The organism is Methylobacterium haplocladii, assembly GCF_007992175.1.
Taxonomy (GTDB): domain Bacteria; phylum Pseudomonadota; class Alphaproteobacteria; order Rhizobiales; family Beijerinckiaceae; genus Methylobacterium; species Methylobacterium haplocladii.
Genome location: NZ_BJZT01000042.1, coordinates 1 through 54,174 on the forward strand (window position 1 = coordinate 1; position 54,174 = coordinate 54,174).

A 54,174-nucleotide genomic window follows, 5' to 3' on the forward strand; every position below is an offset into this window, starting at 1 on the left:
CGGCAACGTTGCCGACGAGGGCGCGCTCGTATCGTCAGCGGGGAGTTGCGGGACGACACATGGACGATAATTCGTCGAGTTGAGTCCCGTACTCGTCCAAACCACAGAAGCGACGTTGCAGGCGCTTTGATCGCTTGACGCAGAGCAGTTCCCCGATGTGGGAGTAAATTTGATGCTGGCAAAATTTATAACGATGTTCTGCCACCATGATATTCCCTTACTTTTGGCGTCTGTCATGACGTAAGGAAAGGTTACCAGCGCGGAATCATAAGCGAAGTGCAAATCAACCGCGTTGACAGTCGCGGTCGAAGAATTGCTTGGAGGAACTGCCTGAGAAATCATCTCGCTGATTGAGCGTACGATCAGATCGACTCGACGCGAAGCATTCGTATAAGATACAAGCTGTATGCCGCCAAGCATGATCGTGATGAGGACCGGCATGATGATCGCAAATTCAATGGCAGCCATCGCCTTCTGGTCACGAGAAAAACGACCGATGATCTTGACTGGGTAGCTCATCAATATTTTTCGTTTCTAAACACCGCGGTCGATACGGCCAAATAGGCTGACGAGCCCTTGTACTTCGTGCCGCCAAATATATCCGCCATGAATGATGGTAATAGTGTAATAGGATATATGACTTGCAGGTATTGATAATCGCCCTGAATACCCAGATTGAATTGCCCCGATCCCGGGGTCAATGGCGGGATGATCAGACCGCTTAAATCTGCTTTGACATATATAAAATATCCGCCAGGAGAGCTCGATTTCGGAACGATATAGAGATTGACAATCAGGTCCGAGCATGCGACCGACGCCGGAAGCTTACTGCAGATTTTATTCGTCAGGGTGCTTTGTGTCATCGAGGAAGCTTGTGCAGATCCCGTCATGATCATTCGGGCTGCTTGGCTTGTCGCAAAATCGAGCTCCTGACTCAAATAAAGACCAGCGCCAACGACCATTATAAATATGATCGTCATAATCAACATCGGAGCAACCAGTGCGAATTCGACAGCTGTGCTTCCTCGAGCACATTTGATCTCGCTCACGATCCGATACATCGGCCTCGATTGCGGATTTTGGATTGGCTGTCGCACTGCCATTCCTTCTTGAGGTCTTACGAGGCACACACACCGATAGCGGTCGGACCCGCCGAACACGGGACACAGGCAACTCGTCAATGCATCAAGAATCTTAATCTAAGATAAAAAAGCCCCAGACGTCTGGAGGTTTGGAACTATTGAACGCGCAGGTCGTACCTAAGGTTTTGATTAATGGTGACTTCGGGGAGATTTTTCAGTTGAAATGGTATTTTCGTCGATATTAATCATCCTAAGGTTGCCGTAGAAGCTAGATATAAATGATTCAATCAAAGATAAATCCATTTGAAGATCTATGAAAATACGTGACTAAAATAATTAGAGCATGAGATCTTGCGCCTTCGTTCGGCGATCTGTGATGCGATCGAAGAAAATTTTGCTCCTCAGGGGCGTAGCATCGGCGATCGTTTCCATTGGTATGAGAAGGCTCTCATTGATCGAAATGCTCAGCCACCCTCGCGATCATCTGTGCCGCGTCTGCAGTCGCGCCCAGAGGCAGGAGAGGCCCGCCCGGCCGGTCTCGGCCTTCAGGCGGGGGACCGTTTACAGGCGACCCTGCGATTTGCCTCCGAATAGGAGACGACGTCCTCGCCGAAAACCGCCCATTGAGGCGTTGCGAGGGACAACATTCAGCGGTGGCAGATGTTTTAGAATGGCGACCCCGGTTGGGCTCGAACCAACGACCTGCCGCTTAGAAGGCGGCTGCTCTATCCAGCTGAGCTACGGAGTCTGGGGGTGCCGGATCTCAAAAGCCACGGGTCCCAGCCCTGGTCAACCCCGTGCCAAACCGCATCCTGCGTGCCTTCGGCGAAACCGAAATGCGGTCGGCCGCAGCCCGGCCGACCGCGATGACGTTCACAAAAGCCGATGAGACGATCGACCGAGCCGCGAAGGGCATCGGCTCGGATCGTACCAGCGCCGGCTGGATCAGACGGCCGGATCACCGCGTCTGTCGTTGTCGAGCTGCTGCAGCAGTTCGGCCAGGCGCGGGTCGAGGGCTTCGTCGATGACCGGTTCGTAGAGGGCTCGCAATTGCCGGCCGAGTCGCTCGCGCGTCAGCGCGTTGAGCTGCGGCGCGGTGTCGGCGGTCGGCGTGGCGGGCTGATCGGTCACTGACATATGGCCTTACATGCAGTGCGCTTCGCGCACGGCAACCGCAAGCGACCGGTACCGGCGTGCGCTCCGCGAACGGGGAGCCAGTCCGGTGCTCGCGCGTGCGACACGGCTGGAGCTTGGAGACGCGTACCGCACTACGCCGCTTTCCGCCGTTCCGGATAAAGCCCGAGCAGGCCTTCCGGGCTCGCCGACGCGATGCCGCGCTCCGTGATGATGCCGGTGACGAGTCGTGCCGGGGTTACGTCGAAGGCGGGGTTGGCGACCGGGCTGCCGGGAGAGACCACCTGGATCGTCTCGAACCCGCCCTCGGCTGTGCGACCGGTGAGATGAGTGACCTCGCGGGCATCGCGGTCCTCGATCGGGATCTCGGCGACTCCGTCGTTCAGCGTCCAGTCGATCGTCGAGAAGGGCAGGGCGGCGTAGAACGGCACGGAATTGTCGTGCGCGGCCAGCGCTTTCAGGTAGGTGCCGATCTTGTTGCAGACGTCGCCGCTCGCCGTGGTGCGGTCCGAGCCGACGATGCAGACGTCGACCTGCCCGTGCTGCATCAGGTGGCCTCCGGCATTGTCGGCGATGACGGTGTGCGGCACGCCGTGGGCGTGGAGCTCGAAGGCGGTGAGCGCTGCGCCCTGGTTGCGCGGCCGGGTCTCGTCCACCCAGACATGGACCGGCACGCCGGCATCGTGCGCGGCATAGATCGGCGCCAGCGCCGTGCCCCAGTCGACCGTGGCGAGCCAGCCGGCATTGCAATGGGTCAGCACGTCGATCCGGCCGCCTTTGGCGGCTGCGATGTCGGAGAGGATGCGTCCGCCGTGCTCGCCGATGGAGCGGCAGCTCGCCACGTCCTCGTCGGCGATGCGCCCGGCCTCCGCGAAGGCCAGCGCCACACGCTCGCGGGCTTGGGCGCCGCGCAGAACGGAGGCCGCGCGATCGAGGGCCCAGCGCAGGTTGATCGCCGTAGGGCGTGTGGCGGCGAGGGTCGCCACCGCGCGCTCGATGCCCTCGGACGAGGCATCCTCGCGCATGGCCAGGGCCAGCCCGTAGGCCGCCGTCACGCCGATCAGGGGCGCGCCGCGCACGACCATGGTGCGAATCGCGCGTGCTGCATCCTCCATCGTGGCGAGGTGCTGCAGCTCGAAGGCGAAGGGCAGCCGGGTCTGGTCGATCACCTGCACGGCGCTGCCGTCGGCATCGAGGAAGATGGTGCGGTAGTGCCGGCCGTCGATCTTCATGATTCGTTGAACCCTGGACTGTCGAACCGAGACGAAACGTGGCGGCCGCTCTGACGTTTCACGTTATCGTGCGGGTCTTCCGACTGCTTGATTGTGGACGGGCGCGCCGACCCCTGCCGCATCACTCCAAATTGCGGCATTCTGCTGATGGCCGCGGACGGCCGGAGGAGAGTTTCGCGATGTCGGACCATCTCGAGGACGTGAAGAAATACGCCAAGGCGCCGGTCAACGAGAAAGCCGTCGCGGGCCTGACGAAGACCTACCGGCTCGTGCTGTCCAAGCCCGACACGCGATACGTCGCCTGTTCCGACAAAGCCGAGCGCGAGACCGTCCGCAAGAACTTTCTGGAGAAGAAGCTGGGACTGTCGGGCGACGACCTCGACGCATCGATCGAGGCGACCTGCCAGAGAATGAAGGCCGATCGAACCAAGTCGCGGCTGACCTTCTATTACTTGCTCGCCGAGCATTACGGGAAACTCGACACGTTCGCCTGACAGGCGGGCGACGAACTCGTCGTCGCTGCAATTGCAGCGAAGCAGCCCAGGGCCAGCGCGACGACGTCCTCGCTTGCCGCCGCCCGATCCCTCGAATGCGAAAAGTACCCACGAGTGCACAAACGAGGCGCGGTTGGTGAAGGCAGCGCGGCTGGGACGACACCTCCAACCCGAGTCTTCGTCACGTGCTCGCTCGTGGGCAGTCTCAGATGACACTTCGCGCGGGCTTGCGCAGTGTTTCGTACTGGCGTTTCAGCGATGACCGCCGATCCCTCAAAAGTTCACCGGCCGCACCCGCTTCACCTGCGGGATGTCCTGGATCTTCGCCAGCACCTCCGGCGGCACCGGCGCATCCACGGCGACGAAGGCGATGGCATTGCCGCCTTCCGATTCGCGGCCGAGGTTGAACGTGCCGATGTTGACGCCCGCCTCGCCCAGCACGCTGCCGAAGCTGCCGATGAAGCCGGGCCGGTCGTGATTGCGCACGTAGAGCATGTGCGGTGTCAGCGCGGCCTCGATCTCGATGCCGCGAATCTCGATGACGCGGGGCTTGCCGTCGTGAAACACCGTACCGGCGGCGTCGCGCGGCATGTCCTCGGCGTCCACCGTGATGCGGATCACCGATTCGAACTCGCTGACGCCGCCCTCGCGCTTGATCTCGTCTATGACGATGCCGCGATCCTTCGCGATCGCCGGCGCCGAGACCATGTTGATGTCGGCGAGGAACGGCCGCAGCACACCGGTCACCGCAGCCGAGGTCAGCGCGCGGGTGTTCATGGCGGCCACGGCGCCCTCGTAGGTGATGCGGATGCCCTTGATCGGCGCCTCGGTGAGTTGCCCGAGGAACGAGCCGAGCTTTTCTGCGAGGCTCACGAAGGGCTTGAGCCGCGGCGCTTCCTCCGCTGAGATCGACGGGAAGTTGACCGCGTTCGAGATCGCGCCCGACAGCAGATAGTCCGACATCTGCTCGGCGACCTGCAGCGCGACGTTCTCCTGCGCCTCGGAGGTCGAGGCGCCGAGATGCGGCGTGCAGATCACGTTCGGGTGGCCGAACAGGACGTTCTCGGTCGCCGGCTCCGTCACGAACACGTCGAAGGCCGCTCCCGCGACATGCCCGGAGTCCAGTGCCGCCCGAAGCGCCTGCTCGTCGACCAGACCGCCGCGGGCGCAATTGACGATGCGTACGCCGCGCTTGGTTTTGGCGAGGTTCTCTTCCGAGAGGATGTTGCGGGTCTTGTCCGTCATCGGCACGTGCAGCGTGATGATGTCGGCGCGCGCCAGCAACTGGTCGAGCTCGACCTTCTCGACGCCGAGGGCCACGGCGCGTTCAGGCGACAGGAAGGGATCGTAGGCGATCACCTTCAGCTTCAGGCCGATCGCCCGGTCTGCGACGTTGGCGCCGATGTTGCCGCAGCCGACCACGCCGAGGGTCTTGCCGGTCAGCTCGACGCCCATGAAGCGGTTCTTCTCCCACTTGCCGGCCTGGGTGGAAGCGTCGGCCTGCGGGATCTGGCGAGCCAGCGCGAACATCATCGCGATGGCGTGTTCGGCCGTGGTGATCGAGTTGCCGAAGGGCGTGTTCATCACGATGACGCCTTTTGCGGTCGCAGCCGGCACGTCGACGTTGTCGACGCCGATGCCGGCGCGGCCGATCACCTTGAGCTTCGCGGCCTCGGCCAGGAGCTTCGCCGTCGCCTTGGTGTTCGAGCGGATGGCGAGGCCGTCGTAGTTCGCGATGATGGCGGCCAGCGCCTCCTTGTCCTTGCCGAGATTCGGCTGGAAATCGACGTCGATGCCCCGGTCCCGGAAGATCTGGACGGCGGCTTCGGAGAGGGCGTCGGAGATGAGAACTTTGGGAGCGGGCATGATGGCCTCCGGCTCTGGAAAAAAAGGGATAGGGCGGTATGCATCCGCGCATGACCCCTCTCCCCAACAGATCTCGGGCTTGCCCGAGATCTGCAGACCAGCTGCCCAAGTCGGGCGAGCCCGATTTGGGTTGGGGAGAAGGTGGCCCGCGAAGCGGATCGGGAGAGGGAGGGACGTTTCCTGAGAGGGCGTGCCCTCTCGCGCCTCGCATCCGCGAGGCACCCCCTCCCGCAGAGGGGAGAGGGTTGAACGCGTCGAGCTAAGCTGCCGCGGCAGCCAGCGCGTTCTTCTCTTCGGCGAAGGCCCAGTCGAGCCACGGCGTCAGCGCTTCGAGGTCGGACGCCTCGACGGTCGCGCCGCACCAGATGCGCAGGCCGGGGGGCGCGTCGCGGTAGGCGCCGAGGTCGTAGGCGACACCCTCCTTGTCGAGCCGGTCGACCATGCCCTTGGCGACCTTCGCCACCACCGCGTCGCCCAGCGCGAGCACGTCGGGGTCGCTGATCACGAGGCAGATTCCCGTGTTCGTGTAGGTCGCCGGATCGACGGCGAGATGGCCGATCCAGGGGGTGCGCGCGACCCAGTCGTGGATCACCCGCGCGTTGGCGTCGGCCCGCGCATGGAGCGCGTCGAGCCCGCCGATCGACTGGCCCCAGCGCAGCGTGTCGAGATAGTCCTCGACCGCCAGCATGGAGGGCGTGTTGATGGTGTCGCCCTGGAAAATGCCCTCGATCAGCTTGCCGCCCTTGGTCATCCGAAAGATCTTCGGCAGCGGCCAAGCCGGTTTGTGGCTCTCAATGCGTGCCACCGCGCGGGGCGAGAGGATCAGCATGCCGTGCGCCGCCTCGCCGCCCATCACCTTCTGCCAGGAATAGGTGATCACATCGAGCTTGTGCCACGGCAGCGGCATCGCGAACGCCGCCGAGGTGGCGTCGCAGATGGTGACGCCCTCGCGGTCGTCGGCGATCCAGTCGTCGTGCGGGATGCGCACGCCGGCCGTGGTGCCGTTCCAGGTGAAGACGACGTCGTTGTGCTTCGTATCGATCGCGTCGAGCGCCGGCAGCACGCCGTGCTCGGTGGTGCGCACGATCGGGTCGATCTTGAGCTGTTTCAGCGCATCGGTGACCCATTCGGCCCCGAAGGAATCCCAGGCCATCACCTCGACGCGGCGCTCGCCGAGCATCGACCACATCGCCATCTCCACGGCGCCCGTGTCGGAGGCGGGGACGATGCCGATGCGGTAATCGTCGGGCACGCGCAAAACCGTGCGCGTCAGCGCGATGGCCTCGCGGAGCTTGGCCTTGCCGGGTGCGGAACGATGCGAGCGGCCGAGGGCAGCGCCGGAGAGCGCGTCGAGGGTCCAGCCAGGGCGCTTGGCCGTGGGTCCGGACGAGAAATTAGGCACGCGCGGGCGCGTGTCGGGTCGGTCAGTCATCATGAACCATCCTTACAGATGGGCGCCTCCCGTTGGGGGGAGGTGTCCCGCCGATGGGGATGGCGGAGGTCTGCGGCGAAAGCAAGGTGTACTTTCAGACATTCGCCCGGCGTGGCTTCGGCATCACGCGGCCTTCTCCGTCCGCTTCGCGATCAACCTCAGCCCATGGGGAAGGGGGGGCGGCGCATGTCCTCGCCCCTCGGGCGAGGGGACCATGCGGAGCATGGCGGAGTGATCAGCGCCGACGCCTATTCGTCGTTCGCCAGCAGGTCCGGCCGCCGCTCGCGCGTGATCCGCAACGCTTCCGCCTCGCGCCATTTCGCGACCGCGCCATGATTCCCGCCGTTCAGCACGTCCGGGATGGCGCGCCCCTCCCACTCACGAGGCCGCGTATAATGCGGATACTCGAGACGCCCCGCCTCGAAGCTCTCATCGTCGCCGGACGCGAGCTTGCCCATGACACCCGGCAGCAGGCGGACGCAGGCATCGATCAGCACCAGGGCTGCAATCTCGCCGCCCGAAAGCACGTAGTCGCCGATCGAGACTTCCTCCAAGCTACGGCCCGCGATCACCCGCTCGTCCACGCCCTCGAAGCGGCCGCAGACAATCACCGCGCCCGGTCCTGCGCTGAGCGCGCGCACCTTGGACTGCGTCAGGGGTTTTCCACGCGGCGACATCAGCAGGCGCGGGCGCGGATCGCCGGCCGGAGCGGCTGCGTCGATTGCGGGGCCAAGCACGTCGCAGCGGAGCACCATGCCGGCACCGCCGCCGGCGGGGCTGTCGTCGACGCTGCGGTGGCGGCCGATGCCGTGCTCGCGGATCTGGCGGGTGTCCAGCGCCCAGGTGCCGCGACAGAGCGCGTCGCCCGAGAGTGAGACCCCGAGGGGGCCCGGAAACATCTCGGGGTAGAGGGTGAGGATCGTGGCGTGCCAGGGCGCGGTGGTCGTCATCGCCTCCCATGACGCGTCGCGCGGGCGGGCGTCAAATCGGCGCGTGCCCGAAATCGGGGCGGCCTTTGCGCTATGCTCGCATCATGATCCGCCGCCCGTTCATCATGCTCGCCCTGACATTCGCACTCGCTGCCGGCGCCGTTGCGCAGGACATCCAGCCGATGGCCCCACCCGGCGCGTCGGCAGACCGATTCCCGAAGCCCGATCGGCCGGTGGCCGAGATCGTCTCGGCGCAATGGGCGCTGGAGAAGGAGCGCAACAAGGCCGACGAAGTCGGGCAGGTAGGGGCGCTGATGGACATCCGCGAAGGGCAGACCGTCGCCGATGTCGGCGCCGGCAACGGCTATTACGTGTTTCGGCTGGCCAAGCGCGTCGGCCCGACCGGGCGGGTGCTCGCCGAGGACATCACGCCGGATTACCTCGCCGACTTGGACAAGATGGTGCGGGCGAGCGGCCAGTCCAACATCACCGTCGTTCGCGGCGAGGCGCACGACCCACGCCTGCCGCCAGCCTCGCTCGATGCCGCTGTGCTGGTCCACATGTACCACGAGGTCGCCCAGCCCTACGGCCTGCTCCACAACCTCGCCGCCGCGATGAAGCCGGGCGGCCGGGTCGGCATCGTCGACGCGGACGACATCCCCTCGAAGCACGGCACGCCGCCGAAACTCCTGCGCTGCGAACTCGCGGCTGCCGGCTACAAAGAGGTCAGCCTGAAGACGCTGAAGGGCGGCGTCGGCTACCTCGCGATCTTCGAGGCGCCGTCCCCGGAAACGCGGCCCGACCCGGCGACGATCACGCCCTGCAAGGAAGAGGCGACGCGGGGGCGGAAGAAGCAATAGCCGTCAGTCCGGCTCGTCCGCAGGCTTCGGCCCCGGCGGCGCAAAAAGGTCCTCCGGCGGATCGATCACGATGCGGCGGTTTTGGACGTCGAGGGTCGGAACGAAAGCCTTGGTGAAGGGCAGAAGCGCCGTGGCCCCGCCGAGCGCCGGGCGAATTTCCAGGAGATCGCCGCCGCCGTAATTCGGCACGCCGATGACGATGCCGATCACGGTCCCGGTGGCGTCGACTGCATCGAGGCCGACGAGGTCGGCGGCGAAGAACTCGTCCTCGTCCTCGGGTTTCCCGAGCTTGTCCCGCGAGCAGTAGAGCGCGACCCGCGTCAGCGCCTCGGCTCCGGTGCGATCGGTCACGCCCGCGACTCGGACGACGAGGAGGTCGGGAGAGGAGCCGGGGGCGGGCTTGGCGTCGGTGAGGACGAAGGTCCGCCCGTCGGCCGCGAGCAGTGGGCCGTAGCCGGCGATGGCGAGCGGATCGCTCGTGTAGGATTTCAGCCGAATCTCGCCGCGCAGGCCTTGTGCGCGGCCGAACTCGCCCAGGGCGATGAGGTTTGCGGGGATCGCCCGTGCTTCGCTCGCGGCGCGCGATGGGGTGCCTGGGCGGCGGGCCATGGGGCTCGGTCTCGGTGGTGAGGGCTGGATCCCTCTCTCCTCTGCGGGAGAGGGTGGCCCGCGAAGCGGGTCGGGAGAGGGGAGCAACGGTCTCGGGAAGGGCGAAGATCGCTTCGAGGGCGCTTTATTGAGCCCCCGTCGCGCTAACCCTCTGCTCCGCAGGAACCCTCTCCCGCAGTGGGGAGAGGGGTCGGTGGCAACAGCTTACGCCGCGGCGTCTTCGGCCGGGGCGGCGAGCTTCTCGGCGCGCTTGGTGGCGCGCTCCTTGGCCTTCTCGCCGGGCTCCGCCTTCTGCGGGTTGTTGCGCACGGGGCGCTTGGCGAGGCCGGCGGCGTCCAGGAAGCGCAGGACGCGGTCGGTCGGCTGAGCGCCCTTGGCGAGCCAGGACGAAATCTTCTCGTTGTCGAGCACGATGCGGGCCGGATCGTCCTTGGCCTTCATCGGGTCGTAGGCGCCGACCTTCTCGATGAAGCGGCCGTCGCGGGGGGCGCGGGCGTCGGCGACGACGATGCGGTAATAGGGGCGCTTCTTGGCGCCGCCGCGGGTGAGACGAATCTTGAGGGACATCAGTCTTTCCTTTCGGTGTCGTTGTTCAGATCGGCATTCTGCGCGATCGTGTGGTGGTGCCGGATCACTTCCTTGACCACGAAGGCCAGGAATTTCTCGGCGAAGTCGGGGTCGAGCTTGGCGTCGACCGCGAGTTTTCTTAAGCGGGTGACCTGACGCGCCTCCCGGTCGGGATCGGACGCCGGCATGCCCTTGCGCGCCTTGAGTTCGCCGACCCGCTGCGTGCAGCGGAAGCGCTCGGCGAGCAGGTGGATCAGCGCCGCATCGAAATTGTCGATGCTGTCGCGCAGGCGCACGAGTTCGGGGTCGACCCCTTGTGCGGACAGGATGCTCACTTCTTCTTGCCCGGCATGAAGCCGCCGAGGCCCGGAAGCTTCGGCCCACCGAGGCCCGGCAGACCCGGCATCTTGGGCATTCCGCCGCCCATGCCCGAAGGCATCGGCGGGAGTTTTCCGCCAAACTGCTTCTGCATCTGCTCGATCTGCTCCGGCGTCGGCTCGGGCATGCCGGGAGGCATCTTCATGCCGCCGGGCAGACCACCCATGCCGCCTCCGCCGAGGCCGAACATCGAGCCGAGTGCCTGGCCGATGCCGCGTTTTCCCGAGCCCATCGCCTTCATCATGTCGGCCATGGTCCGGTGCATCTTCAGGAGCTTGTTCAGCTCCTCGACCTTCGTCCCCGAGCCCGCCGCGATGCGCTTCTTGCGGGAGTTCTTGAGGATGTCGGGGTTCTTGCGCTCCTGTGCGGTCATCGAGGAGATGATCGCGCGCTGGCGCTTGAACATGTTCTCGTCGAGGTTGGCACCCTCGACCTGCTTCTTCATGGCGCCCATGCCGGGCAGCATGCCCATCAGGCCGCCGATGCCGCCCATCTTCTCCATCTGTCCGAGCTGCATCGACAGGTCGTCGAGGTCGAACTTGCCCTTGCGCATCTTCTCCGCGGTGCGGAGCGCCTGCTCGTGGTCGATGGTCTCGGCCGCCTTCTCGACGAGGGAGACGATGTCGCCCATGCCGAGGATGCGGTTGGCGACGCGGGCCGGGTGAAACTCTTCGAGGGCGTCGACCTTCTCGCCGGTGCCGACGAGCTTGATCGGCTTGCCGGTGACGGCGCGCATGGAGAGCGCCGCGCCGCCGCGGCTGTCGCCGTCCATGCGGGTCAGCACGATGCCGGTGACGCCGATGCGCTGGTCGAAGGCCCGCGCCGTGTTCACCGCGTCCTGGCCGGTGAGCGCGTCGGCGACGAGGAGCACCTCGTGCGGGTTCGTCACCGCCTTGACCTCGGCAGCCTCGGCCATCAGCGCGTCGTCGACCGTGGTGCGGCCGGCGGTGTCGAGCATCACCACGTCGAAGCCGCCGAGGCGGGCGGCCTCCATGGCGCGCCGCGCGATCTGCACCGCTGACTGGCCGGCGACGATGGGCAGGCTCTCGACCTCGACCTGCTTGGCCAGAACCGCAAGCTGCTCCATCGCCGCCGGGCGGCGGGTGTCGAGCGAGGCGAGCAGCACCCGGCGCTTGTCGCGACCGGAGAGCCGGCGGGCGATCTTGGCCGTCGTGGTGGTCTTGCCCGAGCCCTGCAGGCCGACCATCAGGATGGCGACGGGGGCGGGCGCGTTCAGGTCGATGATGCCGGCCTCGGTGCCGAGCATGGCCACGAGTTCGTCATTGACGATCTTCACGACCATCTGGCCGGGCGTCACCGATTTCACGACGACGGCGCCGACGGCCTTTTCGCGCACCGCCTCGGTGAAGCTGCGCACCACCTCGAGGGAAACGTCGGCTTCCAGCAGCGCGCGGCGCACCTCGCGCATGGCGGCGGTGACGTCGGCCTCCGTCAGTGCACCGCGGCGGGTGAGCCCGGAGAGAATGCCGGAGAGGCGGTCGGAGAGACCTTCGAACATGCTGATCTCAGGCCCTACTGATAGACGCCGGCATTGGCCGCGCGGCGCGCCTGCAGCGCGTCCTCGAAGCCGGCCACGGCGCGGGCGAACTTGTCCCTGCAGTCGGGATTGCAGAAGCCGACCACGGCGCCGTTGTAGAGTGTCAGGGAGTCGGCCGCGATCGGCTTGCCCGACCAGGGGCAATGCTCGTTGACCGCATCCTCGATGCGCAGGATCGTGTCGGTCGCAGGCGCCATGTGCCGCCGCTGCCTCGCCTGTTGAGACGCTTTGCCGCCAACGCGAAGCACGCCCGAGGGCGCAGACGCGCTGTCGGGCGTTGACCTCCGGCCTCTGGGGCCGGGCGGCTTCGAATGGTGACGACGTGTCGTCGGATTGGGCAGCCGCGTTAGGCCTGCGGTGTCGTCAAGTCAAGTTTTCGGTTCGGAGCGATCGGGGCTCCGGGTCCGGTGGCGATCCACCAGGGTTCGCAACGACCGCGCCGTCCTTACGGTTTCGCCTGCCGTGCCCCGGGGTGACGATTTGGTCCATCAACCGTAAAATCTATAACTGCAGGTACAGGTTGTAATCTTGGGCCCGATCCTCCGATGGGACGGGACGACCGCGCTTAACCTTTACCGTTCCTTAAGCATGTTTGGCTGACATGGCCTGGAAATCGAGGATCCAGTCGATGTCGGAACCTGCTCGTAACACCATTCTGCACGACACCGGCCTCCGGCCGTCGAGCACCTCGGGACCCCTGCGCGACTGGCTCGCCGCGATGCGGGCGACCGCTCCCGAAAGCCGCCAGCCGGAGGCCGAGGCCCCGCAGGCGACCGCCGCTCCCGCCGCCGATGCCAAGACCGTCGGCTGGGCGCCGCGGCTCGTCGTCCCGGACGAGACGCCCCAGGCGCAGGACGACGAAGTCGCCGAGCTCATCGCCGAGAACATGATGCTGAAGGCCAAGCTTCGTCTCGAGGCTGATCGCCGCGACGAGCTTCAGCTGCTGCTCGCCCAGGAAGTCCGCGAGCTGCGCAGTCATATCGGCGAAGAGATCGCCAAAATGGAAGATCTGCGAGGCGAGCGCGACCTCTGGAAGGCGCGCTGCGAGGCGTTGATGCAGCCGCTCTTCAGTGGTCAGGCCCGCTGATTTCAAACCATCCCGAAACGACGAAGGGCCGCCCCGATGAGGGCGGCCCTTCCATTGCCGAACCGCGGTCCGACGAAACCTGATGCGCGTCCCGCGAGGGCTAGATGCTCTCGCCGGAGGTAACGGTCCAGGTCCTGGTCGCCGATGACAGCGGCTGATGACAATGAGACACTGGATCACCTCCTTTCGTTCGTTGCTGGGACCACGAAGGTAGGGACTCCGGCACGGCTTCGTAAAGCCCTCCGGCTGCGTTCTCTCGCCGCGCCGCACAAAACGCCTCGGAAGCGTCTGCTGGCAACGCATCCGGCGGCGGCGTATGACGGCCCGAGCGCACCCGACGGGGTGCCGCCGAGATGACGACGAGGCTCCATGCTCGCCGCGACGACGCGCGCCGCAGACGAATCCGTGACCGACGCCGCCCTCGACCCGAAGGCGATGCGCGAGCCCCTGCCGAACGCCTGGTACTGTGTCGGACAGGCACCGACGCTGAAGGCCGGCGGCATGCGGCCGGTGGAGCTCAACAGCGAGCAGATCGTCGTCGGCCGCGACGGGGCCGGCGCGCTCTTCGCCATGCGCGACCGCTGCCCCCATCGTGGCATGGCCCTCTCAAAGGGCCGCTTCGACGGCGACACCGTGATGTGCCCCTTCCACGGCTGGCGCTTCGGCACGGACGGGCGCTGCCGCGACGTGCCGACGCTCTCCGAGAAGGATGCGTCGGATTTCTCGCGGATCGCCGTCCAGCGCTTCCCGATCGTCGAGAGTGCCGGCTTCCTCTGGGTCAATCCGCATCTCGGGCCGGCTGGCGCGACCGACCTGCCCGCCGTGCCCGAACTCGGCTTCGAGGCCGCCGGGAGCCTCGTGGTGGAGCTGGAGGTCGAGGCGAGCTTCGACCTGACGACGCTGAGTCTCGTCGATCCGGGCCACGTCGCCTTCGTTCACGATTCCTGGTGGTTCCGGCCCTCGAAGGAGCTGCGGGAAAAGGTGAAGACCTTCCAGCCGGTGCCGCACGGCTTCGTCATGTCGAGCCATGCCACCACGACGAGCTCGCCGATCTACAAGCTGCTCGGCGGTGCGCCGGAGGTCGAGATCGAGTTCCGCCTGCCCGGCATTCGCTTGGAGCGGATCGTGGCGGGCGAGAAGCGGATGGCGAATTACACCTTCGCTACCCCGCTCACGAACAACCGCACCATGCTCACCAATGCGCTCTACTGGAGCATGCCGCTACTCAACCTGTTGAAGCCCCTGGCGCGGCCGCTGATGCGGCAGTTCCTGACCCAGGACCAGCAAGTGCTCCAGCACGCCCAGGCCGGCCTCGACCGCAAGCCGACCATGGTGCTGCTCGGCCAGGGCGATCTGCCGTCGCAATGGTATTTTCGCCTGAAGCGCGAGGCGTTGGAGGCGGCCCGCGCCGGTCGCAGCTTCGAAAATCCGCTTAGCCGTCAGGAGCTGCGCTGGCGTTCGTGAGCGGCGTCGAGGCCGCGTGAACCCATTGCTGCGCCGAAACTTTCGAGGGCCTGCCGCCGTATTCCGCAGAGCATGTGCGCAAGACGGTGGAGAGGAGTCTCGCTTGGCGTCGCCGCATTACGTCATCCGTCGTAGCCGGTCGGGCCGGTTCAATTTCACCTTGCTGGCCGAGCATGGGCGCATCAACGGCGTGGTCGTGGTGCCGACGGAGAACCGATCGAAGGAAGAAGTCGCGCAGCACGCCCGCGAAAAGATCCGTGCGCTGGCCGAAGACCTCAACGCCGTCGCCAGCCGCGCCGCGCTGCCCTGATGCGGCGTCTGGGCCGGGGCGCTTGAACGGTTGCGCTTGGCCGCCATGTTGGACGCATGACACGGCGACGCCTGATCACGGCCGCGAGCGCGGCCACGGTGATGACCCTCGGCGGCGTCGGCTACGCCGCGCACCGGCGCAGCGCGAACCCCTATTATCGCGGTCCGGTGAGCGACCATTTCGACGGCGTGCGATTCCACGCGCCCGAGCAGCCTCCGGACAAGGATTTTTCGGATCTCGCCCGCTGGCGCATGACCGCCAAGACCGAGGCTTGGCCGGCGAGCGCGCCGAGCCCGTTCCCGGCCGACATTCCGCCCGAGCGCGTCGACGGCTTGCGCGTCGTCCTGATTGGCCATGCGAGCTACCTGTTCCAGGTCGCCGGCCGCAACATCCTGGTCGACCCCGTCTTTGCCAAACGCGCCAGCCCCGTGCGCTTCGCCGGCCCGAAACGCGTAAATCCACCGGGCATCGGCTACGAAAAGCTGCCGCCGATCGACGCGGTGCTGATCACCCACAACCACTACGACCATCTCGACGGGCCGACGATGGCGAGGCTCTGGCAGGACCACCAGCCGCTGATCGTCGCCCCCCTCGGCAACGACGCGATCCTGCGCGGCTACGACGAGACCATGCATGTCGAGATCCGCGACTGGGGCGAGTCGGTCGACCTCGGCGGCGGCACGACGGTGCATCTCACCCCTGCCAACCACTGGTCGGCCCGCGGGCTCAACGACCGGCGCATGGCCCTGTGGTGCGCCTTCGTGCTGACGACGCCGCGCGGGGTCCATTACCATGTCGGCGATACCGGCCTCGGCCAGGGCACGATCTTTCGCGACATCCGCGCCCGCTTCGGCCCGCCCCGCCTCGCGACGCTGCCGATCGGTGCCTACGAGCCCCGCTGGTTCATGCAGCCGCAACACATGAACCCGGCCGACGCCGTCGAGGCGTTCAAGCTGCTCGGCGCCGAGCAGGCGCTCGGCCACCACTGGGGCACGTTCAAGCTCACCGACGAGGGTATCGAACGGCCGCCCGAGGCGCTCGCGGCGGCCCTCGGTGCGGCCGGGCTCCGGCAGGAGGTGTTCCTGCCGTTGCGGCCCGGGCAGGTTTGGGCGGGGTGAGGACCGTACAAGGCCGATACGAAATTAGACGGAGCCTCGCGTCAAACACGTCACTGTTGTCAGCCGGTCATTGCGAGCGAAGCGAAGCAATCCAGGGCCAATACAATGCGGTTTATGAGTTTGCCCTGGATTGCTTCGCTTCGCTCGCAATGACGGAGAATGCATTTATCATGGCGGATCGGTTCAAACTTAGAGGATGAACCGGCTCAGATCTGCATTCGCTGCCAGATCCTCGACCCGGTCCCGCACATAGGCCGCGTCGATCCGCAGCGTCTCGCCGGATCGGTCGGTGGCGCTGAACGAGATCTCATCGATCACCCGCTCCAGCACGGTCTGCAACCGGCGCGCGCCGATATTCTCGACTGAGGAATTCACCTCGACCGCGACGCGGGCGAGGGCATCGACGGCATCCTCGGAAAAGTCGAGGGTGACGCCCTCGGTCTGCATCAGGGCAACCGTCTGCTTGAGCAGGCTCGCCTCCGTGGTGGTGAGGATCTGCTTGAAATCCTCCACGGTCAGCGGCTGCAGCTCGACGCGGATCGGCAGCCGGCCCTGCAGCTCGGGCAGCAGGTCGGAGGGCTTCGAGACGTGGAAGGCGCCGCTGGCGATGAACAGCACGTGGTCGGTCTTCACCGCGCCGTGCTTCGTGGCGACCGTGGTGCCCTCGATCAGCGGCAGCAGATCGCGCTGCACGCCCTCGCGGGACACGTCACCGCCGCCGCGGCTCTCGCGGGCGCAGATCTTGTCGATCTCGTCGAGAAACACGATCCCGTTGTTCTCGACCTCACGGATCGCCTCGCGGGTCAGCGCGTCGTCGTCGACGAGCTTGTCGGATTCCTCAGCCAAAAGGGGCGCGTAGGCGTCCTTCACGGTCATGCGTTTCGGCTTGGCCCTCGCGCCCCCCATCGCCTTGCCCAGCATCTCGCCGATGTTGATCGCGCCCATCGAAGCGCCCGGCATGCCGGGGATCTCGAACATCGGCATGCCGGGCGGCCCGCCCTGGGCGAGTTCCAGTTCGACTTCCTTGTCGTCGAGCTCGCTGTTGCGCAGCTTCCTGCGGAACGACGCGCGGGTGGCCTCGCTCGCCGTCGGCCCGACCAGGGCGTCGAGGATGCGGTTCTCGGCAGCGGCTTCCGCCTTCGCCTTGACCTCCTTGCGCTTCTCCTCGCGCCGCAGCCCGATGCCGACCTCGACTAGGTCGCGGATGATCTGCTCGACGTCGCGGCCGACATAGCCGACCTCGGTGAACTTGGTCGCCTCGACCTTCAGGAACGGCGCGCCCGCGAGCTTGGCCAGCCGCCGGGCGATCTCGGTCTTGCCGCAGCCGGTGGGGCCGATCATCAAAATGTTCTTCGGCGCGACCTCCTCCTTCAGCGGCCCGGTGAGCTGCTGCCGGCGCCAGCGGTTGCGCAGCGCGATGGCGACGGCGCGCTTGGCGTCGTTCTGGCCGACGATGAAGCGGTCGAGTTCGGAGACGATCTCGCGGGGGGAGAAGGTGGTCATCGGGTTCCTGAAAGGCGTTCGGATCGCGCTGGCGCAAGAACCGATCCAAGGCATTGGGCTGAGGCCCGATCTATGGGCCGCGAGGCCGCGTTTCCAGACGCCGCGATCCCGCGTCAGAGCCCGACGGGATGCGGCAGCCGCCGGCTGACATCCCCCGGCAGCAACCGGAGCACTGCCCGTCGCAGGGGCCGCCATCCGGCGCTCAGCATCAGGACGAAGGCGCCGAGGACGAGGAGGCTCAGCGGCAGCGCGGAATTGCCGAGGCCGATCTGCCGGATCAGGTCGCCAATGGTGTAGCCGGCATACGCGAGCCCCGAGACGAGGATGGCCCGCCGGTCGGTCACCAGGGCGACGATGCTGAGCAGCAGCACGACGCCGAGCACGCTGGCCTGCGCGCCGGAGGCGGACAAAGACGCGGTGGCGTTTGAGTCCAGTGCCATGTCCGATCGCGCGGCGACGAGCGCGCTCAGGACCGGATGGACGATAAGCGGAGCCGCCAGTAGATGCAGCCAGAAGGCGATGTCGGAGCGCCGCGTCAGCCGAGCCGGATCGCTCAGGTCGAACCGCATCGCCAGGGCGAACACTGCGAGGCCGGCGCCGGCTACGATGACCGGCAGATGGGCCGCGACGGGCTCGGGAGCGATCGATGCCGCAAGTGCGACCAGCGCCGCGGCGAGCGCGGCGGTGCCGGCCGCGATCGTGATGGGGACGCCGAAGCGCCGGTAATGCAGCGCGACGAGCCCGACCGTGACTGCCGCCGCACCGAACACCGTGACCGGCTCGCGATCCAGAGATGCCGGCAAGGATGGCGTGCCGGCGATAGCCAGCGCAGCCGCGTAGGCACAGGATACGGTGAAGATCAGAAGCAGGACGATGCTCGGCAGCGCCATCCGCCGGCGGCGCGTGAACAGTTCGGCCAGTGCCCAGGCAAATACGGCGACGAGTGCGGAACTCCAGCCACCACCCAGCATCGAGCCGCCGAGCACGTGCACCGCGCCGAGGAAGAGCAGCACGCCAAAGGTGACGAACACGTCCGCGAAGCCGGTGACGAAGCGCAGCCGTTCGTCGTCCGCGGGCTCTTCCGGACCGGCCGCCAGCGCGGCGAGGCGTTCGGCCTGATCCTGCGTGATGATGGCGGTATCGACCCCGCGCGCTAGTATATCGCGAAACACCTCCGCCGAGGCGGTCGGAAAACCGGGCGTCATCGTTCGTCGAGGCTTTCCAGCACCAGATTGCCGTTCGTGTAGACGCAGATCTCGGCCGCGATCGCCATCGCCTTGCGGACGATCGCCTCGGCGTCGAGATCCTGGTCTTCGAGCGCGCGGGCTGCTGCCAGCGCGTAATTGCCGCCCGAGCCGATCGCCATGACGCCGTATTCGGGCTCCAGCACGTCGCCGGCCCCGGACAGCAGCAGGCTCACCTCCTTGTCGGCCACCACCATCATCGCTTCGAGGCGGCGCAGGTAGCGGTCGGTGCGCCAGTCCTTGGTGAGCTCGACGCAGGCGCGGGTGAGCTGACCGGGATATTGTTCGAGCTTGGCTTCGAGCCGCTCGAACAGCGTGAAGGCATCCGCCGTCGCGCCGGCAAAGCCGCCGATCACGGCGCCCTTGGCGAGGCGGCGCACCTTGCGGGCATTGCCCTTGACGATGGTCTGCCCGAGGCTGACCTGACCGTCACCGCCGATGACGACGCGTCCGTTCTTGCGCACCATGAGAATGGTCGTCGCGTGCATGGACGGCGTGGCGCTTGCGTCGGCGTGAGGCAAAGGAGGGGGTCCGTCTCGGCTGTGGTGACTTGCGTCAGGTAGGCGCTGGCGGCGGCGCATCCAAGACATCGTGTTTGTGGCCGGCGCACCGGCTCTCGTATAGCTCGCCCTCCGCGGACCGACACCGGCCCGTCGCAGCCGATGCGCTACGACGGGCTCTTCCCCATCGACGGACGTGAACCATGCAGATCGCCACGCCCTACCTGATGTTCCTGGGCGACGTGCCTGACCGGCTGGCGGCCAAGACCGCCTACGGCATCAGTGACTGGCGCCCCGAATGGTGCATCGGCCAGATCCGCATGCCCCACTGCGCCGCCGATCTCGGCATCCCGGATCTGACGCTGGCCGAGGCCGTCGAGAAGGGCTGCCGGACGATGGTCGTCGGCGTGGTCAATGCAGGCGGTACGCTCCCGAAGCACTGGGTCTCCGAGATCGTGGCGTCGCTGGAGGCCGGGCTCGACGTGGCGAGCGGACTGCACGTGCGCCTCGGCTCGATCCCCGAGATCGCGGAGGCCGCGCGCGCCAACGGCCGCCAGCTCCACGACGTCCGGCACAGCGACGAGACCTTCGACACCGGCAAGGGCACCAAGCGGCCGGGCCTCCGGCTGCTGACCGTCGGCACGGATTGCTCGGCCGGCAAGAAATATGCGGCCCTCGCCCTGGAGCGCGGCATGCGCGCGCGTGGCTTCGATGCGGATTTTCGGGCGACCGGACAGACCGGCGTGTTCATCTCCGGCCGCGGCGTCGCCATCGACGCGGTGGTGGCCGATTTCATCTCCGGCGCCGTCGAGTGGATCGCGCCGGCCGCTGATCCGGAGCACTGGGACCTGATCGAAGGCCAGGGTTCGCTCTTCCACCCCTCCTTCGCCGGCGTCAGCCTCGGCCTGCTGCACGGGGCACAGCCGGATGCCTTCGTGATCTGCCACGAGCCGACCCGCACGACCATGCGCGGGGTCCAGCACCCGCTGCCGTCGATCGCCGACGTGATCGCCCTGACGGTCACCTGCGGGCGGCTCACCAACCCGAAAATCCGGCCGGTCGGCATCGCCGTGAACACGCAGGCGCTGGACGAGGCCGAGGCCCGCCGCCTCCTCGACGTTCTGGCCGAGGAGCACGATCTTCCGGCGACCGACCCGGTCCGCTTCGGCGTCGAGGCCATCGTCGACCGCATCGCGGTCGAGTTCCCTGGGGAGGCCTGAGCCATGGCGCGCCGCCTCACCGTCGCCGTCGAGCGCTTCCCGATCGCCGGCGCGTTCACCATCGCCCGCGGCAGCCGAACCGAGGCCGTGGTCGTCGTCGCTACGATCGGGGACGGCGCGGTTCGCGGGCGCGGTGAGTGCGTGCCCTATGCCCGCTATGGCGAGACCGTCGAGAGCGTGAGCGCGCTGATCCAGGAGCAAGCCCAGGCCGTCGCCGACGGTGTCACGCCCCGGGACCTCTCGGAGCGGATGAAGCCGGGGGCGGCGCGCAACGCCCTCGACTGCGCTCTCTGGGACTTCGAAGCCAAGCGCACCGGCACCCCAGCCTGGCAATTGCTGGGTCTCGGCGAGCCGTCACCCGTGACGACGGCCTACACACTGAGCCTCGGCGATCCCGACTCCATGGAGGCCGCCGCCCGCAAAGCCGCGCATCGCCCGTTGCTGAAGGTCAAGCTCGGGGGGGAGGGCGATCCGGCCCGCATCGCCGCCGTCCGCCGCGGCGCACCGGATTCGCGTCTGATCGTGGATGCGAACGAGGCCTGGCGACCCGAGACCATCTTGGGCAACCTCGCGGCCTGCACGGCGGCCGGCGTCGGGCTGATCGAGCAGCCGCTGCCGGCGGGCGAGGACGCGCTCCTCGAAACCATAGACCGCACCATCCCGATCTGCGCCGACGAGAGCCTGCACGATCGCGCCGGGCTCGACGCCCTGGCCCGGCGCTACGACGCCATCAACATCAAGCTCGACAAGGCCGGCGGCCTCACCGAGGCGAGGCTGCTGGCCAAGGAGGCGCGGGCGCGCGGCCTGACGCTCATGATCGGCTGCATGGTCGGCACCTCGCTGGCCATGGCGCCGGCGATGCTGCTCGCGAGCCAAGCCGCCTATGTCGACCTCGACGGGCCGCTGCTGCTGGCCCGCGACCGCGAGCCGGGTCTGCTCTACGAGGGCAGCCTCGTGCATCCGCCGCTGCCCGAGCTTTGGGGGTAGGAGCTTGACGGCCTCGGCGCCCCGGGATGACCGCGCGACCGAGCCGGAAACGGTGACCCGATCGCATCCAGACCTCAGCGCAGGTCGCTTCCGCGCCAGTCCGGCCGGCGGTCGACCGCCATCAGGGTGTCGCGGGAGGCGGTGTCGGTCGAGAGCCGCTTCACCAGTTCCGCAGTAACGGCCTGGGTCGCGGCGGCGCGCATCTCGGTCGGCAGGGCTCCCGCCAACGCCGTGATCTGCACGCTCTGGCGCTCGGCCATCGCCGTGAGCTCTCCGGTCGGCGGGACGCTGCCGTCCCGTTGCAGCGCGAAGTAGGACAGCGCGCCGATCGCCAGGGCCGCGCGCAGGATGAACGACATGGTGCGACCTTCCGGATGCGGGGCGTCGTGCTCGGACCAGGAGCGTTTCGAGCCCCACCATCTCACTCGACGGTGAACCGCGTCCGATCTGTCCGGCGGAAAGCGCGGGCGTGGTGAACGAAGCCTTGTCCGGGTCGCATCGCCCTTCGGAAATCGGCGAAACGCGAGGCGCATGGCTGTGGACAAGTGCCGCGGCGACATCGCCCCGAGGCCTCCGCCGCTCATCATCGGCATCATGCCGACTCGATCTGATGCTTTCGCTTCATCGTCACTTAAACCGGGTCTGCGACGGTCTGCGTCAGTTGAACCGATGTGTTTGAGGGACGCGACATCCGGCCGTTGTTCACGGCCGACCGCGTTGCGCGTGGTGAGTTTGCGTATCGACACGACCCTGGCGACCCTGTTCGATGCCCGCCTCGCGGGTCTCGTGCACGACTCGGCTCTCGAAGAGCCCGGCATGCGCTTCCGGCATGAGCGGTTCCTGGTCTCGCGGCTCGCCACGGGCGCGGTGATGATGGCGGCGCTGCCGCCGTACCTGCTGTGGCGCGGCGTGCCGAGCGGCATCGAGGCCCTCGGCGTCGCCTCGCTGTTCCTGCCGGTGCTGGCCGCTGCCGTGCTGTCGCGGACCGGCATTCTCTGGATCGCTCACGCTCTGTCCTCGGCCGGTCTCACCGGCGTCGTAGTGTGCTTGGCGGCGCTGACGGGCGGTTCGAGCTCGGCCGCCGCGCTCTGGCTGGTGGCGATCCCGCTGGAGGCGCTGGTGTCCGGCTCCATCCGGGCGACCGTCGCCGCGGCGCTGATCGCTGCACTCGGTGCGCTCGCCGTCGCCTTCTCGGGACAGTTCGATCTCACCGCCCAGGCCATCGGCTGGCCGAGCGCCATCGCCATGCCGCTCTTCGCCATCACGGCGATCGGGCACATCTCGGCCCAGGCCATCGAGCACCTGCGCCGCGAGGGCGAATGGCGCGCCCGCATGCGCGACAACGAGGCCCGCGACCGTCTGCTGCTCTCGGCGATCGACGACCTCGTCACCTGGCACGACGCCAACGGCCGCGTGCTGGAGGCCAGCGCCTCCGCGGCGAAGTTCGTCGGCGTCGAGCCCGGCCGCCTGCGCGGCCTCGGCCTGCTTGACCGCGTCCACATCCACGATCGTCCGGCCCTGCTGAAGGCGATCAGCGACGTCGCGGCGAGCGGCGAGCCGGTCACCGTTCCCTTTCGTCTCCACCTCGACACGCCGAGCGCCGACGGCAGCCGCGCGATTTTCGCCGAGATGCGTGCGCATCGGATCGAGGCCGGCCTCGGCGGGGCGAACGCGGCCACCGTCGTCGCCGTCACCCGCGACGTCTCGGAGCATCACCGCCACGCGGCCGAACTCGACAAGGCCCGCGCCGATGCCGAACGGGCCGACGCCGTGAAGAGCCGCTTCCTCGCCACCGTCAGCCACGAGTTGCGCACGCCGCTCAACGCCATCATCGGCTTCTCGGAAGTGCTCGGTGGGGCGGGCGCCTGCACGCTCACCGCTGAGCGTTCCAAGGAATACGCCGACATCATCGCCAATTCGGGCCGGCATCTGCTCGGTGTCGTGAACACGCTGCTCGACATGTCGCGGATCCAGAGCGGCCATTTCGAGTTCGAGCCCGAAGCCCTCGACGTTGGCGAGCTCGTCGCCGGTTGCTGCGACCTGATGCAACTGAAGGTGGACGACGCCGGCATCCGGCTGGTGCGCGGTGTCATCCCGCACGGCAGTGCGATCAACGCCGATGCCCGTGCCTGCCGGCAGGTTCTGATCAACCTGATCTCGAACGCCGTGAAGTTCACGCCGAAGGGTGGCCGGATCGAGGTCGGCGTCAGGCGCGGAGCGAGCTATCTCGATCTCGTGGTGAGCGACACGGGAAGCGGCATCGCCGAGGCGGACCTGCCGCGCATCGGCGATCCCTTCTTCCAGGCCAATGGCGGCTACGAGCGGGCGCATGAGGGCACCGGTCTCGGCCTGTCGGTGGTGCGCGGCCTCGTCGGACTGCACGGCGGCTCGATCTCGATCGAGAGCGCCCCGGGCCGGGGAACCACCGTCTCGGTGACGCTGCCGCTCGATCCGCGCCGCAGCTCGACACCGTCCGAGCCAGCGCCGATCCGGACCGCCATCCGCGGCGCGGCGCCGGCCTCCGGCCCGGCCCCGACCGTGGTGCGCCTGCCGATCGGCCTGTTCGACGACGAGACCCTGCCGAGCCGCGAGAGCGCGATGCCGCTCAAGCGGGCCGGTTGACGACCTTGAGCCGCCGGCGATCCACCGCCGCGGCTGTCCGACCCATCGAGAGATCGCTTTGATGCGCGAGCCAACAACGCGGCGGGACCAGCGCGAGATCGTCGTCCCCCGCGACATGCGTCCCGGCAATTCGGCGGCCAAGGCCGCGCCGCACCGTGCTGCCCGCACCGTGGCGACCGGCTCCGCAGCCGGCGAGTTCCTTGCGACGGTGGCTGCCATCGGTCGCTGGACGGGCCGCGTCTGCACGACCCGACCGGGCGAGACGCTCGGCTCCGTGGCGGCCCTGGTGGCTGTCGGCTACGTCACGGTGAATGCCCTGGGCTTCCAGGCAGGTCGCCACCCGGCCCCGATCCTGCCGCAGCCGGCCGCGCAGGCTCCAGCGGCTAAGGCACCATCGGCTCCTGCTCAACCTGCACAGGCCTCCGTAGAGCCGGCAGCGAAGGACAAGCCCGAGGCGAAGCATGCGGAGAAGGCACCCGCGCGCGACGCCATCGGCGATATCCTGCGCTCGGCCGGCGACACCACGGCCTCGGTGACGCCGAAGCCCGTCGACAAGGTCGCACAGGCACAGCGCGCGTTGTCGAAGCTCGGCTACGGCGCGATCAAGGCGGACGGCATGATGGGACCGGCCACCAGGGCCGCCATCGAGAAGTTCGAGCGCGACCGAAAGCTGCCGGTGACGGGCGAGGCCTCGGGCCGCACGCTTCGGGAGCTCGCCTCCAAGGCCGGCTCGGCCAAGGGCTGAGTCTGGTCGAGGGCGTGCAACCGCGCCAGCGACGCGCTATCGCGGCTCATGCCTCGTCTCCGCGCCGATTTCTGGGTGTCCGCACATCTGCGCCGACTCGGCGTCGAGGGCATTCCTGCCGTCCAACGACGGCGCGGGTCGGCAGAGGCCGGAGCGATCTTCATCAAAGTCGACAGACTCGACGGGACTGCCGACCTCTACGGCCCGGCACCCCAGGCGCTGATCGCAGCGGATGACGGCGAGCGGCGTTTTTCTGTCATGCTGACCGGTGCGGACAGCCCCGACGTCGAGGCCCGCATCGCCAAGGAGATCCGCTTCGACGAGGACCTCTGGATCATCGAGATCGACGACCGCGACGGCCGCCACGGCCTCGAACTGGTGACGTGATCCGGGCGATTGCTTCGCGATGGGGATTTCGACTTAGCTTAGTGGCCGCGCGGGCTTAACGATACGCTTTCGAAATGGATCATTCGGACGGCGTATCAGACCGTCTGGCGTGCGCGGCTGGGCAGGATGATGTTGCGCGACGAAATCCGCTCGGCCTGCTGACGCGGCTTGGCGGTGTCGGGCGCATAATAGGGGCGGTGTTCGGCGCCCGAGCCCCGTTCCGGCAGCTTCACGTCGAGGATCGCACCGAGGAGATCGCGGGCGGCAGGGCGGGTCAGCGAGCGGAAGAGCTGCACCAGCTCGAACACCCGGTCGGCCGAGCGGGCGACGGTGCCGTTCAGCGTCAGGAAGACGTAGACAGCCTGCGCCTCGCTGAGGTCGGCCGCGCGGAGCGCCAGCGTCAGCAGGTCGTAACGCGATGACGGGTTCGGTGCCGAGCCGAGGAAGCCGTTCGGCAGGCCGAGGGCGTCGGCGAGCGCCGCCAGAAATCCTTTCACGTCGCCGCCACGCGACAGCCCGGTGAGTACCGTGCCGATGTCACGCGGGGCCTGCGGGTGAAACCGCAGGGCGGCGGTGGCGGCGATGCTGTCGTGGATCTTCTTGCGAAGCGGCACCTCCGCATGCAGCCAGAGCGGCGCGAGGTCGGCGGCCGCGATGTCGCGCCGTCCGAGCAGGGTCTCTGCGAGCTCCGTCTCGCGTCGCGCCCGGATCGTCAGGCGGTCGAGCGTCGCGCGATCGAGGCGTGCGTGCGAGTCGCGGGCAAGGGCCAGGTCGGTGACTTCGGGGTCCGGCGCGTTCCGTCGCTCGCGCTCGGCACGGGCGGCGATGGCGTGGCCGATATCGCTGCCCGAGGAAATTGCCGAGGCGACGACGGTGGGGCCGACGACGGCGGCTGCGTCGATCACGGTCTCGCAGACGGCGCCGCCCCGGGCGGCCAAGGCCGCGAGTACGGTCTGGGGCGTCTCGGGGCAGGGGGCGAGCTTCCTCGCGACGGTGAGCGCGGTCTCGTCATCCACGATCGGGATCAGCCCGGTCGCGAGCGAGGCGAAGGCGGACAGCACCGCCCGGTCGCGGATCGGCGCGGCCAGGAACAGGTCGGTCTGCACCCGCAAGATGACCGGCTTGAGGTCGAGCCCCGGATCGCGGGACAGCTCGATGAGGCCGGTCATGTCCGGCGCGTCTATGACGGATGAGGTCATGGGCTTTCGATTACGCAGAACTCGCTAAGGTCACGTTAGGCGAGTTTGCGTGAATCGAGCTTTAAGCCCGCCGAATCGAAACTGTCCCGGCAGCGCTCACGACAGGCCGCGAAGCGGCGGCGCTTCGCCGCTGCCGGTAGCCTCGCCGGATTTGAAGACGGGCAGAACCGGCGGCGTGCCGCTGTCGATCAGGTAGGCACTGCCGGCGACCGGATCGGCCTTCGGCAGCGGTGTCCAGTTCGCGCTCGCGATGCCGTCCGCCGACGCGGCGAGGGCTTTTCCGTCGTGCGAGCCGTGGCCGGGAGACGGCTGGTGTTCTTCGTCACCGTCCTCCGGGCCGCCCAGCAACTCTGGCGGGGTCTTCCAGACGAAGGCGTCGACGCGGCCCGAAACGGGCGAGACCGGCGCCCAACGCTCTGACGTCAGGCCGTCGGCGATCCAGACCGGGTCGCGCGGGGCCCGGGCAGCGCGCGACAGCCACTCGCGGGCGCGGCCGGTATCCTTGCCGTGCTCGGTCTGCTCGATCCGCGCCATCATCATGCAGGCGCGCACCGTTGGGCGGTCGGCGACGAGGGGGGCCATCACCTCGCGGGCCTTGGCGAATTCCCGCGCCTCGCTGGCGGCCTGGGCGACGGCGAGGCGGGATTCGGGATGCCAGGTCGAGAGCCGCGCCAGGGTCTCGGCACGAGCCAAGCGGTCCTGCGTCGAGTCGCCGGGGCGCAGGCCGAGATAGACCTTGGCGAGGTCGGGATGCGGTTCGGCCTTCCAGGCGGTCTGGACGACCTTCGCCGCCTTGCGCAAATCGCCCTTCCGCGCGAGCAGACGCCCGGCGATGCAGGCGGCCGGCACCAGTTCCGGCGCGAGGCTGACGGCCTTCTGTGCTTGGACCAAAGCCGTGTCCGGCTCGCCGGCCTCATGGATCTGGGCGGAGGCCGTGAGCAGGACCGCGCGCTGGCGGCGGGCGGATTGCTTGTCCAGAAGGCCGAGGGAGGCGCGGCGTTCCACGGTTTCCGTCGCTGCCGACCAGTCCCCGTCGGCGCATTGCGCTTCGAGCACGGCCTCGTTGGCCCAGGTCACGCTCGGAGCGAGACGCGCAGCTTCCATGGCGTAGGCGCGGGCGGCAGGCTCGTCTTCGCGGCGGCGGGCCTCGACGTAGAGGCCGCGCAGGCCGAGCACCCGCGTCTCCGGGTCTTCGGCCATGCTCCGGAAAGCCTTCTCGGCTGCGTCCCGATCACCGGAGATCTGAGCCGCCTGCGCCTTGAGCAGGAGCGTCAGCGGCTGCGCGCCGAGCAGGCGCTCGGCATCGCCCGCATGGCGCTTGGCCGCCAGCGGATCGCCAGACCCCACCGCGATCATGCCGCGCGAGAGCGCCGACATGCCCTTGGCCCGGCGACGTTCACGCGTCGAGCGACTAAGAAAAGACGGTAGCCCGATCACGCCGCGCACCACCGCGAGGATGAGGCCGATGACGAGGGCCGCGATCAGGATGCCGACGAGGGCGACCGCGAGGCTGACACCGATCTGATATCCGCTCCAGACGATGGTGACCGTACCGGGATGATCGGCGACCCAGACGGCGCCGTAGGCAGCGAGCGCCAGAAGGGCGAGGAAGACGAGAGCGCGCCACATTCGGTCAAGAACTCCTGGGCGTCCGGGAGCCGGATCCCGCGGGATCGTCGGCGCCGAGGCGTTGAATGGGATGTCGAGCCGGGAGCGGAGCGGCGTCCGCGTCCTCGGCCCGTGCCGTTATGCGCCGCCCCACAGCCGGGTCGGCGCTCTGGAACGCGAACGACACGCTCAGCGGCCGCCGGCCGGCGCCGACAGCGCCTTGAACGCCTCGGCCTGCAGAGACTGTGCGGCGGCGCGGGCGTCTGCGGCGGATTTCAGCCGGGCGCCGAAATCCTTGGCCTGCGCCCGGATATCCTCGGGCAGGGCGGCAAAGGCCTTGGCCGCATCGCCGAGACGACCGTGGTCCAGCGCCTCCTGAACCTTCGCCTCGGGCTCGTCGTCGGCCGTCGGCGCAGCCGAGGCCGCTCCGCCGACCGAGGTGCCGCCCGGTGCGACGCGCTTCACCTGCACCACGGATTCCGCCATGCTCATCAGCCGGTCGCCGATGCTGCCGCTCGAGGCGAGCGAGGCCGCTCGGGCCGAACGCCGGGCCGCCGCGATCTTATCGGCGATCGGCCGGAACTCATCGGCAAGCGCCGCTGCGGTCGGCGCGCCGGTATCGGCAAAGGCCGCGAGCGGTTGGAGCCCCGCGCCGTCTCCGGCATCGTTGCCGCGCAGGCTGCCGAGGGCGTCGGCAAACGGCGCACCGGTCACGAGGGCGTCCGAGATGCGGTTTGCCGCAACGACGCGCAGCGTCGCCTGCACGGTCGCCGCCTTGGCGCTGGCATCGACGGACTTGTCGAGGGCGGCGATGCGCTCGGCCTGCTCCTGCAGACGGCGATCCACCGCCTTGGCGGCTTCCTCGGCCTGGGTCTTGCTCGCCTCGGCCGTCTGGCGGCTCGCCTGCGTGACCTGCTGGACCGCCTCGGTGGCGGCCGCGACCCGCCCGTCGAGGGATTGCTGCAGCTGATCGAGGCGCTGGCCGAGCGCCTTATCGGCCGCCTCGTTCGCCTTGGCGCGGGTCTCGACGTCGCCCTGCATGGCGGCGAGCTTCGGCGCGAGGTCTTCCTCGGGGACCGCGGGTGCGCCCTGCGCCTGACCCTTGGTCTCCAACGCCTTGAGGCGCACGTCGAGATCGGCGAGCCGGACAGTCTCGTCACCGTTCTGCGTTGCCCCGAGCTTTGCCTCCGAGCCCTGCTCGCGGGCCGGCTCCTCCTGAAGGGCCGAGACGCGCTGGTCGAGGGCATCGAGCCGGGCGACGAGGTCGGTCGGTGGCGCCGGAGCGGGCGCCGATCCTTCGGCCGTCGGGGCGGCGGGGGCTCCACCGGTCTTCTGGAGCGCCTGATCGGCCTTCTCGCCCGCGGAGGATGCCGCTGCCTGAGCCTTGGTGACGGCCTCGGGAAGCGGCTTCAGCGCCGCCTCGTTGGCGGCGACACGCTTGTCCAGCGCCGCCACGGCGTCGCCTGGTGCGAGCGCAGCGATGCGTTTGTCGAGGGCGTCGAGCCGCGCCGCTTGCCCCTTCAGCGCCAGCAGGCCCGATTGGGCCAGCAGGAACAAGAGGAGCGCGCCGACCACCCCGCCGATGAGGCCCGACGCCGCGAGTGCGCCGAAACCCGGCCCCGATCTGGCGGCAGCAATGCCGGGGGCTGCCGACGCGGTCGGCTTGGCGCCGCCGGTATCCTTGCCCGGGCCCTTGCTACCGGCCGGATCGGCGCCGCGATTGGCCTTGAGGTCGAGGATCGGTCCGTCGGTCAGAGCGTCCTCGGGTTTCACCCGCGTCGCGCCCGTTGCGGCACCTCCTGACGACGCCGCGCCGGCGCCCGAACTCGGCTTCACGCCGTCCTTGGTCGCGTCAGCACCGATAGCGCTGCTCCCGGTGGCGCCGGACTTGGCGGGCGCCTCGGGCTTGGCCATGCCGGAACTTGGCGCGGGTGACGCGGGCGGGATTGCGCTGCTGCCGGTTGCTGCGGATTTCACCGGCTGCGTGGGCGAGGCGGCGGTGCCGGACGATTTCACCGGATCAGCCGAGCTGCTTTTCGGAGTCGCAGACGGAGTGGCGGAGGCCGGGCCGCTCTTACTGGAACTCGTCGACCAGACCGTATTGGGCCCGGAACTAGCGGGTTTCGTGGAGGAATCCCTGCCGGTGGCGCTGGCCGAGGTCGTGGATGGGTTCGGGATCGCGTTCTGCGCCGACGCGCCGGCTCCCCCAGAGCCTGGCTTCGCGGGTTCCACGCCGGTCGCTGGGGACTTTGCGGGTTCCGCGCTGCCGGACTTGGAAGGATCTGAAGCGGAAGCCGATGGCGTCGTCTCGGCTGGCTTGGCGCCGGCGGCGACCGTGCCGCCCGCCGCACCGGGCTTCGCCGGCTCTGCCGCCTTCGGAGCCTCGGACGGCTTCGGCGTCGCGCTCGACGGCATCGTGCTGCTGCCGGCCGCACCGGGCTTGGCCGGAGCCGCGCTCGGCGTGGCCGAAGCCGGCTTGCCGGAGGTGTCGCCCGGTCGACTTGTGGGCTTGCCGCGCTCGTCTGCCGATGAAGTCACGGGCGTGTCATCCCTTTCGTTAGGCCTGCCATCGGCGACGGCATCGTCGATGCCGCGGCCCCGGAGCCCCTATTTTCCGGCGTCGGCTTACCACCGACGGTCCCGTCCGGACGAGGACGCCCTCAGGCCGGATGCGGAAGACCGGCCAGGAGCGCTTCCTCGCTCGGCCGCGCCGCAACGAAATGGGCCACGAGACCGGCCTCGACCAGGGGTACGGCCACGTCTGCCGACAGGCAGTAATGTTCCACCATCCGAAACGCTCCGTCGAGTCCGGCGGTTTGTGCGAGCTGGAGCGTCGTCGCGGTGCTGCGACGAGAGAAATGCAGCGCTGCGGCGAGGCTGCGGTCGCGCAACGCCTCGGCGACGGCGAGAGGCAGCATATCGACCGGCCGCGCCGCATAGGCTTCCCACACGATCACCCGATAGCCGGCCGCGCCGAGGCTCGCGCCCGGCTCCGCCTTCCGATCCGCACCGGCGATGTGGAGCAGCGAGGCGCCCGTCGGCAGGCTGGCCTGGACGCGCCGTGCCAGAGCCTCCGCGTCGCCTTCCGCTGCGATCACGCGCGCAATGCCGGCGGCTCTTGCCGCGTCCGCCGTTCTTCCGCCGACGGCGAAGACCGGTACGTCTGCCGCGAGGCCGCTCCCGGCAAGCATCCCGGCGCTCTGCCCGCTCGTGATCAAAACGCCGTCGAAAGCGCCGCTGGGCCTCGGCGCCTCGGTCGCCATCACGACGAGCACGGGAGCGACGAGCGGCCGATGCCCGAGGGCCCGCAACCGTTCCGCCGTTCGCGCGGCGCCCGGTTCCGGCCGGGCCACCCAAATTCGCATGGCCCTCTCCGTCGTATTGGGCTCGCTGTTCCCTCGGATCGTTCTGCCGTAAACCCTCGAACCATCCTTTGCCATGTACACTTGGCCGGTACATTTGGCCCATCCTCGGCGGACCCGGCTCGTCGGTCGCCCAGCGAGCGGAACGCGATGAAGATCCTCGGCATCGAAACCACCTGCGACGAGACCGCCGCCGCGGTCGTGACCACCTCCGACGGGGACGGGCAGAGCGGCCGCATCCTCTCGAACGAGATCCTGAGCCAGATCGCCGAGCACGCGGCCTATGGCGGCGTGGTGCCCGAGATCGCGGCCCGCGCCCATGTCGAGGTGCTCGACCGCCTGATCGCTCGCGCCCTGGACAAGGCCGGCACCACCCTCGCCGATGTCGACGGCATCGCGGTCGCGGCCGGTCCCGGACTGATCGGCGGCGTGCTGGTCGGGCTGGTGACGGCGAAGGCGCTGGCGCTCGTCGCGCGCAAGCCGCTGCTGGCAGTGAACCACCTGGAGGCGCACGCGCTGACGCCGCGCCTCACCGACGGGCTAGCCTTCCCCTACCTGCTGCTGCTCGCCTCGGGCGGCCACACCCAGCTCGTCGCGGTGAAGGGCGTGGGCGATTACGTCCGCCTCGGCACCACCATCGACGACGCCATCGGCGAAGCCTTCGACAAGGTCGCGAAGCTGCTCGGCCTCGGCTATCCGGGCGGTCCCGAAGTCGAGCGCATGGCCGAGACCGGCAATCCCGAGCGCTTCGCCCTGCCGCGTCCGATGCTCGGCCGGCGCGAGGCCGACTTCTCCCTCTCCGGCCTCAAGACGGCTTTGCGGATCGAGGCCGAGCGCATCGCGCCGCTCGCCCGCACCGATGTCGCCGACCTCTGTGCGAGCTTCCAGGCGGCCGTAGTCGACGTGGTGGCCGATCGTGTCCGTGTGGCGCTGCGTGGCTTCGACGTCGTTGCCGGGCGCCCGACCGCGCTGGTTGCCGCCGGCGGCGTCGCAGCCAATGGTGCGATGCGCCGCGCGCTTGCGGCACAGGCTGGACAGGTCGGCCTGAGCTTCGTCGCCCCGCCAGTGGCGCTTTGTGGCGACAACGGCGCGATGATCGCGTGGGCCGGCCTGGAACGCCTCCGTGCCGGCCTCGTCGACGACCTCACCGCTCCCGCCCGCGCCCGCTGGCCCTTCGCCGCACCACCGGCCACGGCTGCCTGAGGGACCACGCTCTCCGAGACCCGCGTCGTCTTAGCGCTTCGCGGCCTCGGATCGACATGAGCCTGCGAGCAACCGCCCGGCCGACGAAAGTCACGCCGTTGACGACGGTGGCGAGAGGATCGAGGGTGCGCCCGAGATCAGGCCGGGAGGCACCATGAGCGTCGAGAACGGACGAGCCAACCGCGTCGCCGTGGTCGGCGGCGGTTCATGGGGCACCGCGCTGGCGAACGCTGCGGCCTGCGCGGGCCGGGAAGTCACGATCTGGCTGCGCGATCCCGCCAGCGCCGACCGGTTGCAGAAGACCCGCGACAACACCCGTTACCTGCCCGGCATCCCGCTGCACGATCAGGTCCGCGCCACGAGCGACGAGGTGAGTCTCGCCGGGGCCGGGACGGTGCTGGTCGTGACGCCGGCACAGACGCTTCGCGAGGTGCTGGGCCAGCTCGGGCCGCATCTCGGTGGCGCGGCCCTGGTGCTCTGCGCCAAGGGCATCGAGCGCGGTACGGATTCCTTCATGAGCGGCGTCGCCGCCGCGGTTCTGCCGGCGGCGACCGTCGCGGTCCTCTCAGGCCCGAGCTTCGCCACCGACGTCGCCCGCGGCCTGCCGACCGCCGTGACGCTCGCCTGCGCCGACGGGGCGGAGGCGGCCCGGCTCGCCGGACTCATCTCCGGGCCGGCCTTCCGGCTCTACCACACCGACGACGTGCGCGGTGTCGAGATCGGGGGCGCCGGGAAGAACGTGCTGGCCATCGCCTCGGGGATCGTCGCCGGACGCGGCCTCGGCGAAAGCGCCCGCGCCGCCCTCATCGCCCGCGCCTTCGCCGAGCTGATGCGATTCTCCAAGGCCTATGGCGGACGGCCCGAGACATTGATGGGCCTGTCCGGTCTCGGCGATCTCGTGCTGACGGCCTCCTCGCCGCAATCGCGCAACTTCGCCTTCGGCGACCGCCTCGGCCGCGGCGCCTCGCCCGAAAAGGCCTCCGGCGGCAAACTCGCCGAGGGCGCCTTCACCGCCGCAGCCCTCATCGATCTCGCCCGCGCCAAGGGCGTTGAGATGCCGGTGGCGGAGGCCGTGGCCGACGTCGTCTCGGGCGCCTCGGACGTCGACCGGGTTGTGGCGCGGCTGCTGGCACGGCCGCTGAAGGGGGAGACGGAGTGAGCGGGGCGACAGGCCCGATCCACGCCTTCCTCGCCGGCCACGGCCGCGACGGCAGCGGGCGCAGCCTGGCCGATGTCCTCGCCTTCGACGATGCCCGCATCGAGGGTGTCCACGACTTCATCCAGTGGTGTTTCCCGCTGCCCGAGGCGAGCCGCGCCGTGTCGGGCGCTCCGGTGCTGACCGGGACGGAGGCCCGCGCGATCCGCGACGATCCTCGGGCGCTGGACGGCTTGCGCGCCATGCTCGACCGGATGCGGCGGTTCTATGCGGAGACGGATGGCTGGCTTCGCCCCTACGACCACAACCATCTGCGGATCACGCGCATCCTCGCGGCCGTCCGCACGCTCGTCGGCCCATCCGACGCGGACGCCTTCCATCGGTTCGTCTGCGAGCGCAACGCGCAGGCCGGCGCCCCGATCAATGCGGACAGCCTCGCGTTCTGGCGGCGAGCGCTGCAGGGCTGACGCGCCCTCGGAGACGGTGCGGGCCGTATCAATCGGCGCCCGCCGCCAGCGCTTTCGTCCGGGCTTTCGTCAACGCGGCCAGGAGAGCGTCCCGGTCCGTCGCCGGAAAGGCTTCGCGGGCAAAGGCGGCGAAGGCGTCCGGGTAGACCAGCCAAGCCCGCTGCGTCCGCCGGATGCCATCCTTGCCGTGAGGGAGCGCGTCAGGATCGTCCTTCGCCTTCATCAGTTTGCCGTAGGCTCTGTTCAGTGCCGCATCGGCGTCGGCGAACGAGGATGTCCCGTCCGGCGATCGTCCGGCCGCGAGTTGCTGGAGCAACCCGACGAACGCGCTCTGCTGCTGCGCCTTCGCCTCGACTTGAAAGGCACCGCTGCCGCTTCCCCGCGGATCGACCTCGTTCTCGGACACGGCCTCGGCGTAGGTGTCGGCGGTGGTGCGGAGATGGGCGAAGGCGGCCTTGCGCTGCGGTGGCCAGGCCGCCGTGAGCCGCGCGACGTCCGCATCACGGCGTGCCGCTTCCAGCCGCGCGCCGTGCGACGCGCAGAGACCCATCATGTAGCCGCTGGTCAGGTCGTCGCAGATGTCGAAATCGCGGCCCGCCCAATGCTCGGCGCGGAGACGGTCGAGATGGAGTACGCGGCCGTCGATCTCGGCCGGCGCCCCGTCGATCCGGCAGGCGAGGGCGATGGCGAGGTCGAGATCGCGCGGCGCGCCGAGGCCGTTGGCGTAGATCGTCATCAGCAGGCTCCGGCCCTCGAAGGGCGAATCCGCGTCGGGCGCCTGCCGTGCCGCCTGCCTCAGGGCGCAGGCGTGCGCGGTGACGGGGTCCGCCTTGCGGCCGATGCCGTAATAGAGGGCTTCCGCGTCGCAATCCGGAGCGGCGACGGCCGCGACCTCGGGCAACCGGGCCGATTTCGCGGATCGGCATATGGCCTTGGAACGCTCGTAGCCGCTGGTGAAGGCACGGGTGTCGTCGCCCCACTCGGCAGCTATTGCAGGGGGACCGAGAGGGGCGGCTGCAATCAGCAGCGGCACGAGAAACGATCGCATGGGATGCTCCTTCCGGTGCAGCTTCCGGCCCTCATGCGCAGCGTGTAGACGATCCCGGTCTGCGAGCGGAGCCCCACCCGATGGCCTACTGGCTGTTCAAGTCCGAGCCCTCCACTTGGTCCTGGGACATGCAGGTCGAGGCCGGGGAGGGCGGCACGGAATGGACCGGCGTGCGCAACCACCTCGCCAAGAACCAGATGCAGGCGATGGCGGTCGGCGAGCGCGGCTTCTTCTACCATTCGAACGAGGGCAAGGCCGTCGTCGGCATCGTCGCGGTGGTCAAGCCCTATCACCCGGACCACACCGATGCCTCCGGCCGCTTCGGCATGGTCGACATCAAAGCCGTGAAGCCGTTGCCGAAGCCCGTCACCCTCGATGCGATCAAGGCCGAGCCGCGGCTGAAGGACATGGTGCTCGTCAACAACTCGCGCCTGTCGGTGCAGCCGGTGACGCAGGCCGAGTGGGTCGCGGTCTGCGAGATGGGCGGGTTGGCCGAGCCCTGACATCTCACGAACGTGAAACACGACCGCTTGCGTTCTGCCGGGATCCGGCGCTCGCCTTCCACCAACGACCACGGAGACGACTCGCATGGCTCCCCGCGAACCCCTGCTCGAGCCGGTGCCGATCGCCGAGCTACGCCCCACCCAGATGACCGTCGGCCTTCGCGAGGTCGCGGAGAAGCGCAAGCGCTGGCGCGAGCACGATCCCGACACGAAGGCTGCCTTCCTCGGCTCGCACATGATCCCGGTGCTGCTGGGGCCGAAGAAGCATCACTACGTCATCGACCACCACCACCTCGCCCGCGCGCTGCAGGAGGAGGGCGTAGAGCACGTGGCGGTCACGGTCGTCGCCGACCTGCACAAGCTCGACAAGGACGCGTTCTGGACGGTGGCCGACCACAAGGCCTGGGTTCACCCCTACGATGCCGACGGCGTCCGCGCCGCGTTTTCGGACATCCCGAAAAAGATCACCGACCTCGCCGACGATCCTTTCCGAAGCCTTGCGGGCGAACTGCGCCGCGCCGGCGGCTTCGCCAAGGACACCACGCCGTTCAGCGAGTTCCTCTGGGCCGATTTTTTGCGGCGGCGGATCAAGCGCAAGGCCGTCGAGAACGACTTTACGGCCGTGCTCGAAGAGGCGCTGAGCCTCGCGAAGTCGCCCGATGCAGGGTATCTGCCGGGATGGTGCGGGCCGGTTTCGAACTGACCGGACCCGAGCTCCCGCATCACGACGGAGCTCGCTACAGGCGCGCCCCCTTCCTCTCGTTCAGACTCCGAAAACCATACCGCGCCCTATCGCCCTGATCGTCCGGCCGATGTGCGCCAGCGCAGATCCAGCTCGTATGGCCAAGCCTAAACCGCAGCGCTTGGAACGAGCGAAACAGGGTCATGCGGTACAAGGTCTGTCTGGTGTTCACGCTGGTCGCGTTCGTGATCGGCGGACGCGCTCCCGGGATCCGTGAACTGCGCAATCCGGATGCGGAGCATGGCCCTGGCGCCCGCACCGCGATCGCCTTGAAACGCGGCGTGGGCTGAGGCGAACCTTCCCCTCGGCTTTTGCCGCCGGCGGAACTAAGCCTCTGTTCCATGCAATGGACCGACGACGGTCTCGTGCTCGGCCTGCGCAAGCACGGTGAGACGGGCGTCATCCTCGAACTCATGACGGCAGGGCACGGGCGCCATCTCGGCCTCGTGCATGGCGGCCGGTCGCGCCGGATGCAGCCGATGCTCCAGCCCGGCAACACGCTCCATGCCACGTGGCGGGCGCGGATCGACGAGTCGCTCGGCTCCTATACGGTGGAGCCGACGCGCCTCGTCGCCTCCCGGCTGATGGGGTCGGCCCTGGCGCTCTACGGCATCGGCCATCTGGCGGCGCTGCTGCGGCTTTTGCCCGAGCGCGATCCGCATGTGGGGCTCTACGATGCGGCGCAGGTGCTGGTGGAGCATCTCGGCGACCGCCGTATTGCGCCGGCGCTGATGGTGCGGTTCGAACTCGCGATATTGGCCGAACTCGGCTTCGGCCTCGATCTCAGCGCCTGCGCGGCATCCGGCGGCAACGACCAATTGATCTACGTCTCGCCGAAGAGCGGACGGGCCGTCAGCGCCTCGGCCGGCGAGCCCTATCGCGACAGGCTCCTGACGCTGCCGGCTTTCCTGCGCGACCGCTCTGGCGTACCGGACGAACGGGACGTCGCGGACGGGTTCGGCTTGACCGGCTACTTCCTCAACCAGCACATCTGGGAGCCACGCGGTTTGCGGTCCCCGGAGGAGCGTGCGCGATTCGTCGCCGCCGGTATCGAGCCAACGGCTTGATGTTCGTGTTATGTTCCACGTGAAACATCGATTGGGGTCAAGGGATGGGCGAGGCTTTCGAGCCGCCGAGCGATGACGGCATCCAGAGCGTCGAGCTGAAATCGGCGCTGGAGGACCGCTACTACGCCTATGCGCTCTCCACGATCATGCACCGGGCGCTGCCCGATGCCCGCGACGGGCTGAAGCCGGTCCACCGACGCATCCTCTACGGCATGCGGCTACTGAGGCTCGACCCGAATACGGCCTTCAAGAAGTGCGCAAAGATCGTCGGCGACGTGATGGGCGATTTCCATCCGCACGGCGATCAGGCGATCTACGACGCCCTGGTGCGGCTTAGCCAGGACTTCGCCCAGCGCTATCCGCTGGTCGACGGGCAGGGCAATTTCGGGAACATCGACGGTGATGGGCCGGCCGCCTACCGCTACACCGAGGCGCGGCTCACCGAAGTCGCCCGCCTGCTGCTCGACGGGATCGACGAGGACACCGTCGATTTCCGTGCGTCCTACAACGGCGAGAAGGACGAGCCGGTCGTGCTGCCGGCGGCCTTCCCGAACCTCTTGGCCAACGGTTCGCAGGGCATCGCCGTCGGCATGGCGACCTCGATCCCGTCGCACAACGCGGCCGAGCTCTGCGACGCCGCGCTCTACCTGATCCAGAATCGGGAAGCCTCTTCGGAGCAGCTCTGCACCTTCGTGCAGGGACCGGACTTCCCCACGGGCGGCATCCTCATCGACAGCCGGGAATCGATCCGGGAAGCCTACCGCACCGGGCGCGGCGGTTTTCGCGTGCGGGCGCGCTGGGCGAAGGAAGACCTCGGCCGGGGAACCTGGACCATCGTCGTCACCGAGATCCCCTACGGCATCCCGAAGTCGCGGCTGATCGAGAAGATGGCCGAGCTGCTGCAGGAGAAGAAGCTGCCGCTGCTCGCCGACGTGCGCGACGAATCGGCGGAGGACGTCCGTGTCGTCCTGGAGCCGCGCTCGCGCAGCGTCGACCCGGTGCTGCTGATGGAATCTTTGTTCCGCATCACCGAGCTCGAAGCGCGCATCCCGCTGAACCTCAACGTTCTCGTCGGCGGCCTCGTGCCCCGCGTGATCGGGCTGGCCGAGTGCTTGCGCGAATGGGTCGACCATCGCCGCGTCGTGCTGCAGCGCCGCTCGCGCCACCGCCTCGGCCAGATCGAGCGGCGCCTGGAGATCCTCGGCGGCCTGCTCATCGTCTATCTCGACCTCGACGAGGTCATCCGCATCATCCGGGAGGAGGACGAGCCGCGACCGGCCCTGCAGAAGCGCTTCGAACTCACCGAACTCCAGGCCAACGCGATCCTCGACACCCGCCTGCGCTCGTTGCGCAAGCTCGAAGAGATGGAGCTGAAGCGCGAGTTCGAGGGACTGACGAAGGAGAAGGAGGGGATCGAGGAGCTGCTCGGCTCCGAAAAGCTCCAGTGGAGCGATATCACCAAGCAGATCCGCGCGGTGAAGAAGGCCTTTGGCCCCGAGACCAAGCTCGGCAAGCGGCGCACGACCCTCGAAAACCCGCCCGATACCGCCGGCATCGACTTCAGCCAGGTGATGGTCGAGCGCGAGCCGGTCACCGTCATCGTCTCGCAGAAGGGCTGGATCCGCGCGCTGAAGGGTCACGTCGCCGATCTGTCGAGCGTCGCCTTCAAGGGCGACGACAGCCTGAAGGTCAGTTTTCAGGCCGAGACGACATCGAAAGTCCTGGTGCTGACCTCGAACGGCAAGGTCTTCACGCTTGAAGCCTCGAAGTTGCCGGGCGGACGCGGCTTCGGCGATCCGATCCGGCTGATGGTCGACCTCGACGACGGCACCGAGATCGTCGCAGCGTTGCCCTACAAGCCGGAAAGCCGGCTGCTCATCGCCGGCAGCGACGGCCGCGGCTTCGTCGCGCCGGCCGACGCACTCGTCGCCAACACCCGTAAGGGCAAGGGCATTCTCGGCCTCGACGACGATGCCAAGGCGGCGTTCCTGGTCCAGGCCGAGGGCGACCACGTCGCGGTGTGCAACACCGAGAAGCTGATGCTGGTGTTTCCGATCAGCGAACTCGCCGAACTCTCGCGCGGCAAGGGCGTGCGCCTGCAACGCTGCCGCCAGAGCGTCCTCAGCGACGGCTGCGTCTTTTCCCTCGCGGAGGGCCTACCCTGGCGCGACGCCACCGGTGCGACGCGGCTCGCCAACGCGCAGGTGCTGGAGAAGTGGCTCGGCCACCGCGCCGAGGTCGGCACGCTGATGACGCGCAGTTTTCCGCGGTTCGATCGGTTCGGGAAGTAGGCGAGCGGCCCGGCGGCCCTAACCTCGCAACCCCCGGATCTCACCAAAGTCGTGTGGCACGATCACCGGCGGTGTCCGCCGGGCGTCGGAGCCGGCGTCCGGCCACATGGGCCGAAACGAGGGCGTCAGCGGCGGCGGAACTGCTGGCCGCGCTGGGGCGGACGCGGACCGGACGCGCGCTCGTCCTTGTGACGGAACACGAGGCGACCTTTCTCGAGATCGTAGGGAGACATCTCGACGGTGACGCGGTCGCCGGCCAGGGTCTTGATGCGGTTCTTCTTCATCTTGCCCGCCGTGTAGGCCACGATCTCGTGTCCCTGGTCGAGCTGTACGCGGTACCGCGCGTCCGGGAGGATCTCGATCACGAGACCGTCGAACTGCATCAATTCTTCTTTCGCCATGCACCCTGTCTCCGGCCGGAACGCCATCACGGGGCGCGTCGGCTACCTCAAGTCGATCATTGTCGAGCAAAACGCCGTGCCGTGCGGGTCCGATCCGTGGAGGCGCAACCGGGTCGAGCGATCCGCTGATCTAATATTCGTGCATCCTGCGCGCAACCATGCACAGGGGATGCGCAACGACTTATCGACCGTGAAGCGGCAAAACCGACGGCCAATGCGCATCAGGCCGGCGTCTTAGGGCGCAACCACGTTGCCGGCATAGTCGATGCGGCCGTCCGGCGTCCTGCGCCAGACGACGAGACCGAAGGGCGGCTTCGCGAGATCGCCCCTGGTGTCGAAAGCAACCTCGCCGATCAGCGTGCGCAGGGGCTTGCCGGAATGGAGGCTGTCGGCGACGCGGCGTGCCTCCGTCGATTTCGCCGCTTCGATCCCGCCCTTCAGCACCTCGACGGCCGCGTAGGTGCGAGCCGCGAACGCCTCGGCCTCCGGCGATCGGAGCGGGGCCGCCTTGCGGTCCTTGCTGTCGGGGAGCTTTCGAGGCTCCGCCGCGAGCGTCATCACCGTGTTCTCGGCACCGAGACCGGCCAGCCTCTCGAAATCCTTGTCGAGGATGCCGTCGCTGCCGACGAACTGGCCGGTAAAGCCGGCATCTCCCAGCGCCCGCACGAGCAGTGCCGCCTCGGTGGCGAGGCCGCCGAAATAGACCGCGTCGATCCTCAAGGCTCTCATCCGTGCCACGAGGCCGGAAAAATCCTTGTCGCCCCGGGTGATGCCCTCGAACAACGCCTCTCGCCCTCCGCGCTCCTTCAGTGCGCGGGCGGCTTCGTCCGCGAGGCCGCGGCCGAAGCTGGTCTTGTCGTTGATCAGGGCGACGGGCTTGCCGGGAAATCGCTCCGCCAGCCAGGCTCCGGCAAGCTGCCCCTGCTGCGCATCGTTGCCGCAGAACCGAAACAGGTTCCAGGCGCCGCGCGCCGTCAGCGGGGCCCAGGTCGCCCCCGGCGTCACGGTGAGGATGCCGGCCTCTTCGTAGATCGGCAGCGCGGCTGCACTGGCGCCGGAATTCAGATGGCCGACCACGAGCGTCACGCCATCCGCGGCGAATTTGCTCGCGACGGCCATGCCCTGTTTTGGATCGCCGGCATCGTCCTGGACGACCAGCTGCAGCTTCTGTCCGCTGACGCCGCCCGCCCGGTTGATGTCGGCGACGGCCTGTTCGGCCCCAGCCTGCATCCCCTGGCCGAAACCGGCATCCGGCCCGGTCAGCGGCGCCGCGAGACCGATCTTCAGGGGTGGGGGTGCCGCGAGCACGAAGGGCGTCGACAGCAGAAGGCCCAAGGCCGCGAGCGCAAGAGGCCGCTTCGTCATCGTCCGGCCTCCCGATCGGCCTGCACTGATCTTGGCATCGTGATAGCGCCTGCCTGCTGAGCCCGGAAGCATCGTTCGTTGCCGCATTGCGAAACGTCGCCGGCCGCCTACCTCAACGGGATGTGTCGCTGCATCGCGGATCGGTGCCCGACGGAGGGAACACCCGAACGATGCTCGCGACCGACCAGACCATCCTTCGCGAGGCCGAGACGTGGCGGCGCGCCGGGCGCAGCGTCGCCCTAGCCACCGTGATCGAGACCTGGGGCTCGGCCCCGCGCCCCGTCGGTAGCCATCTCGTGATCGAGCGCGACGGCAACTTTCTGGGCTCGGTCTCGGGCGGCTGCGTCGAGGGCGACGTCATCGCCGAGAGCCTCGACGTGATCGAGGACGGTCGTGCGCGCGTCCTCGAATTCGGCGTCGCCGACGAGACCGCTTGGCGGGCCGGGCTCTCCTGCGGCGGGCGCATCCGCGTCTACGTCGAGCGGATCGACTGAGTTTTTGCGATGAAGCTCGACAACCTCGCCGCCCTCAACGCCGAGCGTGACGCCCGCCGCCCCGCGATCCTCGTCACCGATACCGCGGATGGTAGTCAGCGCCTCGTCCGCGAGGCCGAATTCGCCGCCGACCCCCTGGCGGAGGTGTTTCGCGAGCGTCTGCTGAGCGGCAACAGCGGGCTCGTCGAAATCGACGGCCGTTCGCTTTTCCTCACGGTGCAGGTGCCGCCGGTGCGCCTCCTGGTGATCGGCGCGGTCCACATCTCGCAGGCGCTCTGCCCGATGGCAGAGGCGCTCGAACTCGATGTGACCGTGATCGACCCCCGCACCGCCTTCGCCACGCCCGAGCGGTTCCCCGACGTAGCGTTGCTGGCGGAATGGCCCGACGACGCCTTCGCACGGATCGGCACGCTCGACCGCTACACGGCGCTGGCCGCACTGACGCACGACCCCAAGATCGACGACCCGTCGCTGATCGCGGCACTGAACGCGGACTGCTTCTATGTCGGCGCGCTGGGCTCCCGGAAGTCGCATGCGAGGCGGCTCGAACGCCTGGGGGAGGCGGGGTTGAGCCCCGAAGCCACCGCGCGCATCCACGGCCCGATCGGCCTCGACATCGGGGCGATCACGCCCGCAGAGATCGCCGTCTCCATCCTTGCCGAGGTGGTGGCGACGTTGCGCCGCGACCGCATCAAGGGCCGAACCGCCGGCAAGCCGGCGGATTGCCTGCGCCACGATCTCGATGCCTGAGCCGCGCATCGGCGCGGTGATCCTCGCCGCCGGCCGCGGCACCCGCTTCGGGCCGGAGCCCAAGCTGCTGGCGATGCTCCACGGTGAGCCGTTGATCAGACATGTGGCGAGGGCGGCTCTGGCCTCCTCGGCGAGGCCCGTGGTCGTCGTGCTCGGCGCGCATTCGGATGCCGTCGGCGCGGCGCTCGCCGGGCTCGACCTGCGCCTCGTCGACAACCCGGATTCCGCAGTCGGACTTTCGACGTCGCTGCGCGCGGGCCTCGCGGCGATGCCGGACGCGATCGACGCCGTCGTGGTCCTTCTCGGCGACATGCCGCGGATCACCGCCGCGCATCTCGACGGGCTCATCGCGGTCTATCGGGCTGCCGAGCCACGTCCGAGCGCCGTCGTTCCGGTGACCGGCGGCCGGCGCGGCAATCCCGTTCTGCTCGACCTCGACAAGCTCAAAGAAGTACTCGAGAATCTCAGCGGGGATACGGGCGCCGGGCCGCTGCTCGCTGGCCGCGGCGACGTCATCGAGGTGGAAATGGACGATGCGGTGGCCTTCGACGTCGACACGCCTGCAGCTCTCGCAGGCGGATAGATCGCTCTCCGTCATTGCGAGCATAGCGAAGCAATCCAGGGCAGCATCTTCAACGTTGGGGAATGCGGCCCTGGATTGCTTCGCTGCGCTCGCAATGACGGAGTATCGGCCTAAACGTCGGTATCAATTCACCCTTTGGTCCGCCTGGCATCCCCCCGGCAGCGATCCGAGCAGTAGCGAACCTCCTCCCACACCCGCTCCCACTTCTTCCGCCATGCGAACGGCCGCCCGCATTGCGCACAGATCTTTTGGGGCAGGTCGGCCTTGCTCCGCATCCGGGCCATCGCTCAGCGCCCGACCTTGCCGGCTTCGGAGAGCGGGATCGGGCTCCAGCGGTCGAGTTGCACGTAGCCGTCGCGGGCAGCGATGATCGTGTGGCGGCGGTAGCGATGGACGATCGCGCCGGGCGTGTGACGATGCGCCTCGGTCCACCCCTCGGCTGAGGCGACGTAGACGCGGGCATCGCCGAGCCGGGCGATGGTCTCGATGGCGCCGAAGGCCCGGACGCGGCGGAGCACGTCCGCGACGTCCTGGCGGAAATCGAGGGTGCGGTCGGCATCCGTCACCCGCGGCCAATAGGAGCCGTCGCCCTGCGGCTCGGGGCTGCGCCAGCGGCCGGCGATATCCTTCGCGATCGGCCCCGAAGCCAGCCGCTGCGCGGCCATGCGGCATTTGCTCAGCAGAGTCTCGTGGGTCTCGGTGGGATCGACCGAAAAGATGTCCTGGGCGAGGATGTCGCCGCTGTCGAACCCGTCTTCGGCCAGCACGTGGGCGGTGACGCCCCAGCTCTCGTAGGATTCGTCGATCGCCTTGAAGAGCGGATATGGCCCGCGCCCCGTCGGGAGGGGCGAGGGGTGGAAGTTAACGGCATGGCGCAGCCGGCCCTGCCAGCCCGTCACCCGCCAGGGATAGCCGGCGACGACCAACGCCCAGTCGCGGCCATGGGCCTGATGGAGCGCGCCGATGTCCTCGGGCTTCAGCCGCGAGAGCTGGATCGGGATGCGCCGTGCGCGCGCCTGGGCGACCACGGCCTCGTTGAAATCGTAGATGCCGTCGCAGGGCCGCGTGAACAGCTTGATCGGCTCCCAGCCGGCCTCGACCAGCCCGTCGAACACGCTTCCAAGGAAGTCGATACCGGCAAACGCGAACTTCATCTGGGTTCCTGTCGTGCCGGCTGCGACGTTACGTGCCCGGGATCGTACCGACCGGGCAGCTCCCCCGCGAAACGCTCCGCCTTAGCTAGTCGGCTGGGACGCGTGTTGGAGTCCCGCATGGAGCAGTAGCGATGGAACGGGTCGTCATCTACGGCGGAACCGGCGGCATCGGCCTCGCCACGGCCCGTCGGTTGCGGGAACGCGGACATCCGCTCCACCTCGTCGCCCGCGATCCCGCACGGCTCGAAACGGCGGCGGCGAAACTCGGCGAGACCGGCTTCACCGCAGGCGACGTCACCGACCCGGACCTGTTCGCGCGGGTCGCTGAAGAAGCCGGCGATCGGCTCGGCGGCCTCGTCTACGCGGTCGGCACCATCAACCTCGCGCCGCTGCCGAAGGTCACGGCCGAAACGACGATCGACGATTTCCGTATCAACGCGCTCGGGGCCTTCCTCGCCGTCCAATCCGCGGTGCGGGCGCTGAAGGCCGGGGCCGGCGAGGCCGGCGCGGGCGTCGTGCTGTTCTCCACCGTTGCAGTCGCACAGGGCTTTGCCCATCACGCCTCGGTTGCCATGGCGAAGGGCGCGGTCGAAGGGCTCGCCCTCTCGCTCGCGGCGGAGCTGGCGCCGAAGATCCGCGTCAACGTGGTCGCCCCCTCGCTGACGCGAACCCCACTGGCGGAGGGCATCACCCGCAACGAGACGCTCGCCACCGGCATCGCCGCGATGCACGCCCTGCAGCGTCTCGGGACGGCGGAGGACGTCGCGGCGCTGGCGAGCTTCCTCGTGAGCACGGAGGCCGCCTACATCACCGGACAGATCATCGGCGTCGACGGCGGCCGCTCGCGGCTGCGCACCAAGGGCTGAGCCGGGTGAGGACGCTGCGCTTCGTGCTGGGCGACCAGCTTCATCGCCGAATCTCGTCGCTCACCGATCTCGATCCCGACACCGACGTCGTCCTCATGGTCGAGGTGCGCGACGAGGCGACCTATGTCCGCCACCACCAGCAGAAGATCGTTTTTCTGTTCTCGGCCATGCGGCACTTCGCGGCCGAACTGGAGGCCGAGGGCGTCGCGGTCGACTACGTGCGGCTCGACGACGCGAAGAACACCGGCTCGTTCACCGGCGAGCTGAAGCGCGCGGTCGAACGGCACGCCTGCGAAAAGATCGTCGTGACCGAGCCCGGCGAGTGGCGCGTCTGGGAGATGATGCAGGACTGGCGCGAGGATCTGGCGCCGCCCGTCGAGATCCGCGATGACAACCGCTTCCTGTGCTCGCGCGCCGCCTTCGAGGCCTGGGCCGGCGACCGGAAGGCTTTGCGGATGGAGACCTTCTACCGCGAGATGCGCCGCCGCACCGGCTGGCTCATGGACGGACAGGAGCCGGAGGGCGGGCAGTGGAACTACGATTCCGAGAACCGCAAGCGCCTGCCGAAGGACCTCGATCCGCCGGAGCGCAGCGGTTTCCCGCCGGATGCGATCACGCTGGACTGCATCGCCCTGGTCGCGAAAAATTTCGGCGACCATTTCGGTACGCTCGAAGGGTTCCGTTGGCCGGTGACGCGCAAGGATGCGCTATCGGCGCTCCGGCACTTCATTGCGGCCTGCCTTCCCACCTTCGGCGACTACCAGGATGCGATGCGCCAGGGCGCGCCGTTCCTCTACCACGCGCTGATCTCGCCGCCGCTCAATGCCGGGCTGCTGACCGCCGAGGAGGTCTGCCGGGCGGCCGAGCGCGCGTTTCGCGATGGCAAAGCGCCCCTGCATTGCGTGGAGGGTTTCATCCGCCAGATTCTCGGTTGGCGGGAATACGTGCGCGGCCTCTACTGGACCCGGATGCCGGGTTACGCCGAGTCCAACGCCCTCGGGGCCGGGCGCGACCTGCCCTGGTTCTACTGGTCGGCCGAGACCCGGATGAACTGCCTGCACCAGTGCATCTCGGAGACGCGCGACCACGCCTACGCCCACCACATCCAGCGCCTGATGGTGCTCGGCAACTTCGCGCTGCTCGCGGGAATCGAACCGCGGCAGGTCGAGGAATGGTATCTGATCGTCTTCGCCGACGCCTACGAATGGGTCGAACTACCCAACGTGCATGGCATGGTGCTGTGGGCCGACGGTGGCGTGATGGGCTCGAAGCCCTATGCGGCTTCGGGCGCCTATATCGACCGTATGTCGGATTATTGCGGCTCCTGCGCCTACGACGTGAAAGCCAAGGCCGGCGAAAAGGCCTGCCCGTTCAACTACCTCTATTGGGATTTCCTGATCCGCAACGCCGACCGCCTCGACAAGAACCCGCGCATGGCGATGCCCTATCGGACGCTCGGTCGCATGAGCGAGGAGCGCCGCGCCGGAGTCACCGCGGATGCGGAACGGTTCCTCGCCGCCTTGACGTCCACTCCGAACGGCACCGACGTGGTCAGAGTGGAACCCAGCCCGCCACGGCGAGGTAAGGGCCAAGCCGCCGCGTCTCGCTCTCGTAGGAGCAGCCGGCCGACAGGCGAAACCTGAAGGCGCCGAAGCCGAAATCGGTGGCGTGCAGGCCGAGGTTGAAGCGGCCGTAGCCGGTGCGGTCGGCATAGGCCGCGGCTTCCGGTCCGAGATAGGCGCCGAACAGCCGATAACCCGCCGAGACGCGGCCATAGGCGTCCCAGCGTGCCGAGCCCAGGACGACGGTGACCGTAGTCAGCGTGTTCTCGCTCGGCCGAGCCCAGAGTTCGCCCTGGAGCCGTGCGCCGAAGCGTGTCTCGGCGACACCGAAGCCCCCGTTCCCCGTCAGGGTCTCGACCGATGCCTCCGGCCCCGCGAACAGGCCGAGCACGCCCCAATCGAAGAAGAACTGATAACCGCCGAGCAGGGCCGCGAGCCCTGTGATGCGCACCAGCGTCGGGAGCGTCCCGTTCACCAAAGCCGGCGCCTGCTCACGCCGCGCGCCTGCGCCGACCATTCCGAGGATCGCAAAGCCCTCGCGGTCGACGCGCTCGGGCGCAGCCTTGAAGCCGCCGCCGGCGAAGACCGAAGTCCCCGTATCCATGCTCCCGAACAGGACCGTGCTGACGGCGTCATCCTTGGCAAAAGCGGGCGACGCAAGACAGCAAAGGCTCGACGCGCCGATGCCGGCAAGACAGCGGGTCATCCCTCTCGTTAGATCGCTCGCCACGCGGACATTGCTCCCGACGGAACGTTAGTCGATCTAATTCGGAACGGCAGATAAAGCCGATACTTTTGTTGTCGGTCTCGGCCTAGTATAGTGGATTGCTGTAAATATGGCACATATCGAACGGAGACAAAACCCTAGATTACTGAAGAAATTGAATTAGCAACCCAAAGACTTGTCCCGTGTGAGATCGGGTTCTGCAGTGATCCAGGAGTCGCGACCGAAGCGATCGTATCTGTCATCGATAGCATGCTCCCCCGCCATCCCAGCTTCGCCTTCATGGACTCGGAATAACGGCTTGGTTGTCGCAAGCCGAAATGATCGGCGTCCTGGTTGCACGTCGCAAACCCGCGTTCCGGCCCCTGCGGCCCAGGCCCGTTCGCTTGGCGGAATCGTCGGGGTAGGCTAGAGCCCCGCCGGAAACGCAAAGCTCAGGGCCGAGCCCTCTTGTCCTCCGGCGCACGAACCTCCGACGTCCTGACTGTGCTCGCGAGCCAGGAGGGGGAACGGCTCTCGGTCGGCGACATCGTTGCCGTATTGCAGGACCGTGCCTTCGCGTTGCTCGTGGTCCTGCTCGGGCTCCCCAATTGCCTGCCGATGCCGCCGCCGATCCCGCTGGTCTGCGGCCTGCTGCTGCTGCTCGTCGCGGTGCAGATCACGGCCGGCATGGCGGCGCCCTGGCTTCCGAGAAGGATCCTCAATGCCTCGATCGCGCGTGCGACCGTCGAGAAGGCGGTGACGCGTGCCGTGCCGCTGCTGCGCCGGTTGGAGCGCTGGTCTCAGCCGCGCATGAGCGTGTTCGACACGGCGCTCGGCATGCGGGGCATGGGGGTGACGCTGCTTGCCCTGTCACTCGCGCTGATCGTGGCACCGCCGTTCTTCGGGCAGATCCCGTTGGGGCTTGCGATCTCGCTGATCGGCCTCGGACTGGTGGAGCGGGACGGGATCGTGGTGTTGATCGGGCTGGTCTTCGGCGGCATCGGCGTCGGCATCTCGATCGGCTTCGTCTACACCCTGTTCGCGAGCATCATGAGCGCGTTGGCCTGGGCGTCCGGCTACATTCCAGGGCTCGCCCACCTGATGAACTGAACGCGATGCATCTCGAGCACCTGCCCGACGAGCCGGCCGCCCCGACGATCGACTTCGACGCCTTCCTGGCCGTCGATATCCGCATCGGCACCGTGGTCGCGGCGGAGCCGTTTCCCGAGGCGCGGAATCCGGCCTTCAAGCTCACCATCGATTTCGGGCCTGCGATCGGCCGAAAGCGCTCCAGCGCGCAGATCACCGACCACTACCCGCTTGAGGATCTCGTCGGGCGGCAGGTCGCGGCGGTGATGAACTTTCCGCCCCGACAGATCGGCAAGTTCATGTCCGAAGTGCTGACCGTGGGCTTTGCCGACGCGGCCGGTGCCGTCGTCCTGTTCCGGCCCGACAGGACGGTCCCGGACGGAAGCCGGCTGTTCTGATCAGGCTTCGAGATGCCGCCGGCGGACGAGGCGCTGGAGCATGCCACCCCGCGGTCCGACGAGCATCGAGAGGATGTAGAGCGCGCCCGCTGCGAGCACGATCGCCGGCCCGGTCGGAAGCCGGATTTCCGCGTTGTAGGAGACAGTCAGCCCGATCGCGCTCGCGAGTACCGAGACCAGCATCGAGACCGGGATCAACCCCGAGAGGTCGCTCGCCCAGAACCGCGCGGTAATGGCCGGCAGCAGCATCAGGCCCACTGCGAGCAGCGTGCCGAGGGCCTGGAAGCCGCCGACGAGGTTCATCACCACGAGGGCGAGGAAAGCGTAGTGGACCGGCCCTCCGGCCCGGCTGACGGTGCGGAGGTAGAGCGGGTCGACGCACTCCATCACCAGGGGGCGGTAGAGCAGGGCGAGGGCGACGAGCGTCACCGTGGAGACGCCGCCCATCAGCCAGAGGGCCGGGTCGTCCAGCGCCAGCACGCTGCCGAACAGGATGTGCAGGAGGTCGACCTGCGATCCCCGCAACGAGACCAGGAACACGCCGCCGGCCAGCGCGATCAGGTAGAAGGCGGCGAGGCTCGCATCCTCCTTCAGCATGGTCGAGCGGGTCACGAATCCGGCGAGCAGCGCCACTGCGAGGCCGGCGACGAGGCCGCCCAGGGTCATGGCCGGCAGTGACAATCCGGCGACGAGGAAGCCGGCGGCCGCACCCGGCAGGATGGCATGGCTCATGGCCTCGCTCATCAGGCTCATGCGGCGCAGCATCAGGAATACGCCGAGGGGCGGCGCTGAGAGCGACAACGCCAGACACCCGACGAGGGCGCGGCGCATGAAGCCGAATTCGTAGGGGCCGACGAGGCCGGTGACGAGGGCGTCGATCACTCCGCCGCCTCGCGGTTCACGCGATGCTGCCCCGGATGATGATGGTCATGATGGTCGCCATGCGCGGCGTGATCGTGATGGCCGTGGTCGTCGTGATCGCGCCGGCAGATCGCGGCGGTTTCGTCCCAGGCCTCGGACAGGTGGCGCGCGCGCTCGAGATTGTGCGGCGTCAGCACGGCCGCGGTCGGCCCCCAGGCGATCGGCTCACGGGCGAGCAGCAGCGTCGTCGAGAAGTGCGCGCGCACCTGCGCGAGGTCGTGCAACGCCGCAATTACGGTTCGGCCCTGGCCGTGCCAACCGCGGATCAGAGCCAGAAGGTCGCCGACGGTGCGGGCGTCGATGCCGGTGAAAGGCTCGTCGAGCAGGATCACCGAAGCATCCTGCACGATCAGGCGAGCGAACAGCGCGCGCTGGAACTGCCCGCCCGAAAGCGTGCCGATCGGCCGCCCCTCGAAACCCGAGAGCCCGACGGCCGCGAGCGCCGCCTCACACGTGGCTCGACCGCGATACAGGCTGCTCCAGGCGCCGAGGCGCCGCCACAGGCCCATGGCGACGAGGTCGAGCACGGAGAGCGGAAAGTCTCGGTCGATCTCGGCGGCCTGCGGCAGGTAGGCGATGGCGCCGTCCGATGTGCCGCGCTCGATCCGACCGCCGAGTACCCGGACCTCGCCGACGAGCCCTTTCAGCAGGGTCGACTTGCCCGCGCCGTTGGGGCCGACCAGCGCGAGGAGATCGCCCGGCGCGATAGTGCCGTCGAGATGGTGGATCGCCGGATGCCGGTCGTAGCCGAGCGTCAGGCCACGGATACGGATGCCGCCGCTCATGCGCCCGCCCAAAAAATCGCGGCCCAGAGCACCGCCGAGAGCGCGAACGCCGCAACCAGCCGCACGCCGATCCCGGCGCGGAACAGCGAACCGGCTGAATCGCGGACGGTCTCGGCGGACGGGCGGTCGGGGCGACGGGTCATGGGCATCCCGGTCGAAGACCGTCCGGCTGGAATGGGTGTGGGCGGTGTCGCGGGAGGCCCGGTCGTCGTTGCCGGAACGGGGCCGAGCGCCTACTCTCAGGTGCGGCTGATACACTGTAACAGTGCCGGGTTTCAATTGGCCGGAGGAGGCGAAGGATCGCCAGCATGCACGACCACGCCGCCGAGCATTCGGGTTCCGCCTGCGGGCATGCCGACCACGAGAGCGTGCTCGACCGGGCCGAGCGTCTTTGTCGCGAGCGCGACCTCCAGTTCACGCGCCTGCGCCGCGACGTGCTCGGCGCTGTCGCCGGCCAGGCCAGGCCCATGGGCGCCTACGACATCGCCGAGCGTTTGAGCGGTTCTGGCAAGCGCGTCGCCGCCGTCTCGGTCTATCGCGCCCTCGATTTTTTGACCGAACACGGCCTCGTCCACCGCATCGCCAGCCGTAACGCCTTCGTCTCCTGCGGCCACGACCACGGGGAGCGCGACGGCCTGCTCTTCCTGATTTGCCGGAGTTGCGGTGGCATCGACGAAATGACCTCGCCGGCGATCGAGAGCCAGCTCGGCCGTGCCGTGGCGGAGGCGGGTTTCACGCCGACGAGCCGGATCATCGAAGTCGAGGGCGAGTGCGGCGCCTGCCGGGAGCGGGGTGGTCCGCCGGGGCATTGAGGGGCGCTCCGGTCTTCGATCCGCCATCGTCGCGATCGGGGACATGGATTGCTTCGCTGCGCCCGCAGCGATGGAAGTGGGCTGCCGAGATCTCCGACCTTAACCCTCCCGTCCTATGATCACAGGATCCTTGCCCTCGGACGGCTCTTGTCCCGCCCGCTCGGACCGCAGTTCGCGCTCGGCCATCAGCCAGAACGAGATCTCACAGCCCTCGGGGCGGTGGTTGCGATCCCAGAGCTCGTAGGCGCGGGCACGAATGTCGGCGTAGGAGATGGGCGGCTCGGAGGGCATGGTGTCGCTCGTGAAGCTGGGCAGACGGGTCAGCAGGTGGCGGCGAGGCCCGTGCCGTTCACCACCGACATGGTGACGCGGTCGGCGCCGAGTTCGTGAGGGTCGATGCCGAGCAGCACCGCGATCTGCTCGCGCGCCCGCCAGACCCTGCTCTTCACCGTGCCGATCTTGCAGGCCATCACCACGGCGGCCTCCTCATAGGACAAGTTCTCGATGGCGACGAGCACGAGCGCCTGACGCATGACCTCGGGAAGCTTGGCCAGAGCGATCGCCATGTCCTGCAGGTCGAGGCGGCCGGGCTGCTCGGGGATCGAGACCAGCCTGCTGGCCTCGTCTCCGGGGCTCATCGGCGTCTCGCGCATGCTCTTGCGGTAGTCCGAGTAGAAGACGTTGCGCATGATCGTGAACAGCCAGGCGCCGAGATTGGTATCGGCGGCGAAACGGGCGCGGCTACGCCACGCCTTGAGCATCGTGTCCTGCACGAGATCGTCGGCGCGCGCGGCATCCTTCGTCAGCGAGATCGCGAACCGGCGCAGGTTCGGCACGAGGGACAGGAACTCGTCGTGGAAGGCGCGCGCGTCGCGCTCCTTCTGTGCGGAGAGGGCCGCGCGTAGCTGCGTGAGCAGCCCGGCGAAGCGGTCGGTGGCCGAGTCCATGTCGGCGGGGCCGTAGGTCTGGTCGAGGACCGATGCGAGGTGCCGGCCGATCGCAGCCGGGAATACCGATGGTGGGATCGCTGCGGCTTCCCCGTCCATGCCACCGGCTGGAAACGGATCGAGCGAAACGGTCATCGGCCTGGATCCTATGGGGCTGAACGACGGAAGCCCGACGCGGCATCCGGAGGATGCTGGCTTCCGGCCACGCGTTCTTCCCCGCCAGTGATCGCGGCAGGCGCGTGCGATCAGGGATCGTAGGTGTAGAATCGGCCGAGAAAAGACGCGTGCGCGGAACGGTCCGTAAACGTACGGTTGGTTCGAGGCTCGGCCGTTCGCTGCGATGCGGACCCGATTCTGGTAAGGCCGCGCGATCGTCCGTCGAGGTGTCAGGGTTCATGCTGCTGGAAAATCGCCGCTCCGTCGAACCGGTGGACAGCAGGCCACCGGCGCAACCTCCGCAATCTGCTGTGCGCAACCGCCTCCTGCGCGCCCTTCCCCCGGAGGATTTCGAGCGTCTCGCGCCGTCCCTCGCGCCGGTCACGCTGTCCCTACGCCAGATCTTGATCACGGCCCACGAACCGATCACCCAGGCCTACTTCATCGAGTCGGGGCTGATCTCACTGGTCGCCGATACCGCCAACACCGCCGGCGGCCGGGTCGAGATCGGCATCGTTGGCAAGGAGGGCATGACCGGACTGCCGCTGGTTCTGGGCAGCGACCGCTCACCGCACGTGGCGTTGGTCCAGGCCGAGGGGCGGGCGCTCGCCGTCCCGGCAGAGGCCCTGCTCCCCGCGCTCGACGCCAGCCCGGTGCTGCGCGGCGTGCTCGGCCGCTACGTCCAGAGTCTGATCGTTCAGGTCGGGCAGACGGTTTACGCCAATGCCGACCTCAACATCGAGGCGCGGCTCGCCCGTTGGATCGTGATGACCCAGGATCGGCTCGGACGGGACGAATTGCCGCTCACCCACGAGTTCCTGTCGCTCATGCTCGGCGTGCGCCGGCCCGGCGTCACGACGGCCACGCATGGGCTGGAGGGTCTGGGGCTGATCCAGGCCCGCCGCGGCCGGATCACCGTCCTCGACCGCGAAGGACTGCTGGAACGGGCCGGCGATGCCTACGGATTGGCCGAGGCCGAGTACGAGCGGCTTCTGAAGCTGGCGTGACGCCGGTGCCTCACGCCGCGGTCCGGCGCGACCACGGCGCCGTCGAGAAGGCCTGTGCCAGGAAGTCGATCACTGCCGTGACACGGGCGGGACGCGGGTCGCCCGGCGGGGTCACGAGGTGGAGCGCGATCGGGGGGAGGGACCAACCCGTCAGCGTGCGTTCGAGGCGTCCGGTCTGCAGGTCGTCCCAGATCATGAAATCGG

60 protein-coding genes and 1 tRNA gene (1 of these 61 only partly in view) are annotated in these 54,174 nt (G+C 68.3%); 28 read left to right on the forward strand and 33 right to left on the reverse strand.

What is annotated here, in order from left to right:
• The 5 genes from MHA02_RS18750 to mtnA all read right to left on the reverse strand — a co-directional run.
• The coding region (locus tag MHA02_RS18750) for a TadE/TadG family type IV pilus assembly protein (protein WP_147081566.1) at positions 1-519 on the reverse strand (519 nt) is incomplete at its 3' end.
• Positions 519-1,049: a TadE/TadG family type IV pilus assembly protein gene (locus MHA02_RS18755; RefSeq protein ID WP_238180196.1), complete on the reverse strand. Its 531-nt coding sequence runs from the start codon at positions 1,047-1,049 to the stop codon at positions 519-521. The genes MHA02_RS18750 and MHA02_RS18755, both read right to left, overlap by 1 nt.
• Before the next feature lie 704 nt (positions 1,050-1,753).
• Positions 1,754-1,830: transfer RNA gene (locus tag MHA02_RS18760), tRNA-Arg, on the reverse strand.
• A 197-nt stretch (positions 1,831-2,027) separates the two neighbouring features.
• Positions 2,028-2,219: a hypothetical protein gene (locus MHA02_RS18765; protein ID WP_170249345.1), complete on the reverse strand. Its 192-nt coding sequence runs from the start codon at positions 2,217-2,219 to the stop codon at positions 2,028-2,030.
• Between the two features lie 131 nt (positions 2,220-2,350).
• Positions 2,351-3,448 (reverse strand): S-methyl-5-thioribose-1-phosphate isomerase, encoded by a 1,098-nt coding sequence (mtnA, locus tag MHA02_RS18770; RefSeq protein WP_147081569.1) that lies wholly within the window; start codon positions 3,446-3,448, stop codon positions 2,351-2,353.
• A gap of 179 nt (positions 3,449-3,627) precedes the next feature.
• Between mtnA and MHA02_RS18775 the strand changes: the two genes are divergently transcribed.
• Entirely contained in the window at positions 3,628-3,942 is a 315-nt protein-coding gene (locus MHA02_RS18775; protein ID WP_147081571.1) for a DUF2853 family protein, read from the forward strand.
• Between the two features lie 273 nt (positions 3,943-4,215).
• Here MHA02_RS18775 and serA read toward each other — a convergent pair whose 3' ends face one another.
• The 3 genes from serA to trmD form a co-directional block, all read right to left on the reverse strand.
• On the reverse strand, positions 4,216-5,808 hold the full coding sequence (gene serA, locus MHA02_RS18780; protein WP_147081573.1) for a phosphoglycerate dehydrogenase: 1,593 nt from the start codon (positions 5,806-5,808) through the stop codon (positions 4,216-4,218).
• A 259-nt stretch (positions 5,809-6,067) separates the two neighbouring features.
• On the reverse strand, positions 6,068-7,240 hold the full coding sequence (locus MHA02_RS18785) for a phosphoserine transaminase (RefSeq protein ID WP_147081692.1): 1,173 nt from the start codon (positions 7,238-7,240) through the stop codon (positions 6,068-6,070).
• A 248-nt stretch (positions 7,241-7,488) separates the two neighbouring features.
• A complete protein-coding gene (trmD, locus tag MHA02_RS18790) occupies positions 7,489-8,190 on the reverse strand; it encodes a tRNA (guanosine(37)-N1)-methyltransferase TrmD (RefSeq protein WP_147081575.1) in 702 nt (233 codons plus the stop codon).
• A gap of 83 nt (positions 8,191-8,273) precedes the next feature.
• Between trmD and MHA02_RS18795 the strand changes: the two genes are divergently transcribed.
• Positions 8,274-9,029, forward strand: coding sequence for a class I SAM-dependent methyltransferase (locus tag MHA02_RS18795; protein WP_373318355.1), 756 nt, complete (start codon positions 8,274-8,276; stop codon positions 9,027-9,029).
• 3 nt (positions 9,030-9,032) lie between these two features.
• Here the strand turns inward: MHA02_RS18795 and rimM are convergent, their stop codons facing one another.
• From rimM to MHA02_RS18820, 5 genes are all read right to left on the reverse strand, one after another.
• Positions 9,033-9,638: a ribosome maturation factor RimM gene (gene rimM, locus MHA02_RS18800; RefSeq protein WP_147081579.1), complete on the reverse strand. Its 606-nt coding sequence runs from the start codon at positions 9,636-9,638 to the stop codon at positions 9,033-9,035.
• Positions 9,639-9,842: 204 nt separating this feature from the next.
• On the reverse strand, positions 9,843-10,205 hold the full coding sequence (rpsP, locus tag MHA02_RS18805) for a 30S ribosomal protein S16 (RefSeq protein WP_147081581.1): 363 nt from the start codon (positions 10,203-10,205) through the stop codon (positions 9,843-9,845).
• A complete protein-coding gene (locus MHA02_RS18810) occupies positions 10,205-10,540 on the reverse strand; it encodes a chorismate mutase (RefSeq protein ID WP_147081583.1) in 336 nt (111 codons plus the stop codon). The genes rpsP and MHA02_RS18810 overlap by 1 nt, the downstream gene beginning before the upstream one ends.
• Entirely contained in the window at positions 10,537-12,102 is a 1,566-nt protein-coding gene (gene ffh, locus MHA02_RS18815; protein ID WP_147081585.1) for a signal recognition particle protein, read from the reverse strand. The genes MHA02_RS18810 and ffh overlap by 4 nt, the downstream gene beginning before the upstream one ends.
• Before the next feature lie 14 nt (positions 12,103-12,116).
• Positions 12,117-12,338: an eL24 family ribosomal protein gene (locus MHA02_RS18820; protein ID WP_147081587.1), complete on the reverse strand. Its 222-nt coding sequence runs from the start codon at positions 12,336-12,338 to the stop codon at positions 12,117-12,119.
• Positions 12,339-12,769: 431 nt separating this feature from the next.
• Between MHA02_RS18820 and MHA02_RS18825 the strand changes: the two genes are divergently transcribed.
• From MHA02_RS18825 to MHA02_RS18840, 4 genes are all read left to right on the forward strand, one after another.
• Positions 12,770-13,228: a hypothetical protein gene (locus MHA02_RS18825; protein WP_147081589.1), complete on the forward strand. Its 459-nt coding sequence runs from the start codon at positions 12,770-12,772 to the stop codon at positions 13,226-13,228.
• 369 nt (positions 13,229-13,597) lie between these two features.
• Positions 13,598-14,692, forward strand: coding sequence for a Rieske 2Fe-2S domain-containing protein (locus MHA02_RS18830; RefSeq protein ID WP_147081591.1), 1,095 nt, complete (start codon positions 13,598-13,600; stop codon positions 14,690-14,692).
• Positions 14,693-14,795: 103 nt separating this feature from the next.
• The gene (locus MHA02_RS18835; RefSeq protein WP_238180290.1) at positions 14,796-15,002 is read left to right on the forward strand and encodes a hypothetical protein; all 207 of its coding nucleotides are present in this window, start codon (positions 14,796-14,798) and stop codon (positions 15,000-15,002) included.
• 56 nt (positions 15,003-15,058) lie between these two features.
• Positions 15,059-16,120 carry an MBL fold metallo-hydrolase gene (locus MHA02_RS18840; RefSeq protein ID WP_147081593.1) on the forward strand — a complete coding sequence of 354 codons (1,062 nt, stop codon included), beginning with the start codon at positions 15,059-15,061 and terminating at the stop codon, positions 16,118-16,120.
• Positions 16,121-16,309: 189 nt separating this feature from the next.
• Here MHA02_RS18840 and hslU read toward each other — a convergent pair whose 3' ends face one another.
• From hslU to hslV, 3 genes are all read right to left on the reverse strand, one after another.
• The gene (hslU, locus tag MHA02_RS18845; RefSeq protein ID WP_147081595.1) at positions 16,310-17,623 is read right to left on the reverse strand and encodes an ATP-dependent protease ATPase subunit HslU; all 1,314 of its coding nucleotides are present in this window, start codon (positions 17,621-17,623) and stop codon (positions 16,310-16,312) included.
• 113 nt (positions 17,624-17,736) lie between these two features.
• Positions 17,737-18,828, reverse strand: coding sequence for a hypothetical protein (locus tag MHA02_RS18850; protein ID WP_147081597.1), 1,092 nt, complete (start codon positions 18,826-18,828; stop codon positions 17,737-17,739).
• A complete protein-coding gene (hslV, locus tag MHA02_RS18855) occupies positions 18,825-19,355 on the reverse strand; it encodes an ATP-dependent protease subunit HslV (RefSeq protein ID WP_147081696.1) in 531 nt (176 codons plus the stop codon). The genes MHA02_RS18850 and hslV overlap by 4 nt, the downstream gene beginning before the upstream one ends.
• Positions 19,356-19,570: 215 nt before the next feature.
• Between hslV and dgcN the strand changes: the two genes are divergently transcribed.
• Entirely contained in the window at positions 19,571-20,587 is a 1,017-nt protein-coding gene (dgcN, locus tag MHA02_RS18860; RefSeq protein WP_147081599.1) for an N-acetyltransferase DgcN, read from the forward strand.
• Positions 20,588-20,590: 3 nt separating this feature from the next.
• Positions 20,591-21,574 (forward strand): N-acetyl-D-Glu racemase DgcA, encoded by a 984-nt coding sequence (gene dgcA / locus MHA02_RS18865; RefSeq protein WP_147081601.1) that lies wholly within the window; start codon positions 20,591-20,593, stop codon positions 21,572-21,574.
• 74 nt (positions 21,575-21,648) lie between these two features.
• Here dgcA and MHA02_RS18870 read toward each other — a convergent pair whose 3' ends face one another.
• Positions 21,649-21,933, reverse strand: coding sequence for a hypothetical protein (locus MHA02_RS18870; protein ID WP_147081603.1), 285 nt, complete (start codon positions 21,931-21,933; stop codon positions 21,649-21,651).
• Between the two features lie 364 nt (positions 21,934-22,297).
• Between MHA02_RS18870 and MHA02_RS18875 the strand changes: the two genes are divergently transcribed.
• The 3 genes from MHA02_RS18875 to MHA02_RS18885 all read left to right on the forward strand — a co-directional run bounded on the left by MHA02_RS18875 (position 22,298) and on the right by MHA02_RS18885 (position 25,328).
• Positions 22,298-24,196 (forward strand): sensor histidine kinase, encoded by a 1,899-nt coding sequence (locus MHA02_RS18875; protein ID WP_147081605.1) that lies wholly within the window; start codon positions 22,298-22,300, stop codon positions 24,194-24,196.
• Positions 24,197-24,257: 61 nt separating this feature from the next.
• Entirely contained in the window at positions 24,258-24,941 is a 684-nt protein-coding gene (locus MHA02_RS18880) for a peptidoglycan-binding domain-containing protein (protein WP_147081607.1), read from the forward strand.
• Between the two features lie 48 nt (positions 24,942-24,989).
• Positions 24,990-25,328, forward strand: a complete 339-nt coding sequence (locus MHA02_RS18885; RefSeq protein WP_147081609.1) for a DUF1491 family protein — start codon at positions 24,990-24,992, stop codon at positions 25,326-25,328.
• 95 nt (positions 25,329-25,423) lie between these two features.
• On the opposite strand, the gene MHA02_RS18890 is transcribed toward MHA02_RS18885, so the two are convergent.
• The 4 genes from MHA02_RS18890 to MHA02_RS18905 all read right to left on the reverse strand — a co-directional run bounded on the left by MHA02_RS18890 (position 25,424) and on the right by MHA02_RS18905 (position 31,500).
• Entirely contained in the window at positions 25,424-26,527 is a 1,104-nt protein-coding gene (locus MHA02_RS18890; RefSeq protein WP_147081611.1) for a hypothetical protein, read from the reverse strand.
• A 96-nt stretch (positions 26,528-26,623) separates the two neighbouring features.
• Complete coding sequence (locus tag MHA02_RS18895; RefSeq protein WP_147081613.1) at positions 26,624-28,156, reverse strand: heme biosynthesis protein HemY; 1,533 nt, start codon at positions 28,154-28,156, stop codon at positions 26,624-26,626.
• A 168-nt stretch (positions 28,157-28,324) separates the two neighbouring features.
• Positions 28,325-30,049, reverse strand: a complete 1,725-nt coding sequence (locus tag MHA02_RS18900) for a hypothetical protein (RefSeq protein ID WP_174804688.1) — start codon at positions 30,047-30,049, stop codon at positions 28,325-28,327.
• Positions 30,050-30,795: 746 nt separating this feature from the next.
• Positions 30,796-31,500, reverse strand: a complete 705-nt coding sequence (locus MHA02_RS18905) for a uroporphyrinogen-III synthase (protein WP_147081615.1) — start codon at positions 31,498-31,500, stop codon at positions 30,796-30,798.
• Positions 31,501-31,647: 147 nt separating this feature from the next.
• Between MHA02_RS18905 and tsaD the strand changes: the two genes are divergently transcribed.
• The 3 genes from tsaD to MHA02_RS18920 all read left to right on the forward strand — a co-directional run bounded on the left by tsaD (position 31,648) and on the right by MHA02_RS18920 (position 34,323).
• On the forward strand, positions 31,648-32,700 hold the full coding sequence (gene tsaD / locus MHA02_RS18910; protein WP_147081616.1) for a tRNA (adenosine(37)-N6)-threonylcarbamoyltransferase complex transferase subunit TsaD: 1,053 nt from the start codon (positions 31,648-31,650) through the stop codon (positions 32,698-32,700).
• A 154-nt stretch (positions 32,701-32,854) separates the two neighbouring features.
• The gene (locus tag MHA02_RS18915) at positions 32,855-33,859 is read left to right on the forward strand and encodes an NAD(P)H-dependent glycerol-3-phosphate dehydrogenase (protein WP_147081618.1); all 1,005 of its coding nucleotides are present in this window, start codon (positions 32,855-32,857) and stop codon (positions 33,857-33,859) included.
• On the forward strand, positions 33,856-34,323 hold the full coding sequence (locus tag MHA02_RS18920; RefSeq protein ID WP_147081620.1) for a hypothetical protein: 468 nt from the start codon (positions 33,856-33,858) through the stop codon (positions 34,321-34,323). The genes MHA02_RS18915 and MHA02_RS18920 overlap by 4 nt, the downstream gene beginning before the upstream one ends.
• A gap of 28 nt (positions 34,324-34,351) precedes the next feature.
• On the opposite strand, the gene MHA02_RS18925 is transcribed toward MHA02_RS18920, so the two are convergent.
• Positions 34,352-35,371 carry a lysozyme inhibitor LprI family protein gene (locus tag MHA02_RS18925; protein ID WP_147081622.1) on the reverse strand — a complete coding sequence of 340 codons (1,020 nt, stop codon included), beginning with the start codon at positions 35,369-35,371 and terminating at the stop codon, positions 34,352-34,354.
• A gap of 80 nt (positions 35,372-35,451) precedes the next feature.
• Here MHA02_RS18925 and MHA02_RS18930 point away from each other — a divergent pair, with 80 nt between their 5' ends.
• The 5 genes from MHA02_RS18930 (at position 35,452) to parC (ending at position 39,974) form a co-directional block, all read left to right on the forward strand.
• Positions 35,452-35,874, forward strand: a complete 423-nt coding sequence (locus MHA02_RS18930) for an EVE domain-containing protein (protein WP_147081624.1) — start codon at positions 35,452-35,454, stop codon at positions 35,872-35,874.
• Positions 35,875-35,959: 85 nt separating this feature from the next.
• Positions 35,960-36,577, forward strand: coding sequence for a ParB-like protein (locus MHA02_RS18935; protein WP_147081626.1), 618 nt, complete (start codon positions 35,960-35,962; stop codon positions 36,575-36,577).
• Positions 36,578-36,759: 182 nt separating this feature from the next.
• Positions 36,760-36,906 carry a hypothetical protein gene (locus MHA02_RS22280; protein ID WP_170249347.1) on the forward strand — a complete coding sequence of 49 codons (147 nt, stop codon included), beginning with the start codon at positions 36,760-36,762 and terminating at the stop codon, positions 36,904-36,906.
• Between the two features lie 51 nt (positions 36,907-36,957).
• Positions 36,958-37,683 (forward strand): DNA repair protein RecO, encoded by a 726-nt coding sequence (gene recO, locus MHA02_RS18940; protein ID WP_147081628.1) that lies wholly within the window; start codon positions 36,958-36,960, stop codon positions 37,681-37,683.
• A 44-nt stretch (positions 37,684-37,727) separates the two neighbouring features.
• Entirely contained in the window at positions 37,728-39,974 is a 2,247-nt protein-coding gene (gene parC / locus MHA02_RS18945; RefSeq protein WP_147081630.1) for a DNA topoisomerase IV subunit A, read from the forward strand.
• Between the two features lie 125 nt (positions 39,975-40,099).
• Here parC and infA read toward each other — a convergent pair whose 3' ends face one another.
• Positions 40,100-40,375 (reverse strand): translation initiation factor IF-1, encoded by a 276-nt coding sequence (infA, locus tag MHA02_RS18950; RefSeq protein ID WP_147081632.1) that lies wholly within the window; start codon positions 40,373-40,375, stop codon positions 40,100-40,102.
• 234 nt (positions 40,376-40,609) lie between these two features.
• Entirely contained in the window at positions 40,610-41,740 is a 1,131-nt protein-coding gene (locus MHA02_RS18955) for a branched-chain amino acid ABC transporter substrate-binding protein (RefSeq protein WP_147081634.1), read from the reverse strand.
• A 170-nt stretch (positions 41,741-41,910) separates the two neighbouring features.
• On the opposite strand from MHA02_RS18955, the gene MHA02_RS18960 reads away from it, so the two are divergent.
• Genes MHA02_RS18960 through MHA02_RS18970 form a run of 3 tightly spaced genes read left to right on the forward strand, consistent with a single transcriptional unit; the run spans position 41,911 to position 43,567 of the window.
• Positions 41,911-42,234 (forward strand): XdhC family protein, encoded by a 324-nt coding sequence (locus tag MHA02_RS18960; RefSeq protein ID WP_147081636.1) that lies wholly within the window; start codon positions 41,911-41,913, stop codon positions 42,232-42,234.
• A gap of 9 nt (positions 42,235-42,243) precedes the next feature.
• Positions 42,244-42,984: an XdhC family protein gene (locus MHA02_RS18965; protein ID WP_147081638.1), complete on the forward strand. Its 741-nt coding sequence runs from the start codon at positions 42,244-42,246 to the stop codon at positions 42,982-42,984.
• Complete coding sequence (locus tag MHA02_RS18970; protein WP_147081698.1) at positions 42,971-43,567, forward strand: nucleotidyltransferase family protein; 597 nt, start codon at positions 42,971-42,973, stop codon at positions 43,565-43,567. Before MHA02_RS18965 ends, MHA02_RS18970 begins: the two co-directional genes overlap by 14 nt.
• 128 nt (positions 43,568-43,695) lie before the next feature.
• On the opposite strand, the gene MHA02_RS18975 is transcribed toward MHA02_RS18970, so the two are convergent.
• On the reverse strand, positions 43,696-43,851 hold the full coding sequence (locus tag MHA02_RS18975; RefSeq protein ID WP_174804689.1) for a DUF2256 domain-containing protein: 156 nt from the start codon (positions 43,849-43,851) through the stop codon (positions 43,696-43,698).
• Positions 43,852-43,854: 3 nt separating this feature from the next.
• Positions 43,855-44,721, reverse strand: a complete 867-nt coding sequence (locus MHA02_RS18980) for a formyltransferase family protein (protein WP_147081642.1) — start codon at positions 44,719-44,721, stop codon at positions 43,855-43,857.
• A 131-nt stretch (positions 44,722-44,852) separates the two neighbouring features.
• Between MHA02_RS18980 and MHA02_RS18985 the strand changes: the two genes are divergently transcribed.
• Together MHA02_RS18985 and MHA02_RS18990 are read left to right on the forward strand one after the other, a co-directional pair.
• Entirely contained in the window at positions 44,853-45,587 is a 735-nt protein-coding gene (locus MHA02_RS18985) for an SDR family NAD(P)-dependent oxidoreductase (protein WP_147081644.1), read from the forward strand.
• Between the two features lie 5 nt (positions 45,588-45,592).
• On the forward strand, positions 45,593-47,230 hold the full coding sequence (locus tag MHA02_RS18990) for a cryptochrome/photolyase family protein (protein WP_147081646.1): 1,638 nt from the start codon (positions 45,593-45,595) through the stop codon (positions 47,228-47,230).
• On the opposite strand, the gene bcsS is transcribed toward MHA02_RS18990, so the two are convergent.
• Positions 47,139-47,855: a cellulose biosynthesis protein BcsS gene (bcsS, locus tag MHA02_RS18995; protein ID WP_147081648.1), complete on the reverse strand. Its 717-nt coding sequence runs from the start codon at positions 47,853-47,855 to the stop codon at positions 47,139-47,141. The two genes, MHA02_RS18990 and bcsS, sit on opposite strands and share 92 nt — an antisense overlap.
• Before the next feature lie 468 nt (positions 47,856-48,323).
• On the opposite strand from bcsS, the gene MHA02_RS19000 reads away from it, so the two are divergent.
• Entirely contained in the window at positions 48,324-48,965 is a 642-nt protein-coding gene (locus MHA02_RS19000) for an exopolysaccharide biosynthesis protein (RefSeq protein ID WP_373318354.1), read from the forward strand.
• A 5-nt stretch (positions 48,966-48,970) separates the two neighbouring features.
• A complete protein-coding gene (locus tag MHA02_RS19005) occupies positions 48,971-49,342 on the forward strand; it encodes a tRNA-binding protein (RefSeq protein ID WP_147081650.1) in 372 nt (123 codons plus the stop codon).
• On the opposite strand, the gene MHA02_RS19010 is transcribed toward MHA02_RS19005, so the two are convergent.
• Genes MHA02_RS19010 through MHA02_RS22285 form a run of 3 tightly spaced genes read right to left on the reverse strand, consistent with a single transcriptional unit; the run spans position 49,343 to position 51,191 of the window.
• A complete protein-coding gene (locus tag MHA02_RS19010) occupies positions 49,343-50,173 on the reverse strand; it encodes a metal ABC transporter permease (protein ID WP_147081702.1) in 831 nt (276 codons plus the stop codon).
• Positions 50,174-50,220: 47 nt separating this feature from the next.
• Entirely contained in the window at positions 50,221-51,048 is an 828-nt protein-coding gene (locus MHA02_RS19015; protein ID WP_147081652.1) for a metal ABC transporter ATP-binding protein, read from the reverse strand.
• Positions 51,045-51,191 (reverse strand): hypothetical protein, encoded by a 147-nt coding sequence (locus MHA02_RS22285; protein WP_170249349.1) that lies wholly within the window; start codon positions 51,189-51,191, stop codon positions 51,045-51,047. The genes MHA02_RS19015 and MHA02_RS22285 overlap by 4 nt, the downstream gene beginning before the upstream one ends.
• 165 nt (positions 51,192-51,356) lie before the next feature.
• On the opposite strand from MHA02_RS22285, the gene MHA02_RS19020 reads away from it, so the two are divergent.
• Positions 51,357-51,860 (forward strand): Fur family transcriptional regulator, encoded by a 504-nt coding sequence (locus tag MHA02_RS19020; protein ID WP_147081654.1) that lies wholly within the window; start codon positions 51,357-51,359, stop codon positions 51,858-51,860.
• A 99-nt stretch (positions 51,861-51,959) separates the two neighbouring features.
• Here the strand turns inward: MHA02_RS19020 and MHA02_RS19025 are convergent, their stop codons facing one another.
• Positions 51,960-52,151, reverse strand: coding sequence for a DUF2934 domain-containing protein (locus MHA02_RS19025; RefSeq protein ID WP_147081656.1), 192 nt, complete (start codon positions 52,149-52,151; stop codon positions 51,960-51,962).
• A gap of 29 nt (positions 52,152-52,180) precedes the next feature.
• Positions 52,181-52,906: a sigma-70 family RNA polymerase sigma factor gene (locus MHA02_RS19030; RefSeq protein ID WP_373318356.1), complete on the reverse strand. Its 726-nt coding sequence runs from the start codon at positions 52,904-52,906 to the stop codon at positions 52,181-52,183.
• 296 nt (positions 52,907-53,202) lie between these two features.
• Here MHA02_RS19030 and MHA02_RS19035 point away from each other — a divergent pair, with 296 nt between their 5' ends.
• A complete protein-coding gene (locus tag MHA02_RS19035) occupies positions 53,203-53,970 on the forward strand; it encodes a Crp/Fnr family transcriptional regulator (RefSeq protein WP_147081660.1) in 768 nt (255 codons plus the stop codon).
• 10 nt (positions 53,971-53,980) lie between these two features.
• Here the strand turns inward: MHA02_RS19035 and MHA02_RS19040 are convergent, their stop codons facing one another.
• Positions 53,981-54,174, reverse strand: partial view of a LysR family transcriptional regulator gene (locus MHA02_RS19040; RefSeq protein ID WP_147081663.1) — the 3' end only. Its footprint extends 727 nt past the window's final position; only the last 194 of its 921 coding nucleotides appear in the window; its start codon lies off the right edge, out of view; its stop codon occupies positions 53,981-53,983.

Bases quoted from the DNA above. Each gene is read 5' to 3' on its own strand.
- MHA02_RS18765 (WP_170249345.1), bottom strand. From the start codon at position 2,219: ATGTCAGTGACCGATCAGCCCGCCACGCCGACCGCCGACACCGCGCCG.
- mtnA (WP_147081569.1), bottom strand. From the start codon at position 3,448: ATGAAGATCGACGGCCGGCACTACCGCACCATCTTCCTCGATGCCGAC.
- MHA02_RS18775 (WP_147081571.1), top strand. From the start codon at position 3,628: ATGTCGGACCATCTCGAGGACGTGAAGAAATACGCCAAGGCGCCGGTC.
- serA (WP_147081573.1), bottom strand. From the start codon at position 5,808: ATGCCCGCTCCCAAAGTTCTCATCTCCGACGCCCTCTCCGAAGCCGCC.
- MHA02_RS18785 (WP_147081692.1), bottom strand. From the start codon at position 7,240: ATGACTGACCGACCCGACACGCGCCCGCGCGTGCCTAATTTCTCGTCC.
- trmD (WP_147081575.1), bottom strand. From the start codon at position 8,190: ATGACGACCACCGCGCCCTGGCACGCCACGATCCTCACCCTCTACCCC.
- MHA02_RS18795 (WP_373318355.1), top strand. From the start codon at position 8,274: ATGATCCGCCGCCCGTTCATCATGCTCGCCCTGACATTCGCACTCGCT.
- rimM (WP_147081579.1), bottom strand. From the start codon at position 9,638: ATGGCCCGCCGCCCAGGCACCCCATCGCGCGCCGCGAGCGAAGCACGG.
- rpsP (WP_147081581.1), bottom strand. From the start codon at position 10,205: ATGTCCCTCAAGATTCGTCTCACCCGCGGCGGCGCCAAGAAGCGCCCC.
- ffh (WP_147081585.1), bottom strand. From the start codon at position 12,102: ATGTTCGAAGGTCTCTCCGACCGCCTCTCCGGCATTCTCTCCGGGCTC.
- MHA02_RS18820 (WP_147081587.1), bottom strand. From the start codon at position 12,338: ATGGCGCCTGCGACCGACACGATCCTGCGCATCGAGGATGCGGTCAAC.
- MHA02_RS18825 (WP_147081589.1), top strand. From the start codon at position 12,770: ATGTCGGAACCTGCTCGTAACACCATTCTGCACGACACCGGCCTCCGG.
- MHA02_RS18830 (WP_147081591.1), top strand. From the start codon at position 13,598: ATGCTCGCCGCGACGACGCGCGCCGCAGACGAATCCGTGACCGACGCC.
- MHA02_RS18840 (WP_147081593.1), top strand. From the start codon at position 15,059: ATGACACGGCGACGCCTGATCACGGCCGCGAGCGCGGCCACGGTGATG.
- hslU (WP_147081595.1), bottom strand. From the start codon at position 17,623: ATGACCACCTTCTCCCCCCGCGAGATCGTCTCCGAACTCGACCGCTTC.
- MHA02_RS18850 (WP_147081597.1), bottom strand. From the start codon at position 18,828: ATGACGCCCGGTTTTCCGACCGCCTCGGCGGAGGTGTTTCGCGATATA.
- hslV (WP_147081696.1), bottom strand. From the start codon at position 19,355: ATGCACGCGACGACCATTCTCATGGTGCGCAAGAACGGACGCGTCGTC.
- dgcN (WP_147081599.1), top strand. From the start codon at position 19,571: ATGCAGATCGCCACGCCCTACCTGATGTTCCTGGGCGACGTGCCTGAC.
- dgcA (WP_147081601.1), top strand. From the start codon at position 20,591: ATGGCGCGCCGCCTCACCGTCGCCGTCGAGCGCTTCCCGATCGCCGGC.
- MHA02_RS18870 (WP_147081603.1), bottom strand. From the start codon at position 21,933: ATGTCGTTCATCCTGCGCGCGGCCCTGGCGATCGGCGCGCTGTCCTAC.
- MHA02_RS18880 (WP_147081607.1), top strand. From the start codon at position 24,258: ATGCGCGAGCCAACAACGCGGCGGGACCAGCGCGAGATCGTCGTCCCC.
- MHA02_RS18885 (WP_147081609.1), top strand. From the start codon at position 24,990: ATGCCTCGTCTCCGCGCCGATTTCTGGGTGTCCGCACATCTGCGCCGA.
- MHA02_RS18890 (WP_147081611.1), bottom strand. From the start codon at position 26,527: ATGACCTCATCCGTCATAGACGCGCCGGACATGACCGGCCTCATCGAG.
- MHA02_RS18895 (WP_147081613.1), bottom strand. From the start codon at position 28,156: ATGTGGCGCGCTCTCGTCTTCCTCGCCCTTCTGGCGCTCGCTGCCTAC.
- MHA02_RS18900 (WP_174804688.1), bottom strand. From the start codon at position 30,049: ATGGCCAAGCCCGAGGCGCCCGCCAAGTCCGGCGCCACCGGGAGCAGC.
- MHA02_RS18905 (WP_147081615.1), bottom strand. From the start codon at position 31,500: ATGCGAATTTGGGTGGCCCGGCCGGAACCGGGCGCCGCGCGAACGGCG.
- tsaD (WP_147081616.1), top strand. From the start codon at position 31,648: ATGAAGATCCTCGGCATCGAAACCACCTGCGACGAGACCGCCGCCGCG.
- MHA02_RS18915 (WP_147081618.1), top strand. From the start codon at position 32,855: ATGAGCGTCGAGAACGGACGAGCCAACCGCGTCGCCGTGGTCGGCGGC.
- MHA02_RS18925 (WP_147081622.1), bottom strand. From the start codon at position 35,371: ATGCGATCGTTTCTCGTGCCGCTGCTGATTGCAGCCGCCCCTCTCGGT.
- MHA02_RS18930 (WP_147081624.1), top strand. From the start codon at position 35,452: ATGGCCTACTGGCTGTTCAAGTCCGAGCCCTCCACTTGGTCCTGGGAC.
- MHA02_RS18935 (WP_147081626.1), top strand. From the start codon at position 35,960: ATGGCTCCCCGCGAACCCCTGCTCGAGCCGGTGCCGATCGCCGAGCTA.
- MHA02_RS22280 (WP_170249347.1), top strand. From the start codon at position 36,760: ATGCGGTACAAGGTCTGTCTGGTGTTCACGCTGGTCGCGTTCGTGATC.
- recO (WP_147081628.1), top strand. From the start codon at position 36,958: ATGCAATGGACCGACGACGGTCTCGTGCTCGGCCTGCGCAAGCACGGT.
- parC (WP_147081630.1), top strand. From the start codon at position 37,728: ATGGGCGAGGCTTTCGAGCCGCCGAGCGATGACGGCATCCAGAGCGTC.
- infA (WP_147081632.1), bottom strand. From the start codon at position 40,375: ATGGCGAAAGAAGAATTGATGCAGTTCGACGGTCTCGTGATCGAGATC.
- MHA02_RS18955 (WP_147081634.1), bottom strand. From the start codon at position 41,740: ATGACGAAGCGGCCTCTTGCGCTCGCGGCCTTGGGCCTTCTGCTGTCG.
- MHA02_RS18960 (WP_147081636.1), top strand. From the start codon at position 41,911: ATGCTCGCGACCGACCAGACCATCCTTCGCGAGGCCGAGACGTGGCGG.
- MHA02_RS18965 (WP_147081638.1), top strand. From the start codon at position 42,244: ATGAAGCTCGACAACCTCGCCGCCCTCAACGCCGAGCGTGACGCCCGC.
- MHA02_RS18975 (WP_174804689.1), bottom strand. From the start codon at position 43,851: ATGGCCCGGATGCGGAGCAAGGCCGACCTGCCCCAAAAGATCTGTGCG.
- MHA02_RS18980 (WP_147081642.1), bottom strand. From the start codon at position 44,721: ATGAAGTTCGCGTTTGCCGGTATCGACTTCCTTGGAAGCGTGTTCGAC.
- MHA02_RS18985 (WP_147081644.1), top strand. From the start codon at position 44,853: ATGGAACGGGTCGTCATCTACGGCGGAACCGGCGGCATCGGCCTCGCC.
- bcsS (WP_147081648.1), bottom strand. From the start codon at position 47,855: ATGACCCGCTGTCTTGCCGGCATCGGCGCGTCGAGCCTTTGCTGTCTT.
- MHA02_RS19005 (WP_147081650.1), top strand. From the start codon at position 48,971: ATGCATCTCGAGCACCTGCCCGACGAGCCGGCCGCCCCGACGATCGAC.
- MHA02_RS19010 (WP_147081702.1), bottom strand. From the start codon at position 50,173: ATGCGCCGCGCCCTCGTCGGGTGTCTGGCGTTGTCGCTCTCAGCGCCG.
- MHA02_RS19015 (WP_147081652.1), bottom strand. From the start codon at position 51,048: ATGAGCGGCGGCATCCGTATCCGTGGCCTGACGCTCGGCTACGACCGG.
- MHA02_RS22285 (WP_170249349.1), bottom strand. From the start codon at position 51,191: ATGACCCGTCGCCCCGACCGCCCGTCCGCCGAGACCGTCCGCGATTCA.
- MHA02_RS19020 (WP_147081654.1), top strand. From the start codon at position 51,357: ATGCACGACCACGCCGCCGAGCATTCGGGTTCCGCCTGCGGGCATGCC.
- MHA02_RS19025 (WP_147081656.1), bottom strand. From the start codon at position 52,151: ATGCCCTCCGAGCCGCCCATCTCCTACGCCGACATTCGTGCCCGCGCC.
- MHA02_RS19030 (WP_373318356.1), bottom strand. From the start codon at position 52,906: ATGGACGGGGAAGCCGCAGCGATCCCACCATCGGTATTCCCGGCTGCG.
- MHA02_RS19035 (WP_147081660.1), top strand. From the start codon at position 53,203: ATGCTGCTGGAAAATCGCCGCTCCGTCGAACCGGTGGACAGCAGGCCA.